Here is a 52,488-nt window from a genome sequence, read left to right as displayed (position 1 = left end):
TACTTTTCTGGGGTGGGTTCTCTTTTTTTTATAACCTCCCCCACTTGGCCCCCCCCCCCCCCCCCCCCGGGGGGGGGGCCCCCCCCCCCCCCCCCCCCCCCCCCCCCCCGCCGTCATGCTCGTCGCGTCAGACGACGATCAGGTAGATGCCGTAGGCCACGGCCGCCAGGCACAGGCCGAAGCAGGCGTAGGCGCCGGTACGGGCCAGGGTGGCGGAGCCGCCCTGGGCGGCGGCCTGTTCCTGCTTGCCGAGGCCGACGATCCCGAGGGTGAAGAGGCCCACGAGGGCGACGGTCGCCACGAGGCTGACCCCGAAGACGGAGCCGAGAGCTGCCCAGTCGATCTTCATGTCGTTCGTTCCTTACACCGCTGCGGCGGGGGCCGGGGGAGCGGCCGGGTCGGTGGGAACCGGCGCGGGGATGGTGGTCTTCAGGTCCTCGTCCGCGACGGCGGCGACGGAACCGGGGGCCGGCGGCGGGGTGACGGCCGCGATGGCGGTGGTCACCACACCCGCGGGCTGCTCGTCCAGGTCGTCGTCGGTGACGTTGGTGTGGTCGACCGGCTTGCGGCGGGACAGCGACCAGATGACGCCCGAGCCGCCGACCAGGAGGACCGCGACGGCGGCGACGCCCCAGGGGCCCTGCTGGGTGAGGAACTCGGCGGCGGCGGCGACCAGGCCCGCGGCGGGCAGGGTCAGACCCCAGGCGACGAACATCCGGGTCGCGGTCGACCAGCGGACGACACCGCCCTTGCGGCCGAGGCCGGCGCCCATCACGGCACCCGAGCAGGACTGGGTGGTGGAGAGGGAGAAGCCGAGGTTCGAGGAGGCCAGGATGACCGTGGCGGCGCTGGTCTGGGCGGCGAAGCCCTGCTGCGGCTGGAGGTCGGTGAGGCCCTTGCCCATGGTGCGGATGATGCGCCAGCCGCCGAGGTAGGTGCCGAGGGCGATCGCGACGCCGGCGGAGACGATGACCCACATCGGCGGGTTGGAGCCGGGGACGAGGACGCCGCCGGTGACCAGGGCCAGCGTGATGATGCCCATCGTCTTCTGGGCGTCGTTGGTGCCGTGGGCGAGGGAGACGAGACCGGCGGAGGCGATCTGGCCGGCCCGGTAGCCCTTGGCCGTGGCCTTCGCCTCGGGGTTGGCCTTGATCTTGTACGTCAGCCTGGTGGCCAGCATCGCGGCGAGGCCGGCGACGAGCGGCGCGGCGACGGCCGGGATCAGGACCTTGGTGATGATGGTGGAGCCGTTCACGGCCGACCAGCCGGCCGACATGACCGCGGCGCCGATGAGGCCGCCGAAGAGGGCGTGGGAGGAGCTGGACGGCAGGCCCAGGAGCCAGGTCAGCAGGTTCCACAGGATGGCGCCCACGAGCGCCGCGAAGATCACTTCTGTGCGGATGCCCTCTTCGTTGATGATCCCGCCGGAGATCGTCTTGGCGACCTCCACGGACAGGAACGCGCCGACGAGGTTGAGCACGGCGGACATGGCCACCGCCGTCTTCGGCTTGAGAGCACCGGTCGAGATGGTCGTGGCCATCGCGTTGGCGGTGTCGTGGAAACCGTTCGTGAAATCGAACACGAGAGCTGTCACGACCACAATGGCGAGCAGCAGCGTGATGTGTTCCATTTACCCAGGCAATCGTTTGACGTCAGTGGCTCGTCGAACGTAGGCAACCTGAGTGAACGGAAGGTGAACTGGGCCGGGCGGTGTGGTGTCCCGATCCGGTGTCAAGGGATTCCGTTTACGGCTCCGACGGGTCGGCTGTCCACGATGCGGTCACCCCGCGACCCCGGATGAACCGGGCCTTCACGGGCTCCGCGCGACCCGCCCCGGTTCTTCCCCCGCCACCCGGTTCCGCTCCCTGGACGGAATCACCCGGCCGGATGACCCCGCCGAGGAGACCCATGTCACTCCCCGGAGTGGTCGCAGGGCGGTCGAAGAGTGGCCGGAAGAAGACCCTGACCGGGCCCGTCCGGTGGCAGCTCCTCCCCGCCCTGCCGAGACTGGGAGTGTGCGCCCGGCTACAGCGACGGCAGCGGCCGTCACCACTCTGCTCGGTGTCGGCGCGGTCGCGATCGCGGCCGGCCGGTACGCCAGCGACGTCGTCCTCAAGGCGCCGTCCGGACATCCCCTGCCCGGAGATCCACGGCTGACCGTGCACGCCACGGGCCCCGAACGGATCACCCTCACCCGCAGCCTCGCCTCGTTGCGCCCCGGTACGTACGGGATCGAGGGCCCCGACCTGCACGCCGTCGTCGGCCCCGTCCTCGACCGGGTCCCGCACACCGCCGACACCGTCGTCCGGCGTCTGGAACGCGTCGAACTCGGGGCGCTCGGCCCCGGCGCCCGTGTCCGGTTCACCCCCCAGCTGCACCGCGGCACGCCGCTCGGCGCCCTCGGGCTCGCCCACGAGGACGTCGAGATCCCCGGCGAGCTCGGTCCCCTGCCGGCCTGGCTGGTGCCGGGACCCCGCCCCACCTGGGTGATCGCCCTGCACGGCCTCGGCACCACCCGCGAGCTCCCGCTGAACGTCGTCCCCTTCTACAACCGCCGCCAGGTTCCCGTCCTCGTCCCCGCCTACCGCGGCGACGAGGGGGCGCCCGCCGCGGCCGACGGCCTGGCCAGGCTCGGCGACTCGGAGTGGCGCGACGTCGACGCCGCCATCCGCTACGCCGTCCGCAGGGGCGCGGCCACGGTCGTCCTGCACGGCTGGGGGACCGGGGCCTCGATGGCCCTGCGCGCCGCCGCCGAGTCGGGGATGCGCGACCGGATCGGCGGCCTCGTCCTCGACTCCCCGGTCCTGGACTGGGAGGCGACCCTCCGCAACCTCGCCGCGGCCCGCCACGTCCCCGCCCCGCTGCGCCCGCTCGCCGTCCGCGCCGCCCAGGGCAGGACGGGGCCCCACGTCGACCTGGTCAGAACCGTCTCCGCGCCCGACGCCCTGCGCGTCCCGGTCCTCCTCCTGCACGGCCCCGACGACACGATCGCCCCCTGGGAGCCGTCCGTCGCCCTCGCCGCCCGCCGCCCCGATCTGGTCACCCTCCAGACCGTGCGACAGGCCCCGCACGCGGCCCTGTGGAACGCCGACCCCGTCCGCTACGAGGAGTTCCTGCGCCGCTTCCTCACCCCACTCCTCTGAGACCTCCGACAGGCCCCCTCCGGCGGCACTCCTGACAGGAACCCCGGCGGGGCCCTGGCGGGACCCCGGCAAGGTTTCCGGCACGACCTCCGTCGGGCTTCCGCCGGGCCTTCCGGCGGGGCCCCCGGCAGGAACCCTCCGCCGGGCTTCCGGCAGGGCCCCGAACAAGACCCGGCAGGGCCCTCGACAGGGCCTCCGCGACGTCCCTCCCTGCCCCGCCAACGGGCCCGTTCCGACGGTGTGTCCGATTCCGATTGGGCTTTCGGGCCGTCAGCGGGAAGACTGCCCCCGTGACGTCTCGAAAGCCCGATGAACCATTGGCGCGCAACTCCAGACTCCGACTCGTCCGTCCGCGGGCGCTCGCCACCGCCCGACGGGCCGTGACGACCAGGCGCACCCGGCCGGCGCCGCGGCCGCCCGAGGGCACTCCGCCCCGCGCGGAGCTGGCCCGCCAGGCCCGGCACGTCCTCGCCGACGCCGTACGGATCGCCCGCTGGGCCGCCGCCCCGCGCGGCGCCGAAGCGGCGCTCCGCACCGGCCCCGGGCCCGTCACCGCCCAGGAACGGGCCGCGGCCGCACTGGACCTGACGCCCGACCAGGTCAGGGCCGGCTGGGACCGCGCCCGGCTCGCCGGACTCGTCGAGCTCCACGGCGACACCGCCCGCCCCGGCTGGCGGCTGCACGCCTGGGACCGCGACGACTCCGCCGTGCTGCGCGGCTGGGTCGCCCTCTTCGACGCCTGGTCGCTCGTCCACCCGGCCCCCGAGGGGGTCGAGCCGAGCGCCGTGGCCGAGGTCGTCGAGGCCGTCCCGCAGGTGCTCTCGCTGCTCCAGCTCTCGCAGGGCCCGGTCCTCGTCCCCGCCCTCCTCGACCTGCTCGGCCAGCGCGTCGAGGAGCTCCGCGAGGAGCGCTGCGAGGTCCCGGCGGCGTCCGGGCCCGCCCCCGAGACCGCCCCCGGCACCGACGGGCTCCCGGCCCTCCTCGACTGGGCGCTCGAAGGCCTGGCGGCCGTCGGCGCGCTCACCCTCGACTCCGGTGCGGAGGGGCGTCACGCCACCCTGACCCCGCTCGGCAACTGGGCGGTCTGGGTCAAGCTGGAGCAGATCTGCGTCGCCGCGCAGAGCCCCGCGGGCAACATCGAGCAGTCCGCCGAGGACATGCTCCGGGGCTGCGCCCGGCTCACCCCCGGCCCGGCCCGCGCCGAGTACCGCGCCTGGCTCGCCGCCCGCACCCTCTCCAGCGCGGTGACCGAGCTCCTCGCCGTCGCCCGGGGCGAGGACGCCCTGCTGCGCGGCCTCGCCTTCGAGGCGCTCCGGGTCGTCGGGGCGCCCGCTGAGGCCGAGGTGCGGGCCACCGTCGCCGAGCCCTCGCTGCGCCCGTACGCGCTGCTCTGGCTCGCGGAGTACGACGGCGCCGACCCCGACGACGCCCAGGAGGTGCTCACCCGCGAGGAGGCCACCTGGCTCTGGGTCGACACGGCGGCGGCCGTCGCCGACCACGGCGAGAGCGAACTGCTGGTCCGGCACCTCGACTCCGCCGTGCAGGGCACCGTCCCCGCGCTGCTCGACGAGGTCAGGGCGGTCGGCCATCCCCGTACCGTCCAGGTCCTGGTCGCCCTGGCAGCCGCCCACCCGGACCCGGCCCTGGCCAAGGCGGTCCGCCGGGCCGCCTTCCAGGTCCACACCGGGGGTGCCTGAGCGGAGGCGTGCGGCCCCGGCGCCCGGTTACTCCGCGGCGCCGGGGGTGTACGTCCCGAAGCTCCAGACGTTGCCCTCGGCGTCCCGGGCCATGTAGTCCCGGGAGCCGTACTCCTGGTCCTTGGGCGGCATCACGATCTCGACGCCGTGGGCGACCGCCCGCGCGTGGTGCTCGTCCACGTCGGCCACGTGCACGAAGACGCCCGCCGGGCCGGCGTCGGCCATCAGCTTGTCGAACTCGCTCCCGGTGCCCTTGCTGCCCAGCATCACCATGCCGTTCCCGTACGACAGCTCGGCGTGCGCGATCCGGCCGTCCTCGCCCTCGTACACGGCGGTCGCGGTGAAGCCGAACCCCTCCGTGAGCAGGGTGATCGCCGCCTTCGCGTCCTCGTACGTCAGCGTCGGACAGATGTGGGGGGTCTCAGCCATCCCGATCACTTCCCTTCGATTCAGCCGCATGTGATCCAGGTCTCAGTCTGGCAGTCCCCACCGGCAACTCAGCGGAAGGTGTTGCACCGGGCCATGTCACCGGTCCGGTAGCCCTCCTGGAACCACTGCCGGCGCTGGTCCGCCGAGCCGTGCGTCCAGTTCTCCGGCGTCACCCGGCCCTGGAACCTCTCCTGGATCCGGTCGTCGCCCACCGCCGCAGCCGCGTCCAGGCCGTCCCGGACGTCCGCGTCCGTGAGAGCGGTCAGCAGCGGCCGGCCCGTCCGGTCGTCGGGCGTGGCCGTGGCGTGCCGGGCCCACACGCCCGCGTAGCAGTCGGCCTGGAGCTCCACCCGCACGGCGTTGGAGTCCGCGCCGGTCCGCCCGTCCTGGGCGCGGCTCAGGGTCCCCATCAGGTTCTGGATGTGGTGGCCGTACTCGTGCGCCACCACGTACGCCTGGGCGAAGGGGCCTCCGCTCGCCCCGAACTTGGTCCGCAGCTCCTCGAAGAAGCCCAGGTCCAGATAGACCTGCCGGTCACCGGGGCAGTAGAAGGGCCCCACGGCCGAGGTCGCGGAGCCGCAGGCGGTCCCGACCCGTTGGCTGAACATCACGGTGGCGGCGCTCCCGTAGGTGCCGCCCCGGCGCGCGTACTCGCCCCGCCAGTAGTCCTGGAGGCTGTTGACGACGGCGACGATCCGGCAGTCCTCGCGCGTGTTGGCGTCCGAGCCCTTCCGGCAGGCCTGGTTCACCTGGGCCGCGGAGGAGGAGCCGGTGACCGGCTCCCCGCCGTCGGAGGAGAGTCCGAGCTGATCCGGTCCCACCCCGAAGAGCACGCCCAGGATCAGTGCGACGAGGCCGATGACGCCGCCGCCGATGGTCGCCCTGCCGCCCGGGACGCGACTGCTCCGGACGTCCCGTACCTCCGAGGTGTCCAGATCGGCGTCGTCGTCGAACTGCACGGTCCACCACCCTCCGCGTCACCGCCGCGGCAGAGGCCGCCGCCCTGCGCCGAGTATCGAACCATCTCCGCCCATTCGCCCCTTTTGTCAAGCAAGGGCGGGAATGTGAGAAAGCTCCGATCGCGTCCGTACGCCCCCGCATGGCCGAAAAGCAGTTGCAGGGTCCCGTTAGACTGGCCGTATGGCCATTCTCCCCGTGCATTAGCGGCGTCGAAGCCCTCCATCAGTCGTCCTTCCGCCGTTTCCCACCGCCCTGGAGTCTGTCCGTGATCACCGCTTCCGGCATCGAGCTGCGCGCCGGCGCCCGCGTCCTCATCGAGTCCGCTTCCTTCCGCATCGCCAAGGGCGACCGCATCGGCCTCGTCGGCCGCAACGGAGCGGGCAAGACCACCCTCACCAAGTGCCTCGCGGGCGAGGGCGTCCCCGCCGGCGGCACCATCGCCCGCTCCGGCGAGGTCGGCTACCTCCCGCAGGACCCGCGCACCGGCGACCTCGACGTCCTGGCCCGCGACCGCGTCCTCTCCGCCCGGGGCCTCGACCTCCTCCTCAAGAAGATGCGGATGAACGAGGAGCGCATCGCCACCGGCTCCGGCGCCACCCGCGACAAGGCGATGCGGCAGTACGAGCGCCAGGAGACCGAGTTCCTGACCAAGGGCGGATACGCGGCCGAGGCCGAGGCCTCCACCATCGCCGCCGCCCTCGGCCTGCCCGACCGGGTCCTCGGCCAGCCGCTGCACACCCTGTCCGGCGGTCAGCGCCGCCGCGTCGAGCTCGCCCGCATCCTGTTCTCGGACGCCGACACGCTCCTCCTCGACGAGCCCACGAACCACCTCGACGCCGACTCCATCGTCTGGCTGCGCGACTACCTGAAGACCTACCGCGGCGGCTTCATCGTGATCTCCCACGACGTCGACCTCGTCGAGACCGTGGTCAACAAGGTCTTCTACCTGGACGCCAACCGTTCCACGATCGACGTCTACAACATGGGCTGGAAGCTCTACCAGCAGCAGCGCGAGGCCGACGAGAAGCGCCGCAAGCGCGAGCGCCAGAACGCCGAGAAGAAGGCCGCCGCCCTCAACTCGCAGGCCGACAAGATGCGTGCCAAGGCCACCAAGACCGTCGCCGCGCAGAACATGGCCAAGCGCGCCGAGCGGCTGCTCTCCGGCCTGGAGGCCGTCCGCGCCTCCGACAAGGTCGCCAAGCTCCGCTTCCCCGACCCGGCGCCCTGCGGCAAGACCCCGCTGACGGCCGAGGGACTCTCCAAGTCCTACGGTTCGCTGGAGATCTTCACCGATGTGGACCTCGCCATCGACAAGGGCTCCCGCGTCGTCATCCTCGGCCTCAACGGCGCGGGCAAGACCACGCTGCTCCGGCTGCTCGCCGGCGCCGAGAAGCCCGACACCGGCGAGGTGACCCCGGGTCACGGCCTCAAGCTCGGCTACTACGCCCAGGAGCACGAGACGCTCGACCCCGAGCGCAGCGTCCTGGAGAACATGCGCTCGGCCGCGCCCGACCTGGACCTCGTCCAGGTCCGCAAGACGCTCGGCTCCTTCCTCTTCTCCGGCGACGACGTCGACAAGCCGGCCGGAGTCCTCTCCGGCGGCGAGAAGACCCGCCTCGCCCTGGCCACCCTGGTCGTCTCCTCGGCGAACGTGCTGCTCCTCGACGAGCCGACCAACAACCTGGACCCGGCGAGCCGCGAGGAGATCCTCGGGGCCCTGCGCACCTACAAGGGCGCCGTCGTCCTCGTCACCCACGACGAGGGCGCCGTCGACGCCCTCGAGCCGGAGCGGATCATCCTGCTCCCGGACGGCGTCGAGGACCTGTGGGGCCCGGACTACGCGGACCTGGTGGCGCTCGCCTGACCCGCGTATCGCCCTCGATGACCCGGAAAACACCCCGGGTGATCATTCCCGGCTGGATCATTCGGCTCATACGTGATCCTTCATCTGAGTGAGGGTGTCTCGTACTCCCGGCGCGGTGCTCTGCTGAATCCTTCCGGCAGACCCGCGCCGTACGTGTGTTCCCATCGCGCCGCTGACCTGGCACTTCCCGCCCCGATCGGTACGGGGCCGGGTTTCCGCACCGGCGGAATCTGGGCTTCCGTTCGTGACGGCGCCGTGCTCGTCCACAAACCCGGCGGCACGGACCTTGTCGAATGGGTGGCCAGGACGGACGGGAGGGGTGATCATGAGAAGTCCAGAGCGCACTTCCCATGAGGAGGCACGGGTGGCCGAGACTCTGAAGAAGGGCAGCCGGGTGACCGGCGCCGCGCGCGACAAGCTCGCGGCAGACCTGAAGAAGAAGTACGACTCCGGTGCGAGCATCCGGGCGCTGGCCGAGGAAACGGGCCGCTCCTACGGATTCGTCCACCGGATGCTGAGCGAGTCCGGAGTCACGCTGCGCGGACGCGGCGGAGCGACACGGGGCAAGAAGACAGCCTCGGCCTGACATCGGGGCGGCTCGACCGGGCCACCGGGTCTCTCGGTGGCCACCCGGTCGGTCCCTGGACCGGCCCGGTGGTTACTGTGCAGTCACTTAGCATCGGATGCAGTGCTGCACCGGAACCGGAGGCGCCCCATGACTACGCTCGACGACTCTGAGCTCGTATTCGACAAGGACGGTGTACGGCTCACCGTCGAGGACGCCGTTGCCACGGTGACCCTGACCAACCCGGCGAAGCGCAACGCTCAGTCTCCCGCTCTGTGGCGGGCGTTGACAGAAGCCGGCCGGTCATTGCCCGGCAGCGTGCGGGTCGTCGTTCTGCGCGGCGAGGGCAAGTCCTTCTCCGCCGGACTCGACCGGCAGGCGTTCACGCCCGAGGGCTTCGACGGAGAGCCGTCCTTCCTCGATCTCGCGCGCGGTTCCGACGAGGACCTCGACAAGGAGATCGCCGAGTACCAGGAGGCGTTCACCTGGTGGCGCCGCAGCGACCTCGTGTCGATCGCGGCCGTCCAGGGGCACGCCATCGGTGCGGGCTTCCAGCTCGCCCTCGCCTGCGACCTGCGCGTCGTCGCCGAGGACGTGCAGTTCGCCATGCGCGAGACCAGCCTGGGGCTCGTCCCGGACCTGACCGGGACGCACCCGCTCGTCTCGCTCGTCGGCTACGCCCGCGCCCTGGAGATCTGCGCCACCGGGCGCTTCGTCCACGCGGAGGAGGCCGAGCGCATCGGTCTCGCCAACCTGTCCGTGCCCGCCGACGAACTCGACGCGGCCGTACGGGACCTCGGCGCCGCCCTGCTCGCGGCGCCGCGCGACGCGGTCACCGAGACCAAGGCGCTCCTCAGGGGCGCCGCCGGCCGCTCGTACGAGGAGCAGCGCGTCGCGGAGCGCGCCGCCCAGGCCCGCCGTCTGCGCGACCTGGCGGGCCTCGGCGACTGACCCCTGCCCGGGCTTCTCTCACCGGCGCAGTTCCGACACCACCACCGTGACCGCGGCCTCCTCGGGGACGGCCGCGGTCACGGCCGTCCGGACGGCCCGGGCCACGTCCAGGGGGCGGGTACCCGCCGTCACGGCCAGTTCGACCCGCACTCCGTCGGGGCCCCGGCGCACCGGCGGGCCCAGCGCGTCCGTCACCGCCGCGACACCCGCCACCCGGAGCGCCGCGAGGGCCACCGGGTCCTCCGTCGCCGGAGAGGTCCGGCCGGGCGGGGCAGCGACCGGTCCCTCGTCCGGCGGTACCGCGTCGAGGAGATCTGTCACCTGCAGGTCCACCGCCGCCGTCACCAGGCCGAGCCCGTCCTCGGCCGTCGTGAACAGGGCCGCCCGGAGGGCGTCCGTGAGCTCGGTGAGCGGCCGCCCGGCCACCGCGCCGAACGAGGCCGAGATGCGCAGGGCCCCCGGCTCCGACCCCGGTTCCCGCTCCGAAGCGGTCTCCGGCACGGCCTCCTGATCGGACTCCTGGTCCGCGGGGCGGATCCGCAGGCCGCCCGGCACCACGCCCGGGACCGCCGCAGCGGCCCTCTCCAGCACCTCGCGCGCCGCCCGCTCGGTGATCCATGCCCCGTCCGCCGCCGTTCCGAGCGGCAGCAGCCTGCCCGGGGCGAGGCGTTCCCGTACCGCCGCGGTCCAACCGTCACCCGTAGTCATTGCCCCAGCTTGCCGTATCCCCGGGGCGAGACCGGGTAACCGCCCTTAGTGTGAGCGAAGAACCCCGAAATATCCCAGAAGGGGCTAAATCTGATGACGGACACCACCCACTCCGGCTCCACCTCCGCCGACGAACCGCGCCGCGCCCAGGTCACCAAGCGGGGCGGCGGCGACCCGGCCTCCCGGGGAAAGACCACGATCGCCGACGGAGTCGTCGAGAAGATCGCCGGTCTCGCCGCCCGCGACGTCGACGGCGTCCACGCCATGGGCAGCGGACTCTCCCGCACCTTCGGCGCCGTACGCGACCGCGTTCCCGGCAGCGGCGGCCAGAAGTCGAACGTCACCCGAGGGGTGAAGGCAGAGGTAGGCGAGGTACAGACCGCGCTCGACCTGGAGATCGTCGTCGTCTACGGCTTCTCCATCACGGATGTCGCCGGAGACGTCCGCGAGAACGTCATCGCGGCCGTCGAGCGCATGACGGGCCTCGAGGTCGTCGAGGTGAACATCGCGGTCAGCGACGTGAAGCTGCCCGACGAGGAGGAAGAGGAGCCGGAACAGCGGCTCCAGTAGTCGCCGACGGCGGGGCACGGGGGGCCAGAGATCCTCAGGAAGGGGTCAGGAATGAGCATGGCGGTGGTCGGCCTGTTGGCCGGCATGGCCCTCGGCTTCGCCGGATACTTCGGCGGCTTCGGGGCGTTTCTACTGGTCGCGGCGTTGGGAGCGGTCGGCTTCGTGGTGGGACGCTTCCTCGAAGGCGACCTCGAACCGGGCGATTTTTTCCGGAGCCGCGAACGCGGCGAGCGGCGGCGGTGACGGATGGTGGCGAAGCCGGCCCCGGACCCCGTACGGGGCCGGGGCGCGACCACGATCGCCGACCGGGTCGTCGCGAAGATCGCCGCCCAGGCGGCGGGTGAAGCCCTGGAGGCCGTTCCCGAGGGCGGCGCCCGCCCGCACGCCTCCGTCGCCGTCCACCGGGACGTCGCCAGGATCGCGATCAGCCTCGAACTCGACTACCCCTCGGACGTCGGCCGCCGGTGCGGCGCCGTCCGGGGCCGGGTCCGCGCGCGCGTGGAGGAGCTCGTCGGCATGGAGGTCCACGAGGTCACCGTCCATGTGGAACGCCTCCACTCCGCGCTGACCCGGCAGGCCACACGGAGGGACCGGCTGTCATGACGACCACGCCCGACCTGGACCCGGGCCCCGCCGCCGACCGCGACGGCGTGCCCGTCCTGGCCGACGCACCCGCCCGGCGCTTCTGGGCCGTACGCCGCATCCCCGCCGCCCTGCTCGCCGCCCTGGTCCTCGCCGGGACCGGGCTGCTCCTCTACGACGTGGCGGCCGTCCGCGCCGACCGCACCGCCATGGCCTGGCGGAAGGAACTCGCCGACGCCCTCGCGACCCGGCCGCTCGACGACACCCTGGTCCTCGTCGGCGCCTCCCTCGCGGTCGCCCTCGGCGTCTGGCTCCTCGTCCTCGCGCTGACCCCCGGGCTGCGCGCCGTCCTCCCGATGCGCCGCGCACACGCCGACGTACGGGCCGGACTCGACCGCGAGGCGGCCGCCCTCGCCCTGCGGGACCGCGCCATGGAGGTCTCCGGCGTGCAGTCCGTCCGGGTGCGCGTCGGCCGCGCCAAGGCGAAGGCCCGGGCCGTCTCGCACTTCCGCGCGCTCGACGAGGTCCGCGCCGACCTGGAAGCGGCTCTGGCCGCCGGCGTCGACGAACTGGCCCTCGCCCACCCGCCCGCGGTGACCGTACGGGTGGCCAGGCCGCCCAGAAAGGGGTGAGCCCGGTGACGGTCGTCCTCCGGCGCGTCAACCGCGTCCTGCTCGGCCTCGCCGGGCTGCTTCTCGTCCTCGTCGGCGGGGGAGTCCTCGCCGCCGCCCTCGACCTGTCCGTACCGTCCTGGTGGCCCTGGTCCGGCCCCTCGGACGTGCTGCTCACCACCGCCGACCGGCAGCGCTGGCGGGACGAGGGCTGGTGGTGGCCCGTGGTCATCGCGGTCCTCGGGCTCGTCGTCCTGCTCGCCCTGTGGTGGCTGTTCGTCCAGTTCCGGCGGGCCCGGCTCGCCGAGGTCGCCGTGGAGAGCGGCGACGGCGAGGAGGCTGTCCTGCGCGGCCGGGCCCTGGAAGGCGTCCTGGAGGCGGACGCCGCGGCCCAGGAGGGGGTGGCCAAGGCCCGGGTCTCCCTCACCGGCCGCCGCACCGCCCCCCGTACCCGGGCGGTGCTCCACCTGGAGCCGTACGCCTCCCCGGGGGACGCACTGTCCACCCTCAGCACCCAGGCCCTCGCCCACGCCCGCACGTCCACGGGCCTGGACTCCCTGCCCACCGAGGCGCGACTGCGGGCGGTGAAGCACCGGGCCCGGCGGGTGACCTGACGGCGGGCCGGGGCGCGGGCGCTCAGAAGCCGCTGCGCGCCCCGCCGTCCACCGGCAGCATCACGCCCGTCAGGTACGAGGCGGCCGGCGACAGCAGGAAGGCCGCCGTCCGCCCGAACTCCTCCGGGGTCCCGTAGCGGCGCAGCGGGATGGCGGCCTCGTTGGCCGCGCGGGCCGCGTCCGCGTCGCCGGAGAGCGCGTCCAGGGACCGCACCCGGTCCGTGTCGATCCGGCTCGGCAGCAGCCCGACGACCCGCACCCCGCGCGGCCCCAGGTCGTTGGCGAGGGACTTCGCGAAGCCGGCGAGGCCGGGGCGGAGCCCGTTGGAGAGGGTCAGTCCGGGGATCGGCTCGTGGACCGAACCCGACAGGACGAAGCCGATGACCCCGCCGTCGGTGAGCGTCTCGGCCGCCGCGCGGGCCAGCCGGACCGCGCCGAGGAAGACGGTGTCGAAGGCCGCCGCCCACTGCTCGTCGGTGTTGTCCGCCGCGAAGCCGGGAGCCGGACCGCCCACGCTGATCAGGATGCCGTCGAAGCCGCCGAACCGGGCCCGCGCCTCGGCGACGAGCCGCGCCGGGGTCTCCGGGTCGCCGTTGTCGGCGGCGACCCCGGCCGCGCCGGGTCCAAGCTCGGCCACCGCCTCCGCGACGCTCTTCTCGTCCCGCCCGGTGACCAGCACCTTCGCGCCCTCGGCGAGCAGCGCCTCGGCGGAGGCCCGCCCGAGCCCCCGCGTCGCCCCGGTCACCACGTACACACGGTCCTTCAGCCCAAGATCCATGGGGCTATCCTGCCGGGTCCTGATCCTCCCCGGCCAGCGCGAGTGCCGTGCCGACGAGACCGATGTGGCTGAAGGCCTGCGGGAAGTTGCCCAGTTGGCGTCCCGCCGCGGGGTCGTACTCCTCCGCCAGGAGCCCGACGTCGTTGCGGAGGACCACGAGGCGTTCGAAGAGCTCGCGGGCCTCGTCCTTCCTGCCGATCAGCAGGAGGGCGTCCGCCAGCCAGAACGAGCAGACCAGGAAGGTGCCCTCCTGGCCCGGCAGACCGTCGATCGCCCCCGAGTCGACGCTGTACCGGCGCAGGTAGCCCTCGTGCAGCAGCTCCGCCTGCACGGCGTCCACCGTCCCCACCACCCGGGGGTCGTCCGGCGGCAGGAAACCGACCTGGGGGATGAGCAGGGTCGCCGCGTCCAGCTCCAGCGAGCCGTACGACTGGGTGAAGGTGTTCCGGACGGGGTCATAGGATTTGGCGCACACCTGCGCGTGGATCTCGTCCCGCATCGCCCGCCACCGTGCCGCGTCCCCCGGCAGCGAGGGATCGGCCTCCAGGGCGCGCACCGCCCGGTCGGCGGCCACCCAGGCCATCACCTTCGAGTGGGTGAAGTGGCGGCGTGGTCCGCGCACCTCCCACAGGCCCTCGTCGGGTTCGCGCCAGGTGGACTCCAGGAAGCCGAGCAGGCTCAGCTGGAGGTTCCAGGCGTGCCGCTCCGGCGGGATCCCGGCCTCACGCGCGCGGTGGAGCGAGTCCATGACCTCGCCGTACACGTCGAGCTGGAACTGGTCCACGGCCGCGTTCCCGGTCCGGACCGGCGCCGAGTCGGCGTAGCCCCGCAGCCAGGGCAGGGTGGTCTCGGGGAGCCGGCGCTCGCCCGCCGGCCCGTACATGATCTGCAGGTCGGCCGGGTCGCCCGCGACCGCGCGCAGGAGCCAGTCGCGCCAGGCGCGGGCCTCCTCGACGTATCCGGCGGCGAGCAGCGCGCCGAGGGTGAGCGAGGAGTCCCGCAGCCAGCAGGCCCGGTAGTCCCAGTTCCGCACGCCGCCGACCTCCTCCGGCAGGGAGGTGGTGGGGGCGGCCACGATCCCGCCGGTCGGGGCGTACGTGAGAGCCTTGAGGGTGATCAGGGAGCGCAGCACCGCCTCCCGGTACGGACCCCGGTAGGTGCAGAGCGCCGCCCACTCCCGCCAGTCCGCGAGGGAGTGCTCCAGGGCCTCGTAAGGATCTATGAGGGCGGGGCGCGGCTCGTGCGAGGGGTGCCAGGTCATGACGAAGGCGACCTTCTCGCCGGCGGTGACGGTGAAGGAGGAGCAGGTGGAGAACTGCTGGCCCCAGGTCTTCACGGGCGGCTCGCTGCGCAGCCAGACGGCGTCGGGACCGGCGACCGCGACCCGGTGGCCGTCGGTGCGGCGCATCCAGGGCACGACCGAGCCGTAGTCGAAGCGGAGCCGCACGACGGAGCTCATCTCGACGGTGCCGCTGACGCCCTCCACGATCCGCATGAGATCGGGGGCCCTGTCCCGCTGCGGCATGAAGTCGACGACCTTGACGGTGCCGGTACGGGTCTCCCAGTAGGTCTCCAGGACGAGGGTGTCCTCGACGTACCGGCGGGTGGCGCAGGTGGTGGCGCCCTTGGGCGCGATCCGCCAGTGGCCGTTGTTCTCGTCGCCGAGGATCGCGGCGAAGCAGGCGGCCGAGTCGAACCGGGGCAGACACAGCCAGTCGACCGATCCGTCGCGGCCGACGAGCGCGGCGGTCTGGAGATCACCGATGAGGGCGTAGTCGTCGATACTTTGCGTCACGCTCTGGGCTGTTCCCGCAAGCGGCGGTGGTCAATCAGAGGGACGGAGTGGCCTGGATCGCGTCCGCGTCCTTCTCCGGAGTCCCGGAGTCCCCGGAGTCCTCGGAACGGGCCGCCGCCGCTGCCTGGTCGCGCTTCTCCCGGCGGACCAGGATCACCCAGCCGACGGGCACCCCGGCCGTGAAGAGCCACCACTGCACGGCGTACGCCATGTGGGCGCCGATCGAGTCGTGGTCGGGCTCGGGGATCAGCTCGGGGGTGTTCCCCGCGGGCTCGGGCTCGATCTGTTCGAGGTAGCCGCCGAGCACCTCGCGGCCGATGAGCTCGGCCTGCTGCCCGCTGTTGATCAGCATCACCTGGCGGTCCGGCAGGCCCTTCAGGTCCTTGATGCCGCTCGCGCCGGTCGTCTCGTCGGCCTTGAGGCGGCCGGTGATCGTGACCTCGCCCTTGGGCGCGGGCGGCACCGGCGGGAAGGAGTGCTGGTCGGCGGCGGCCGGTACCCAGCCGCGGTTGACCAGGACGACCCGGCCGTCCCGGAGGACCAGCGGAGTCAGGACGTGCACGCCGACCCGGTCGTCGGAGTTGGTGCGGCGACGGACGACCACCTCGTGGGCGGTGTCGAAGGTGCCGGTGGCCGTGGCGGGCTTCCAGTAGTCGGCGCGCGGGACGGTGTGGCCGGGGGAGGTGAGCTCCTCGACCGGGACCGGCTCCGCCGCGACGCTGTCCGCGATCAGGGCGTTCTGGGCCACCCGGCGTTCGTGCCGGTGGAACTGCCAGAGGCCCAGCTCGATCATCGTCGGAACGAGGACGAGGGCGACGAGGGTGAGGATCACCCACTGCCGGGACAACAGGAAGCGGTACACGCCGTTGACGGTACAACGTGACGAAAGGCCCCCTTGCGGCGGGTGCCGAAGAGGGCCGGAAGCCATCAGAGGATCGTTTCCGCAACGGCGGCCGGCGCACCGGCCCCGTCACACCCTGTCGACAATGCCCACCTTTCCCTCCGCGCGGGCGCAGTGACCGCCGCAGTACCAGTTGCCGTCGACCTCGACGCCCTGCCCGATGATCTGGACCCGGCAGTGCTCACAGATGGGCGCCATGCGGTGGATGGCGCAGGCGAAGCAATCGAAGACATGGACCGCGCCCTGCGCGTGGACTTCGAAGGACATGCCGTAATCGTTTCCGCAGACCTCACAACGTGCCATGCGCCACAGGGTGGGGCTCCCGGCGGGCGCGCGCAGCTCGGCACGCCCGCAGGGCGCGGGGCGTCACCCGTCTGCCGGGGTCACGTCCCGCAGCAACTGGGTGTACGCGGCCTCGTCGACGACCGGCGTGCCGAAGGACCTCGCCTTGAGGGTCTTGGAGGTGGCGGCGTCCGGATCGTTGGTGACCAGCAGGCTGGTCAGCCGGGAGACGCTGCCGGCGACATGGAGACCGGCCTCGACGGTGCGGTCCTCCAGGAGCTCGCGGTCGACGGAGGTGTCCCCGGAGAAGGCCACCCGCATGCCCTGCTTGAGCGGCTTGTCCGTCTCGTACCGGCCGGGGTTGGGGTACGGGCACGGCGGGCGCTTCCGCGAGGGACGCCAGCTGTTCGCCCGGTACGCGGCCGGACCCGAGGCCTGGTGACCGGCCCGGGGGCGCTCGGGCGACGAGGCCCATTCGGTCAGCGGCCGGCATTCGAGCAGCGGCAGCCGTATGCCGCGCTCGGCGGCCGCGTGCAGGCTCGGCCGGAAAGCCTCGGCGAGCACCCGCGCGTCGTCGAGCGCGTGGTGCGCGCGCTGCTGCACGACGCCGAAGTGCGCGGCGAGCGACTCCAGCTTGTGGTTGGGCAGCGGCAGCGAAAGCTCCTTGGCGAGCGCGATCGTGCACAGCCGCTGCCGCACCGGCGCCGCCGACTCGGCGCGCGCGTACTCCCGGGCGATCATCTGCCAGTCGAACATCGCGTTGTGCGCGACGAGGACCCGCCCGTCGAGCCGGGCCGCGAACTCCGCCGCGATCTCCGGGAAGAGCGGCGCGCCCTCCAGGACGTCACTGGTGAGGCCGTGGATCCACACGGGTCCGGGATCGCGCTCGGGGTTGACGAGGGTGTACCAGTGGTCCTCGACGTTCCCCTGGGCGTCCAGCCGGTAGACGGCAGCCGACACTATCCGGTCGTCGCGGGCGAGGCCGGTGGTCTCCACGTCGACGACCGCGTACCCCTGCGGGTAGGCGGCCGGCCACGTCGCTGCTGTCGTACGGTCGTCAAGCACGGTCATTGAGGATACGGCCCGAGACCGACAAGTCCGTCCCCGGTGCCCCCGGAATCCCCCGGGCGAGGACGGGCCGGCGCGATGCCGCGCCCGGATCCCGTCCCGTCCCGCGTACGGGCGCGCGTGCGGGACGGCAGGGCCTGCCTCCCGGGCGGGTCGGTCCCCGTCCGGCGGCCCGGCGGGTGCGACCCTCCTGACGTGACCGAACCCCCCGCGCCCGTCGAGGCCCACGCCGGAGGTCTCGGATCCCGCCTCAACTGGCTCCGGGCCGCGGTGCTCGGAGCCAACGACGGGGTCGTCTCCACCGCCGGCCTCGTCGTGGGCGTCGCCGGCGCCACCGGGTCGCGGACCGCACTGCTCACGGCCGGCCTCGCGGGGCTGCTCGCCGGTTCGATGTCGATGGCGGCGGGGGAGTACGTCTCGGTCTCCACCCAGCGGGACTCCGAGAAGGCCGCGCTCGCCCAGGAGAAACGCGAACTGCGGGAGCGGCCGGAGGCCGAGCTCGACGAACTGACCGGCCTCCTCTCCGCCCGCGGCCTCTCCGCGGAAGTCGCCCGGGAGGCCGCGGAGCAGCTCACCGAGCGCGACGCGCTGCGCGCCCACGCGCGCGTGGAGCTGGGCATCGACCCCGACGAGCTCACCGACCCCTGGCACGCCGCCGGTGCCAGCTTCCTCGCCTTCACCGTCGGCGCCCTGCTCCCCCTCCTGGCGATGGTGCTCCCCCCGGCCTCCGCCCGCCTCTGGGTCACGGTGCTCTCCGTCCTCGCGGCGCTCGCCCTCACCGGCTGGTGGAGCGCTCGCCTCGGCGACGCGCCCGCCCGCCCCGCGGTCCTCCGCAACATGGCCGGCGGGGCCCTCGCGATGGCCGTCACCTACGGCGCGGGCTCGCTGCTCGGGGCGGCCGGGGTCTGATCGGGGCGACCTGGGCGATCGGGGCGACCGGGCCCGAGGAGCGCACGCCTTGTCGGAAGGTGCCAAAGCTTGCTGACAAGCGGTCTCGCATACTTGTTGGTAACAACGTCTAGCCCCGCCCCGCCCACCACCCCTACCGTCGACGGCATGCCGAACCTGCCCGATGTCGTGCTCTGGTCCATACCGGCGTTCGTCCTGCTCACCGTCGTGGAGATGGTCAGCCACCGGATCCATCCCGACGAGGACGCCGCCGGATACGAGACCAAGGACGCCGCCACCAGCATCGGCATGGGCCTCGGAAGCCTGGCCTTCGACGCGCTGTGGAAGATCCCCGTGGTCGCCGTCTACACCGCCGTCTACGAGCTGACCCCGCTGCGCGTCCCCGTCCTCTGGTGGACGATCCCGCTCATGCTGCTCGCGCAGGACTTCCTCTACTACTGGCAGCACCGCGGACACCACGTCGTCCGCATCCTCTGGGCCTGCCACGTCGTCCACCACAGCAGCCGCAAATTCAACCTCACCACCGCCCTGCGCCAGCCGTGGACCAGCGTGACCTCCTGGCCCTTCTACCTGCCGATGATCGCCCTCGGCGTGCACCCGGCGGCCGTCGCCTTCTGCTACTCCGTCAACCTCGTCTACCAGTTCTGGATCCACACCGAGCGCGTCGGCAAGCTGCCCCGGCCCTTCGAGTACGTCCTCAACACGCCCTCCCACCACCGCGTCCACCACGCCTCCCAGGGCGGCTACCTGGACCGGAACTTCGGCGGGATCCTCATCGTCTGGGACCGGATGTTCGGCTCCTGGGTCGGCGAGACCGAGCGGCCCGTCTACGGCCTCACCAAGAACATCGAGACGTACAACCCGCTGCGGGTCGCCACCCACGAGTACGCCGCCATCGCCCGCGACCTCCGGGCCGCGGACGACTGGCGCGAGCGGGCCGGACGGGTCTTCCGCGGCCCCGGCTGGCAACCGGGACCGCCGTCCGGGACGCCGAAGGGCACCGGCCCCGACGCCGGAGCCGTTCCCGACGTCCGCACCGGCTCGGACGTCCGCACCGGCCCCGCCGTGGAGCCCGCCGCGTGAGCGCCGGAGCCGCGCCCGCCCGCGCCCTCCCGGCCTCCTCCCGTCCGCTCGTCTCCCGCGCGCTGCTCGTCGCCTTCGGGCTCGCGGCCGCCGTCGACCTGATCTCCCTGCTCGCCGGCGCCGAGCTCGGCCACCGGCTCGCCAAGCCGCTCCTGATGCCGCTGCTCGCCGCGTACGCCGTCACCCGGGGCGCCCCGAAGCCGCTGACCGCAGCGCTCCTGCTCGGCTGGGGCGGCGACGTCCTCCTGCTCTCCGACGCCGACTGGGCCTTCCTCGTCGGCATGGGCTCCTTCGCCGTCGGACACGTCTGCTACCTGCTCCTCTTCGGGCGGCGCCGTACGTCCGTACCCCTGGGGGCCGCGTACACCGCCGCCCTCGCCGGCACCGTCGTGCTCCTCTGGCCCGACCTCCCCGCCGAACTGCGGATCCCGGTCGCCGGCTACTCGCTGCTCCTCACCGCCATGGCCTACCGCGCGAGCTCGCTCGGCCTCCTCGCCGGACTCGGCGGCGCCCTGTTCCTGCTGTCCGACACCCTCATCGCCTCCGGGGTCGCCGAGTGGCCCCAGCTGCCGGTACCCGACTTCTGGGTCATGCTGACGTACATCGCGGCGCAGTGCCTGCTGACGGCGGGAGCGCTCCGCGCGATGTACGGTGAACGTCGTACAATCGACTGACAGCAAGGACCCCCCGTCATGCGCGCCACCACCATCCACGCCCCGTTCGACATGCGCGTGGAGGACGTGCCCGACCCGGTCGTGCGGGACGCCACCGACGCCGTCGTCCGCGTCCTGCGCGCCTGTGTCTGCGGCAGCGACCTGTGGGCCTACCGCGGCGAGTCCGCACGGCAGCCCGGCCAGCGCATCGGCCACGAGTTCCTCGGCGTCGTCGAGGCGGCGGGCTCCGAGGTCACCGGTTTCACCGCGGGCGACCTCGTCGTCGCCCCCTTCGTCTGGTCCGACGGCACCTGCGACCACTGCGCCGAAGGGCTCCAGACCTCCTGCCCGCGCGGCGGCTTCTGGGGCTCGGTCGGCTCCGACGGCGGCCAGGGCGAGGCCGTCCGCGTCCCCTTCGCCGACGGCACCCTCGTCAAGCTCCCCGCCGACGCCGCATCCGACGACCGGCTCCTGACCGCGCTGCTCGCCCTCTCCGACGTCATGGGCACCGGCCACCACGCCGCCCTCGGCGCGGGCGTGCGGCCCGGCTCCACCGTCGCGGTCGTCGGCGACGGCGCCGTCGGCCTCTGCGGTGTCCTCGCCGCCAAGCGCCTCGGCGCCGAGCGGATCATCGCCCTCGGCCGGCACACCGCCCGCACCGACATCGCCCGCCTCTTCGGCGCCACCGACGTCGTCGCCGAGCGCGGCGAGGCCGCCGAGGCCGCCGTCCGCGAACTCACCGGGGGCCAGGGCGCCCACGGCGTGATCGAGGCCGTCGGCACCGAGCAGTCCATGCGGACCGCCGTCGCCATCGCCCGCGACGGCGGCTCCATCGGCTACGTCGGCGTCCCGCACGGCAGCGGCACCGGACTCGACCTGTCCGTCATGTTCGACCGGAACATCGCGCTGCGCGGCGGCGTCGCCCCCGTGCGCGCGTACATCCCGGAACTGCTCCCGGACGTCCTCGACGGCCGCATCGACCCGTCCCCGGTCTTCGACCTGACCGTCGACCTCGACGGGGTGCCGGGCGGCTACAAGGCGATGGACGAGCGCACCGCCCTGAAGGTCCTCGTCAAGCCGTAGGGGGTGTCCGCACCCCGGGCCCGGCCCCGAGCCACTCCGGGGCGTCCGCGCCCGCGACGCCCGGCGGGCGCGACCAGCCCGCCGGGCCGCCCTCGTACGCGACCGGCGACAGGGCGTGCCGCAGCCGGCCCAGCGGGCCGTCCGTCTCCGTGACGTACCGGCCGGGCTCGTACCTGGGCAGCCCGTGCGTCAGCCAGTGCCCGGTCTGCGCGAGTGCCAGCCGTACGAGCCGGGTGCCGCCCTCCCGGTCCTGCTCGGTCAGCGACCGCAGCACCGCCGCCGCGAGCAGATAGCCCGTGCCGTGGTCCAGGGCCTGCGCGGGCAGCGCGCCCGGCTCCCGCGCCGAGCCCTCGGTCACGGCGATCCCGGTCGCCACCTGCACCAGGGAGTCGAACCCGCGCCGTCCGCCCCACGGCCCGTAGTCGCCCCAGGCGGAGAGCCGCGCGGTCACCAGGCCGGGCCGGTCGAGGCCGAAGCGGTCGAGCGCGCCCGGCCGGTAGCCGGTCACCAACACGTCCGCGGAGTCCAGGAGTTCGCCGAAGGCGCGCCGGTCCGACGGGCTGTCCAGGTCAAGGGCGGCGGTCCGCTTCCCGACGTCCGTGTCCGCGTGCTGGTCCGGCAGTTCGGGATTGCCCGGCGGGTCGATCCGCAGCACGTCCGCGCCGAGCAGCGCGAGCGTCCTGGTCGCGACGGGACCGGCGATCACCCGGGTCAGGTCCAGGACCCGCAGGGGGCCCGTACGGCGCCGGGGCGGGGCCTCGTCGAGCCGCTCCCGGGTCAGCAGCGGCCGCGCCGCCACCTCCCGTCCCTGGGCGTGCTCCGCCCACTCCCCGGGCGTCCGCAGGGCGACGGCCAGGCCCCCGGCCGCGTACACCGCGCTCTCGACCTCGACGGCCTTCCGCTCGCCGATCGCCGCCGCGACGGCCTCGACGGAGTCGGTGGCACCGAGCGCGGTGAGCAACGCCAGCCGGTGGTGAGGGTAGTTGGCATGCGTACGGACCCAGCCGTCCGCCGCCCGCCAGAACCGCGACAGCGGCGCGAAGTTCACCGGCGCCCGCCCGTCGACCCGCAGGTGACGCTCGCTCACGAAGGCGGTGGCGACGGCCCCGTCGTCCACCCGCACCGGCCCCGGCACTCCCGCCCGTTCGACGGCCGCGAGCCCGGCGACCGCGACCGCGGCCCGGGCCAGGTCCATCACGGGCAGCCGCGCGGGCAGCAGCCCGGAGGTCCCGCCGTACTCCACGCGGTCCACCAGGGCGGGATCGCCGCCGAGGGCCGACCACAACGACTCCGTACCGGTGCGCACCGTGGTGTCCATGCCGTTGTCCATGACCGCAGTGTGGCACCGAGTGCCATGCGAAGGGCCCCGGTGTGGCAGACCACACCGGGGCCCCTCGTTCAGGCGATCCGTGCTCAGCGGCGGACGGCGTCCAGCGCGTCGATCAGACCGGCTCCGTAGAAGCCGTTCTTGTTCGTGCCACCCTCGCAGACGGCGTCGATCTTGCCGTCGCCCTCGATGTCGTACGGGTTGGTGCAGGCGCGGTCGTCGGCCTGCGCGTACAGCAGCGCCTTCAGCGCCGCCGGGCTCGCGTGCGGGTGCGTCGACTTGATCAGCGCGAGGACGCCCGCCGCGTGCGGCGCGGCCATCGACGTGCCGGCCTTGTAGTTGTAGCCGCCGTTGACCGTGGTCGACAGGATGCGGCCGTTGACCGCCGGGGCGTCCGGGGTCTGGTACTCGGTGCGGTCACCGCCGGGGGCGGAGACGTCGATGACGCCGAGACCGTAGTTCGAGTACGACGCCTTCAGGTCCTTGGCACCGGTCGCGGAGACGGTGACGACGCCCGGCAGCATGCCCGGGTAGTCGAGGCACACCTTCGGGTCGATGACCCTCTCGACCGGAGTGGTGTCGTTCGGGCTGCTCTTGTCGACGATCGAGTCGGCCGCGAGGTCGAACTTCGAGTTGCCGGCCGCGGCCACGTTGACCGTGCCCTTGCCCTCCGCGTAGCGGGTGGCGCGGGTGACCGCCTCGATGAGCGCCTTCTGGTCGTCGTCGTTCTTGCAGGCGAACAGCCACGGGTCGGTGTAGTAGCTGTTGTTCGTGACGTCGACACCGTGCTCGGCCGCCCACACGAAGCCGCAGACCACGGCCTCGGTGTAGAAGAAGCCGTCCGGGTTGGACACCTTGATGCCGGAGACCTTGACGCCCGGGGCGACACCGGTGACGCCGATGCCGTTCTTGGCGGCGGCGATCGTGCCGGCGACGTGGGTGCCGTGGTCGCTCTCGCCCGGGTTGGGGCGCCACGAGCCGGCGGTGGTGTCCGGCTTGCCCGACACGCAGTTGGCGGAGGCGGCGACGTCGAAGTTCGGCGCCAGGTCCGGGTGGGTGTCGTCGACACCCGTGTCGATGACGGCGACGGTGACGCGCTTGCTGCCGAGCGTCTTCTGGTGGGCCTTGTCCGCCTTGATGGCCGGCAGGTCCCACTGCAGGGGCTCCAGCGGGTCCTGCTCGTCCGACGCGGTGGCCGCGGCGGCCTGGGCCTCGGCCGCGGAGAGCATCTGGGCGCCCTCGTCGACGGAGGTGTCCGTCTGCGCGGACAGCGGGGCGGTACGGGTCGCACCGGCCGACACCACACCACGCGCCGTGCGGATCGTCTTCGCGAACTCGGGGTTCTGCGAGTGGACGACTATCACGCCTATCTGGTCGTACGAGATGACCACTTCGCCGCCCGCGGCGGCTATCGCCTTCTTCACGGAGGCGGCGGTCCAGCGGCCCCCCGCGACGTTGACGACGTACGAGAGCTTCGGCCCGTTCGTCGCCGTGACGGCTGCCGCCGGTGCGTCGCTCAGCTCCGCGGCGGAGGCGGCGCCGGAGGGAAGGAAGCCGAGCGAGGCCGTGAGCGCGAGACCAACCGGCAGAGCAAGAGCTCGGCCGCGCCTCGATCCCAGATGAGCCATGGGTTCTCCACATCATCCGTATGTACTGCCCGCGAGCGGGTTTGCGCGCGGACAGGTGCATGACGAGTGAAGCTATCGCTGATCTTCCCGGCGCTTCAATGAGTTGAGAAGACTTCATGAAGATCTGTGCGAATAAATCCCTCGCGTGAACCGCTTCGCTTCCCGCTCCGTGCCGTTGTGCAGGGGAGGGGTTCCGTTCGGAACCCCGGCTCCCGCACCCCTGGTGAGGCCCCCTTGACCATGCCGTCCGCCCCCGCGTCACGAGGAGAATCAGTGGCTACCGAAGCACCGCCGCCGCCCAGAAACGGGACGGAGGCCGCAAACGCTCCCGTATCGCCCACGACGGAACAGTTCGTCGAGGTGCAGGAGGGTGCCGAGTTCGGCGAACTGCGCCGTACGTACCGTTCCTTCGCCTTTCCCCTGACCCTCGCCTTCATCGCCTGGTACCTGCTGTACGTGCTGCTCTCCAACTACGCGGGCGGCTTCATGGGGACCAAGGTCTTCGGCAACATCAACGTGGCGCTCGTCCTGGGCCTCGGCCAGTTCCTCACCACCTTCCTCATCGCCTGGCTCTACTCGCGGCACGCGGCGAACCGGCTCGACCCCAAGGCCGACGCCATCAGAAACCGTATGGAGGGCGACGCATGACCACCCCCGTCCTGCTCGCGGCCGACAGCGCCACCAGCGAGCACCGGCCCCTGATCATCGCCCTCTTCGGCGCCTTCGTCATCGCGACCCTGGTCATCACCGTCTGGGCCGGCCGCCAGACCCGCAGCGCCGCCGACTTCTACGCCGGCGGCGGCCAGTTCACCGGCTTCCAGAACGGCCTCGCGATCTCCGGCGACTACATGTCCGCCGCGTCCTTCCTCGGCATCAGCGGCGCCATCGCCCTCTACGGCTACGACGGCTTCCTCTACTCCATCGGCTTCCTGGTCGCCTGGCTCGTCGCCCTGCTCCTGGTCGCCGAACCGCTGCGCAACTCCGGCCGGTTCACCATGGGCGACGTCCTCGCCTACCGGATGCGCCAGCGGCCCGTCAGGACCGCCGCCGGCACCTCCACCATCGTCGTCTCGATCTTCTACCTGCTCGCGCAGATGGCCGGCGCCGGCGTCCTCGTCTCGCTGCTCCTCGGCATCACCAGCGACGGCGGCAAGGTCGCGATCGTCGCCCTCGTCGGCGTCCTGATGATCGTCTACGTGACCATCGGCGGCATGAAGGGCACCACCTGGGTGCAGATGGTGAAGGCCGTCCTGCTCATCGCGGGCACGCTCCTCATCACCTTCCTCATCCTGCTGAAGTTCGACTTCAACCTCTCGCAGCTGCTCGGCGCCGCCGCCACCAACAGCGGCAAGGGCGACGCGTTCCTGGAGCCCGGCCTCAAGTACGGCCTGAGCTCCGTCTCGAAGCTCGACTTCATCTCCCTCGGCATCGCCCTCGTCCTCGGCACCGCCGGCCTGCCCCACATCCTGATCCGCTTCTACACGGTGCCGACCGCCAAGGCCGCCCGTAAGTCGGTCAACTGGGCCATCGGCATCATCGGCGCCTTCTACCTGATGACGATCGTCCTCGGCTTCGGCGCCGCCGCCCTGCTCAGCGGCGACACCATCAAGGCGTCCAACAAGGCGGGCAACACGGCGGCCCCGCTCACCGCCCTGGAGGTCGGCGGCGGCGCCGACTCCACCGGCGGCGCGATCCTCCTCGCCGTCATCTCCGCCGTCGCCTTCGCCACCATCCTCGCCGTGGTCGCCGGTCTGACCCTGGCCTCCTCCTCGTCCTTCGCGCACGACATCTACGCGAACGTGATCAGGCGCGGGAAGGCCACCGAGAAGGAGGAGATGCGGGCCGCCCGCTGGTCCACCGTCCTCATCGGCATCGTGTCGATCGCGCTCGGCGCCCTCGCCCGCGACCTCAACGTCGCCGGCCTGGTCGCCCTCGCCTTCGCGGTCGCCGCCTCGGCCAACCTGCCGACGATCCTCTACTCGCTCTTCTGGAAGCGGTTCACCACCCAGGGCGCGCTCTGGTCGATCTACGGCGGACTGGTCTCCTCCGTCGTCCTCGTCCTCTTCTCGCCGGTCGTCTCCGGCGGGCCGGCCTCGATGTTCAAGGGCGTGGACTTCCACTGGTTCCCGCTGGAGAACCCCGGCCTCGTCTCGATCCCGCTCGGCTTCCTCCTCGGCTGGCTCGGCTCGCTCCTCTCCAAGGAGGAGCCCGACGCGGGCAAGTACGCGGAGCTGGAGGTCAAGTCCCTCACCGGGGTCGGCGTCGCCGCCGCCGTCAAGCACTGAGGCGTCGCCGCCGCGGCCGGGCACCCACCGGAGCGCAGCGGGTCGTATACGTTCAGCGATCACCGGACGGCCGCGTCGTAGAGTTCTACGACGCGGCCTCGCCGGTCCTCGTGACAATCTGCCCTGCTCGTTGTCCGTCCGCTCACGTAGGCTCGAACCACACGCAACCGCAAGACGGGGAGGGGGTCCACAGTGCTCATCGACACCTATGGCCGGGTCGCCACCGACCTGCGCGTCTCGCTGACGGACCGGTGCAATCTGCGCTGCACCTACTGCATGCCCGAGGAGGGACTGCAGTGGCTGGCCAAGCCGGACCTGCTCACCGACGACGAGATCGTCCGGCTGATCCGCATCGCGGTCACCGACCTCGGCGTCACCGAGGTCCGCTTCACCGGCGGTGAGCCGCTGCTCCGCCCCGGCCTCGTCGGCATCGTCGAGCGCTGCGCGGCCCTCGAGCCCCGCCCCCGGATGTCCCTCACCACCAACGGCATCGGGCTGAAGCGCACGGCCGCGGCGCTCAAGGCCGCGGGCCTCGACCGGGTCAACGTCTCCCTGGACACCCTGCGCCCCGAGGTCTTCAAGACCCTCACCCGCCGGGACCGCCACCGGGACGTCCTCGACGGCATGGCCGCCGCCCGGGACGCCGGCCTCACCCCGGTCAAGGTCAACGCGGTCCTGATGCCCGGGCTCAACGCGGACGAGGCCCCCGACCTCCTCGCCTGGGCGGTGGCGGAGGGTTACGAGCTCCGCTTCATCGAGCAGATGCCCCTGGACGCCCAGCACGGCTGGAAGCGCGACGGCATGATCACCGCCGGTGACATCCTGGAGTCCCTGCGCACCCGCTTCACGCTGACGCCCGAAGGCTCCGACGAGCGCGGTTCGGCGCCGGCCGAGCGCTGGGTCGTCGACGGCGGACCGCACACCGTCGGTGTCATCGCCTCCGTCACCCGCCCGTTCTGCCGGGCCTGCGACCGCACCCGGCTCACCGCCGACGGTCAGGTGCGGACCTGTCTGTTCGCCACCGAGGAGACGGACCTGCGGGCCACGCTCCGTTCGGACGCGTCGGACGACGAGGTCGCCCGGATCTGGAAGCAGGCCATGTGGGGCAAGAAGGCCGGCTCGGGCCTCGACGACCCGAGCTTCCTCCAGCCCGACCGCCCGATGTCCGCGATCGGCGGCTGACCCGGCGGTTCCCGTCAGGGCCGGGCCCGAGGGCCGGGCCCGGAAGGCCTCAACCCTCCTCGGACTCCCACTCCGCCAGCGGTACGACATCCTTCAGGAAGCCCCGTACCCCCAGGAACTGGGAGAGGTGTTCGCGGTGCTCCCCGCACGCGAGCCAGGTCTTGCGGCGCTCGGGCGTGTGCAGCGTGGGGTTGTTCCACGCGAGCACCCAGACGGCTTCGGCGCGGCACCCCTTGGCGGAGCAGATCGGCTTCTCTTCGCTCACTGGACCATTGATCACCTGATCATTGTCCAGCAAGGGCGATGCCGGGCAGCCACGGGGGGAGCTGCCCGGCATCGGTCCGTCGCTCCGACGGGGGATGCGGAGCGCGTAGGCAGTATGTCACGGCACATGGGGTGCGGTGCACTGGAACTTCATGATTGATCTGAGCTTTTCTTGAGCTTTCCGGCCACTGTCCGTGATCAATTCCGGCCGTGCGACGGCTCCGTCTTCCCGTCCTCCGAAGCCTCGCCCGCACCGAGCGCGGGCCGCGCCGGAGTCGGTACGAACGTGGAGGGAAGGGACGGAGTCGACTCGCGGCCCGCGTTCGCGATGACCACGGCGACATAGGGGAGCAGGATGCCCAGGGCGAGGGCCACGACGGCCACGTGCCGCTCGACGTTCCACAGCACCGCCGCCGCGATCACGGAGAGCGTCCGCACCGTCATCGAGATGACGTAGCGCCGCTGCCGCCCGCGCACGTCGTCGGCGAGCCCCTGCCGGGCCCCCGTGATCCGGAAGACCTCGGTTCCGCCACGCTTCGGCATCGCCGTCACCACCCACCGGTCGCGCCGGACGCTCCCCGGTCCGGACCTCGGTTCCACGGTACGCCCGCCCTCCGGGGACGACGAGACCGGGGCACGTATGGCGCTGTCCGACATGCGACGTATGACCGATGGGCCGAGACTGGGCGCACATGCGTACAAGGAGGCGACGATGGGTTGGTTGTGGGCGATCATCGTGGGACTGGTCCTCGGTCTGATCGCGAAGGCGATCCTGCCGGGGAAGCAGCAGATCCCACTGTGGCTGACGGTGGTGTTCGGCATTCTCGGCAGCGTGCTCGGAAACGCGGTCGCGACCTGGATCGGAGTCAACGACACCGAGGGCATCGACTGGACCCGCCACCTGCTCCAGCTGATCGGCGCCGTCGCCGTGGTCGGGGTGGGCGACATGCTGTGGGCCTCGATGAAGGGCAACCGCAGACGGGCCTAGCGCCACAGGAGAAACCGGGAGGCCCGGTACGGCACGTGACGTGCCGTACCGGGCCTCCCGGCGTGCGGGGACGGGCCTCAGCCCTCCGCGCCGGCGAACTCGATCGCCGCCAGGTTCTTCTTGCCGCGCCGCAGCACCAGCCAGCGGCCGTGCAGCAGCTCGTCCGCCGACACCTCGGCGTCCTCGGCGGTGACCTTCACGTTGTTCACGTAGGCCCCGCCCTCCTTCACCGTGCGGCGCGCGCCCGACCTGCTCGGCGCGAGCCCGACCTCGGTGAACAGGTCCACGACCTGGCCCAGCTCGGTCACCCGCGCGTGCGGCAGCTCGGACAGGGCGGCGGCGAGCGTCGCCTCGTCCAGCTCGGCCAGGTCGCCCTGCCCGAACAGCGCCTTGGAGGCGTTGATGACGGCCGCGCACTGCTCGGCGCCGTGCACCAGGGTGGTGAGCTCCTCGGCGAGCGCCCGCTGCGCGGCACGCGCCTGCGGCCGCTCGGCGGTCTGCGCCTCCAGCTCCTCCAGCTCCTCGCGGGACCTGAAGGACAGGATCCGCATGTACGTCGAGATGTCCCGGTCGTCCACGTTCAGCCAGAACTGGTAGAACGCGTACGGCGTGGTCATCTCCGGGTCCAGCCAGACGGCCCCGCTCTCGGTCTTGCCGAACTTGGTGCCGTCCGCCTTGACCATCAGCGGGGTCGCGAGCGCGTGCACCTCGGCGCCGGGCTCCACGCGGTGGATCAGGTCGAGCCCCGCCACCAGGTTGCCCCACTGGTCGGAGCCGCCCTGCTGGAGCGTGCAGCCGTAGCGGCGGTACAGCTCCAGGAAGTCCATGCCCTGGAGCAGCTGGTAGCTGAACTCCGTGTAGCTGATGCCCTGCTCGGACTCCAGGCGCCGGGCGACGGAGTCCTTGGTCAGCATCTTGTTGACCCGGAAGTGCTTGCCGATGTCCCGCAGGAACTCGATCGCCGTCATGCCGGCGGTCCAGTCCAGGTTGTTCACCATGACCGCCGCGTTCTCCCCCTCGAAGGAGAGGAACGGCTCGATCTGCGTCCGCAGCCGGTTCACCCAGTTCGCGACCGTCTCGGGGTCGTTCAGGGTGCGCTCGGCCGTCGGCCGCGGGTCACCGATCTGGCCGGTGGCCCCGCCGACAAGCGCCAGCGGCCGGTGCCCGGCCTGCTGGAGCCGGCGGACGGTGAGGACCTGCACCAGGTGGCCGACGTGGAGACTGGCCGCGGTCGGGTCGAAACCGCAATAGAAGGTGACGGGACCGTCCGCGAGAGCCTTGCGCAGTGCGTCCTCATCGGTGGACTGGGCGAAGAGCCCACGCCACTTCAGCTCGTCGACGATGTCCGTCACGACCGTCAGTCTCCTCAGGTTGTTGGTGGTACGACGACTCAGTCTAGGTGGGTCAGACCCCCTTGCTGACCGAGCTCATGTTGAAGTCGGGCACCCGCAGGGCGGGCATCGCGGCCCGGGTGAACCAGTCGCTCCACTCGCGCGGCAGCGTCTTCTCCGTCCGGCCCGCCTCCGAGGCCCGCGACAGCAGGTCCACCGGCGACTCGTTGAACCGGAAGTTGTTCACCTCACCGACCACCTCGCCGTTCTCGACGAGGTAGACGCCGTCCCGGGTCAGCCCGGTGAGCAGCAGCGTCGCCGGGTCGACCTCGCGGATGTACCAGAGGCAGGTCAGCAGCAGGCCACGCTCCGTGGCGGCCACCATCTCCTCCAGGGAACGCTCACCGCCGCCGTCCAGGACCAGGTTCCCCGCCCCGGGCGCCACGGGCAACCGAGTAAGTTCCGCCGTGTGCCGGGTGGTGATCAGGCGCTCGAGGCGCCCGTCCCGCATCCAGTCCGTCGGCGCGATCGGCAGACCGTTGTCGAAGACGGAGGAGTCGTCGCCCGAGGAGTGCGCGATCACGAACGGCGAGGACTCCAGACCCGGCTCGTTCGGGTCGCTGCGCAGCGTCAGCGGCAGCGGGGAGAGGGTCTCGCCGAGCCGTGTGCCGCCACCGGGCTTGGAGAAGACCGTACGGCCCTCCACCGCGTCCCGGGCCGCCGACGACCACAGCTGGTAGATCAGCAGGTCCGCCACGGCGGTCGGCGGCAGCAGCGTCTCGTACCGCCCGGCGGGCAGCTCGATCCGCCGCTCCGCCCAGCCGAGCCGGACCGCCAGCTCGGCGTCGAGCGCGGCCGGGTCGACGTCCTTGAAGTCCCGGGTCGAGCGCCCGGCCCAGGCGGAGCGGGAGCGGTCGGGGGACTTGGCGTTCAGCTCCAGGGTCCCGTTGGGCTGGTCGTGCCGGAGCCGCAGGCCCGTGGACGTACCCAGGTAGGTGGAGGTCAGCTCGTGGTTGGCGAACCCGTAGAGCTCGCGGCCGCCGGCCCGGGCGCGGGCGAAGGCCTCGCCGAGCGCGGGGGCGAAGTCGGCGAAGACGGCGGAGGACGTCTCCACCGGCGCGTCCGTGAAGTCGGGGGACGAGGGCACGTCCGCCACCAGCGGCTGGGCGTCCTCGGCGGGCCCGGCGGTGCGCGCGGCGTCCTCGGCGGCCCGGACCAGGGGCTCCAGGTCGTCGGCGGTCACGGCGGACCGGGAGACGACACCGGAGGCGGTGCCCTGGGCGCCGTCGACGGTCGCGATCACCGTGAGGGTCCGGCCCCGGGTGACGCCGTTCGTCGTGAGCGCGTTCCCGGCCCAGCGCAGATTGGCGGAGGACTCCTCGTCGGCGATGACGACACACCCGTCGGCACGGGACAGCTCAAGGGCCCGCTCGACGATCTCGTACGGCTTGCTGACGCGGCTCATCGTCCGGCCTCCTGCGTCGTGTTCAGGCTGTGCTTGCCCGGGTGTCGACCCCCGGACCCCCGGCAGATCTGGTGGCGAGCGCTCATCGTCCGGCCTCCTGCGTCGTGTTCAGAATGTTGACGCCCCGGAAAAGGGCGGAGGGGCAGCCGTGGGAGACCGCGGCGACCTGACCCGGCTGGGCCTTGCCGCAGTTGAACGCGCCACCGAGGACGTACGTCTGCGGGCCGCCGACCTGCTCCATCGAGCCCCAGAACTCGGTGGTCGTCGCCTGGTACGCCACGTCCCGCAGCTGGCCGGCGAGCCGCCCGTTCTCGATGCGGAAGAACCGCTGCCCGGTGAACTGGAAGTTGTAGCGCTGCATGTCGATCGACCACGACCGGTCACCGACCACGTAGACGCCCCGCTCCACACCCCCGATCAGGTCTTCGGTCGACAGACCGCCCGGATCCGGCTGGAGCGAGACGTTCGCCATCCGCTGCACCGGCACGTGCGCGGCGGAGTCCGCGAAGGCGCAGCCGTTCGACCGGCCGAGGCCGGTGAGCTTCGCGATCCGCCGGTCCAGCTGATAGCCGACGAGTGTGCCGTCCTTCACCAGGTCCCAGGACTGCGCCTCGACGCCCTCGTCGTCGTACCCGATGGTCGCGAGACCGTGCTCGGCGGTCCTGTCACCCGTCACGTTCATGATCGAGGAGCCGTACGCGAGCTTCCCCAGCTGGTCGAAGGTGGCGAAGGAGGTGCCCGCGTACGCCGCCTCGTAGCCCAGGGCCCTGTCCAGCTCGGTGGCGTGACCGATCGACTCGTGGATCGTCAGCCACAGGTTCGACGGGTCCACGACCAGGTCGTACCGCCCGGCCTCGACGCTCGGCGCCCGCATCTTCTCGGCGAGCAGCCCCGGGATCTCGTCGAGCTCCTTGTCCCAGTCCCAGCCGGTGCCCGTCAGGTACTCCCAGCCCCGCCCGACCGGCGGCGCGATCGTCCGCATCGAGTCGAACTCGCCGGTCGTCCCGTCGACGGCGACCGCCGTGAGCTGCGGATGCAGCCTGACCCGCTGCTGCGTGGTGACCGTCCCCGCCGTGTCCGCGTAGAACTTGTTCTCGTGGACGGTGAGCAGCGAGGCGTCGACGTGCGCCACGCCCTCCGCCCGCAGCAGCCGCGCGCTCCAGTCGGCGAGCAGCGCGCTCTTCTCCTCACCGGGGACGGAGAAGGGGTCGATCTCGTACGAGGAGACCCAGGTGCGCTCCTCGTGCACCGGCTCCTCGGCCAGCTCGACCCTCTCGTCGGACCCGGCCGCCGCGATCACCTTCGCCGACAGCTTGGCCATCGCCACCGCCTGCGAGGCGACCCGCGCCGCCCCGTCCATGGTCAGGTCGACCCCGGACGCGAATCCCCAGGCCCCGCCGTGCACCACCCGCACCGCGTAGCCGAGGTCCGTGGTGTCCGAGGAACCGGACGGTTTGGCGTCGCGCAGCCGCCACGAGGCGCTGCGCACCCGCTCCAGGCGGAAGTCCGCGTGCTCGGCACCGAGCGCGCGCGCTCGGGCGAGCGCCGCGTCGGCGAGCGCCCGCAGGGGCAGCGCGACGAACGAAGGATCGATCTGATGGACCACGAGCGGCCTCGCTCTCGGCGATCGGAAGGGCTGGTCGAACTGTCCCGGAAGTCAATCACGGGACGCGCCGCCGAGTCGGCGCATTGATGTGCGCCCACGGCGGAACCCGCCCCGAACCGCCTTTTCCGCAAACGGGATCGGGCGGATCGGACGAGGCTCCTCGGGATGGCGAGAAACGTATTTCCGTATCGCTCCGTGCCGTACGACCGGGCGCTCGACGACGCTGTACGACCGGGTCTCGACGACCTGTGCGCCGAGCTCTCCCGGGCCGGCCCGGGGGCCCGGGAGGCAGGGCCTCCGGGCGGCCGAGGGCCCTCCCGTACCGCCCCCGAGCTGTAGGGACCCGACAGTGACACCCGTACGCCACTGTCGGAGGTCGATTCCTCATGACGGGGGCGATACCGATAGGTTTTCGGCTACCAGACCGCTATCGAAAGGGTGATCCGTTGAGCCGCTCGGTTCTCGTCACCGGAGGAAACCGGGGCATCGGCCTCGCCATCGCCCGCGCGTTCGCCGAGGCCGGCGACAAGGTCGCGATCACGTACCGCTCCGGCGAGCCGCCGGCCGCCCTGACCGAACTGGGCTGCCTCGCCGTCCGGTGCGACATCACCGACGGCGAACAGGTGGAGCAGGCGTACAAGGAGATCGAGGAGAAGCACGGTCCGGTGGAGGTCCTCGTGGCCAACGCCGGCGTGACGAAGGACCAGCTCCTCATGCGCATGTCCGAGGAGGACTTCACCTCCGTCGTCGACACCAACCTCACCGGCACCTTCCGGGTCGTCAAGCGTGCCAATCGAGGGATGCTGCGCGCCAAGAAGGGCCGCGTCGTCCTGATCTCCTCGGTCGTCGGCCTGCTGGGCTCCGCGGGCCAGGCCAACTACGCCGCCTCCAAGGCCGGCCTGGTCGGCTTCGCCCGCTCCCTCGCGCGTGAGCTGGGCTCCCGCAACATCACCTTCAACGTCGTCGCCCCCGGTTTCGTCGACACCGACATGACCGCGGTGCTCACCGACGAGCAGCGCGCCGGCATCGTGTCCCAGGTGCCGCTGGGCCGTTACGCGCAGCCGGAGGAGATCGCCGCCACGGTGAAGTTCCTCGCCTCCGACGACGCCTCGTACATCACTGGAGCCGTCATCCCGGTTGACGGCGGATTGGGCATGGGTCACTGATCACCATGAGCGGAATCCTCGAAGGCAAGCGCATCCTCATCACCGGTGTGCTGATGGAGTCCTCCATCGCCTTCCACACCGCGAAGCTGGCCCAGGAGCAGGGTGCGGAGATCATCCTCACCGCCTGGCCCCGGCCGACGCTGACCGAGCGCATCGCCAAGAAGCTGCCCAGGCCCGAGAACGTGAAGGTCCTGGAGCTCGACGTCTCCAACGACGAGCACCTCGCGCGCCTCGAGGGCCTGGTCCGTGAGCAGTTCGGCGACCGTCTCGACGGCATCGTGCACTCGATCGGCTTCGCCCCCCAGGACGCCCTCGGCGGCAACTTCCTGAACACGCCGTTCGAGTCCGTCGCCACGGCCATGCAGATCTCCGCCTTCTCCCTGAAGTCGCTGACGATGGCGCTGCTGCCGCTGATGAGCGAGGGCGGCTCGGTCGTCGGCCTCACCTTCGACGCGAAGTTCGCCTGGCCGCAGTACGACTGGATGGGCCCGACCAAGGCGGCCCTGGAGGCCACCAGCCGCTACATGGCCCGTGACCTGGGCAAGCAGAACATCCGCTGCAACCTGGTCTCGGCGGGCCCGCTCGGCTCGATGGCCGCGAAGTCCATCCCGGGCTTCGACGAGCTGGCCGCCGTGTGGGACAGCCGTGCCCCGCTGGAGTGGAACCTCGCCGACCCCGAGCCGGCCGGCCGTGGCGTCGTGGCGCTGCTCTCCGACTGGTTCCCGAAGACGACGGGCGAGATCGTCCACGTCGACGGCGGTCTGCACGCGATCGGCGCGTAACGGCGTCCCGTAGTCGAATGAGGGCCGTGGGCCCGCCCCTCGGGGCGGCCCACGGCCCTCTTCGTTCCGCAACTCCTGCCCGACTCGAAAAGTAGCGCGAACCACCTCAGACTGGGGCAGAGCGTGAGGTTCCTGTTACTGCGGTTCCTGCTATGACGGGGAGGAGGTACGGGCATGCGCGCGATACGCAACGGCTTCGGCGCCTTCGCCTCCGTCGCCGTTCTGCTCACCGGGATAGCCGTCGCCGCCGAGGTACGGACCGCCCCCGCCCCGGCCGAGGAGTTCCCGGTCACCGCCCCCGAGGCCGGGGAGCCGGAGAACTTCGGCGCCTCCTGCCGCACCGTCGTCCAGGGCTCCCGCGTCACGGCCCACTGCCGCAACCCGTACCCGAGCACCGACCGGGTCCGCCTCCACGTCGAGTGCGAGCGCTGGTGGGACGTCGACAGCGACAGCGCCCCCGTGGACGTCGAACCCGCCGCCCACGCCCAGGTCACCGGCCGCTGCTGGAAGGAGGTCCGGTCCGCCTGGGTCACGCACCAGCCGGTGGACCGGGCTCCGTGACCGGCTCCGGCTCCTCCGACGCGGAGCTCCGCAGGCACATGAAGGGGTAGCCGGCCGCCTCCGCGCCGGCCCGCTCGGCGTCGCCCTCCCGGATCGCGTCCACCAGGCGCGCGTGGTCCATGTGGTTCTCCGGCCGCAGCACCTGCCCGACGTCGTCGCGCAGCCACTCCCGCAGCAGGTCGCCGAGGTCCGCGTAGAGCTCCGTGAGCACCTCGTTGCCCGAGGCGGCGACGACCGCGTGGTGGAAGGCCGCGTCGGTGGTCACGAACCGCTCCGCGTCCCCGGACTCCCACGCCTCTTCCCGTCGTACGAGCAGGGCGTCGAGCTGCTTCAGGTCCCGCTCGGTGCGCCGCCCGGCCGCGAACCGCGCCGCCGCGGACTCCAGCGTCGAGCGCAGCTCGGCGACGTGCCGGGGGTCGGATCCGGCGAAGCGCCGGTGCATGACGCCCGCCAGCTCGCTGGTGGCGATGACGTACGTCCCGGAGCCCTGGCGGATGTCGAGCAGCCCGTTGTGGGCGAGTGCCCGTACGGCCTCGCGCACGGTGTTGCGGGCCACCCCCAGCTGCTCGACCAGCTCGGGTTCCGTCGGGATGCGTGAACCGACCGGCCACTCGCCGGAGGTGATCTGGTTCCGCAGCTCGGCGATCACCTGATCGGAGAGACCTGTACGCCGCGGGTGGCCGAGGGCCATGAAGCACCTTCCCATCGCGTTCGGGGCTGGTCGTCCGGAAAGTTCGAAATTGGACAACCAATCATCCCATGATTCTATGATGGCCCCATGCCTGACGAGCCGAAGACCCTCGACCCCACCGTAGGACCGGCCGGGACCACCGCTCCGGCGGCCACCACGGCGCCGCCGGGACCGGCCGCCACCGCCGCGGATTCTCCCGCACCCGGGCAAGCCCGCCGACCCGACGGAAGCGCCCCGTCCGGCCCGGCGGCGCAGGCCGCCCCCGCGCACCGCTGGGCCCTCGGCCTCGTCACCGTCGGACTCGTCCTGGCCGCGCTGAACCTGCGCCCCGCCATCACCAGCCTCGGCGCCCTCCTCGAAGAGGTCAGCGAGGGGCTCCACATGAGCGGCAGCGTCGCCGGCGTCCTCACCTCCGTACCCCCGCTCTGCTTCGCGGTCTTCGGCATCACAGCCCCGCGCCTCGCCCGCCGCTTCGGCCCCGCCGCCGTCGTCTGCGCGGGCATGGCCGCCATCTTCGCCGGCCTCGCCCTCCGGCCCTTCGCGGGCGGCACCGCCGGCTTCCTCGCCGCCAGCGCCCTCGCCCTGATGGGCATCGCCGTCAGCAACGTCCTGATGCCCGTCATCGTCAAGCGGTACTTCCCCGACCGCGTCGGCAGCATGACCGGCCTCTACTCCATGGCACTCGCCCTCGGCACCTCCGTCGCGGCGGCCGCGACCGTCCCGATGACGGACGCCCTCGGCGGCGACTGGCGCGTCGGGCTCGGCGTCTGGGCGGCCGTCGCCGCGCTCGCCGTCCTGCCCTGGATCCCGCTCCTGCGCGACCGCGACGGCTCGGGCCGTACGGGGGAGCGCGCCGCCTCCGAGGCGAGGACCACATCCACGAGCGCGCGTACGACCACGCCACCGCCGAAGGCCCCGGCCCGGACCCCCACCAAGGCCACGGCACCGCCGAAGGTCCCGACCCCCTCCCAGGCCCCGGCCGCCGCGGAGTCCGCCGCCCCGCCCCGCATCACCCGGAGCCGTACCGCCTGGGCCCTCGGCTGCTTCTTCGGCCTCCAGGCCACCGGCGCCTACATCACCATGGGCTGGATGCCGCAGATCTTCCGCGACGCCGGCGTCCCCGCCACCACCGCGGGCGTGCTCCTCGCCGTCACCATGGTCATGGGCGTCCCGCTCGCCTTCGTCATCCCGCGCCTCGCGACCCGCATGAAGAACCAGGGCCCGATCGTCGTCGCACTCGGCCTGTGCGGCCTCACCGGCTACACCGGACTCCTCCTCGCCCCCGCCGCCGGAGCCTGGGTCTGGGCCGTGCTGCTCGGCGTCTCCAACTGCTCCTTCCCGCTCGCCCTCACCATGATCGGCATGCGCTCGCGTACCGGCGCCGGTGTCGTCCGGCTCTCCGCCTTCGCGCAGAGCGTCGGCTACCTCATCTCGATCCCGGGGCCCCTCCTCGTCGGCGTGCTCTACCAGCACAGCGGCGGCTGGGGACTGCCGATCGCGCTCATGGGCGGCCTGATGGTGCCCCAGATGATCGTCGGAACCCTGGCGGGCAGGGACCGGACGGTCGAGGACGAATGCTGAGATGCGAGACTGGTGCCATGCCAGTCCTCGAACCCCACCCCCCGAACGGCCAGAAGAAGCTGCTCCTCGTGCTCGGCGCGATGCTCGGCATCACGGTGGTCATCGCCGTCATCGCCTCCCTCGCCTCACCGTGACCCCCGGGGGTGGGGACAACCCCCGCGTCCCCTAGGGGGTGAGTATCAGGGTGAACTGGGTGGATCACCTGATGGGGCGGAGAGAGCCCGGTCCGTAGGTTGGAGACAACGCGGAAAACGGTTCCCCACCCCTCGGAGGCGGCCATGTCGGCCCGATCGCACACCAGCACCCGGCCCCTGTCGTCCGGCGTCGACACCCGGCTGCCCTGGTGGGCGCTCGTCCTCCCCGTCGCCGCGTTCACCGCTCTGCTGATGCTGATAGCAGGGCCTGGTGAGGCCCACGCGACCGCCGGCGACCCGGGGGTCGGCGGGGCCCTGGAGCAGATCCGGCAAACGTTCTCTCTCTGAGTCGGCGCGAGCCGTTTCGTGCGAAGCTGAGGACCATGAGCGTCGATACATCCCGCAGGATCGTGCTGCTCCGACACGCGAAGGCGGACTGGAACGAGGAGTCCGACCACGAGCGCCCCCTCGCCGAGCGAGGCCGCGCGGACGCCCCCGTCGCGGGCCGAAGGCTCGCCGAGACCGGCATCGGCTTCGACCTGGCCCTCTGCTCGACCGCCGTCAGAACACGCGAGACCTGGAAGCTGGCCGTACACGAACTTCCGGAGCGCCCCAAAACCGTGTACGAGGAGCGGCTGTACGAGGCCTCGCTCGGCGAGCTCATCGCCCTGCTGAACGAGACCTCGGAGGACGTCTCCGACCTCCTGGTCATCGGCCACAACCCCGGTATGCACGCCCTCGCCGACGCCCTGGCCGGCGACTCCGAGGGCGACACCCAGTCCCGGATGAACCGCAGCGGCTTCCCGACCGCCGCCTTCGCCGTCCTCACCTTCAGCGGCGAGTGGAAGTCCCTGGAGCACGGCGCCGCACGGCTCGTCGACTTCTGGACCCCCCACTCCTGACCGGCCGGCCCGACCGGCACTCCTGTCACCGTACGGAAAAGGGCCCGGCCGTCGTCCGGCGACCGGGCCCCATCGGCGTACAGGCGCCGCCACCGCTCAGTGCAGCAGGTCCTCGGGGCCGTCCGCCGCCTCGACCTCTTCGCGCGTGATGCCCAGCAGGTACAGCACGGTGTCCAGGAAGGGCACGTTCACGGCCGTGTGAGCGGCCCGGCGCACCACCGGCTTCGCGTTGAACGCCACCCCGAGCCCGGCCGCGTTCAGCATGTCCAGGTCGTTCGCCCCGTCGCCGATCGCCACCGTCTGCGCCAGCGGCACGCCGGCCTCCGTCGCGAACCGGCGCAGCAGCCGCGCCTTGCCCGCCCGGTCCACGATCTCGCCGGTCACCCGTCCGGTGAGCTTGCCGTCGACGATCTCCAGGGTGTTGGCGGAGGCGAAGTCGAGCCCGAGCCGCTCCTTCAGATCATCGGTGACCTGCGTGAACCCACCGGAGACGACGCCCACCTGGTAGCCGAGCCGCTTGAGCGTACGGATCAGGGTCCGGGCCCCGGGCGTCAGCCGCACCTCGGCGCGGACCTTGTCGACCACCGAGGCGTCGAGCCCGGCGAGCAGCTCCACCCGCGCGTGCAGCGACTGCTCGAAGTCCAGCTCGCCGCGCATCGCGGCCTCCGTCACCTCGGCGACCTTGTCCTCGCAGCCCGCGTGCGCCGCGAAGAGCTCGATCACCTCGTCCTGGATCAGGGTCGAGTCGACGTCCATGACGACGAGCCGCTGGGCGCGCCGGTGCAGCCCGGCCGAGACCACGGCCACGTCGACCCCGATGGTGCGCGCCTCGACGGCCAGCGCGGTCCGCAACGGCTCGGTCTCGCAGCCGGAGACGGCGAACTCGACGGCCGTGACCGGATACTTCGCCAGCCGGAAGATGCGGTCGATGTTGCCGCCGGTCTCCGCGATCCTGGCCGCTATGGCCGCCGTCTGCTCCGCGGTCAGCGGGTGCCCGAGCACGGTCACGTGGGAGCGCCCACTGCCGCGCGGCCGGTTGTCACCCGTACCGGAGATGATCTCGGCCTGGAGCTTCTGGGACTCGGCCCAGCTGTGCACGGTGGCCCGGAGCTCGCCCTGCGAGGCGACGGTCGGCTCGGTGACGAGCGCGCACAGGACGAGTCGGCCGCGGGAGACGACCTGCTCGATGTCCACGACGTCGACGGAGTAGGCGGCGAGGGTGTCGAAGAGTCCCGCGGTGATCCCGGGACGGTCCTTCCCGAAGATCTTGACGAGAAGGGTGGGAACGTCTGAGGTCTGCGATGCGCTCATGGTGCTTCCACCGTATCGGGCACCTCGTGCCACCCGGCCCCCCGTCCCGCCCAGCGGACACCCGAGTGGTCGTCGGCGCGCTCCGGCGGGACCCGTGGGGGACCCTCTTCCGGGTCTTCACGCGGCCCGACTTTCGGAGAGGGGACCGGGCCTGAAATAGTTCCCCACGATGTTCGCCATCCCTAGACTCCCAGCGACGGGGGTACATCGGGGGACAAGTAGTGGGGCATGGAGTGCCAGAACTCGTACTGGAATTGAACGGAAGGACCTGGACGCTCGATCCGTCCAGGTCGTACACCCTGGGCCGCGATCCGCAGGGTGACCTCGTGATCGACGACGCCAGGGTCTCGTGGCGCCACGCCACCATCAGCTGGGGCGGCCGCGGTTGGGTCATCGAGGACCACGGCTCCACCAACGGCACGTTCCTGCAGGGGCAGCGGATCCACCAGGTGGAGATCGGTCCCGGCTCGGCCGTCCACCTCGGCAACGCGACCGACGGCCCGCGGCTGAATCTCGCCGCCGGAGCCCAGGGCGCGCCGCAGGCCCAGCAGCCGCAGGCCCAGCACGTCCCGGCGCACCAGGCCGCGGAGCAGGCGGCCCAGGCCGAATGGCTCACGCACCAGGCCCCGCCGGCGCACCAGGCCCCGCAGCAGCCGCAGGCTCCACAGCAGCAGGGCTGGCAGCAGCCCCCGCAGCCCGTGCAGCCCCACGTGCCGCAGCAGCAGACTCCGCACCAGCAGGGGCACGGTCAGCACGGCGCCGCCGCGGGGGCGTCGTCGGCCTACGCCGACCGCAGCCCCACCACGTTCCACCAGCTGGCCCTGGGCCACGTCATGCGCATCGGCCGTGCCCTGGAGAACGAGCTGGTCGTCTCCGACCTCCAGGTCTCGCGGCACCACGCCGAGTTCCACGCGACGCCCGACGGCCGCTTCGAGATCCGCGACCTCGGCTCGCACAACGGCACGTACGTCAACGGTCAGCCGATCACCAAGGGCGGCACGGCCCTCCTCGGCCCGCAGGACATCGTCGGTGTCGGTCACTCGACCTTCCGGCTCGTCGGCGGCCAGCTGGAAGAGTTCGTCGACACCGGTTCGGTCTCCTTCTCGGCCCGCCACCTCACGGTCACGGTCGACGGCGGCAAGCAGATCCTCAAGGACGTCTCCTTCGGCGTCCCGGAGAAGTCGCTGATCGGTGTCATCGGTCCGTCCGGTTCCGGAAAGTCCACCCTGCTCAAGGCGCTGACCGGCTACCGCCCGGCCAACGAGGGCGATGTCCTCTACGACAACCGGAGCCTCTACAAGCAGTTCGCCGAGCTGCGCCAGCGCATCGGTCTGGTCCCGCAGGACGACATCCTGCACAAGGAGCTGACCGTCCAGAAGGCGCTGCGCTACGCGGCCAAGCTCCGCTTCCCCGGTGACACCGCCACCGTTGAGCGCGAGGCCCGGATCGACGAGGTGCTGCGCGAGCTCAAGCTCGACATCCACAAGGAGAAGAAGGTCACCTCCCTCTCCGGTGGTCAGCGCAAGCGCGTCTCGGTCGCCCTGGAGCTCCTCACCAAGCCTTCGCTGATCTTCCTGGACGAGCCGACCTCCGGCCTCGACCCGGGCATGGACCGTGACGTCATGCAGCTGCTCCGCGGCCTCGCGGACGACGGCCGCACGGTCCTCGTCGTCACCCACTCGGTGGCCGAGCTGGGCCTCTGCGACAAGCTCCTCGTCATGGCCCCCGGTGGCTCGGTGGCGTACTTCGGCCCGCCGGACGAGGCGCTGAACTTCTTCGGCTACTCCACCTGGGCCGACGTCTTCTCCGCCTTCGAGAACTACCGCGACTACGACTGGGCGGGCCGCTGGAAGGGCTCGCAGCACTACCAGCTCTACGCCGCGGACATCGACGCCGTCGCCGCCCAGCCCGTCCAGATGCCCCAGCAGGCCGCGGCCAGGCCGCCCAAGCCGCAGGGCTGGGGCTCCCAGCTGTGGACCCTGATGCGCCGCTACGTCTCGGTCATCGCCTCCGACAAGGGCTTCCTCGGCCTGATGGTGATCCTGCCGGCCGTCCTCGGCGCGGTCTCGGTCGTCATCCCGGCGGACTTCGGCCTCGGCTCGCCGACCCCCCCGTCCCGCTTCAACGGCGACGCGGGAACGATCATGCTGATCCTCATGGTCGGCATGTGCTTCAGCGGCGCCGCCAACTCGGTCCGCGAACTGATCAAGGAGCGGGTCATCTACGAGAGGGAGCGCGCCACCGGCCTCTCCCGCTCCGCGTACCTGATGTCCAAGGTCATCGTCCTCGGCGTGATCACGGCCTTCCAGGGCGTCATCATCTGCGGCATCGGCTTCTCCACCCGGGCGCTGCCCGCCGAGGGGCTCCTGATGCCGCCGGCCGTCGAGCTGTGCATCCAGGTGATCGCCCTCGGCCTCACCTCGATGATGTTCGGCCTGGTCATCTCCGCTCTCGTGAAGACCGCCGAGAAGACCATGCCGCTCCTGGTCATGTTCGCGATCATCCAGGTCGTGTTCACCGGCATCCTCTTCCAGGTGTACGGCTCGCCCGGCCTGGAGCAGTTCGCCTGGCTCATGCCCTCCCGCTGGGGCATCGCCGGTGCCGGCACCACGCTCGACCTGGCCCGTCTCATGCCGCCGTGGGATCCGAAGGACCCCACGAACACCGACGCGCTGTGGGAGCACACGGCCGGCCAGTGGAGCTTCGACCTCGGCGTCCAGCTGCTGATGGCAGTCGTCTGCTGCGTCGTCGTGGCGCGGCTGCTGCGCCGCCACGAGCCCGAGGTCATGCGCAAGTAGCCACAGACGGCGACACGCCGAAGGGCGGCACCCCGCACGGGGTGCCGCCCTTCGGCGTACGACAGCGGACCGGACGCGATCAGTACGCGCTGTTGACGTTGTCGATGGAGCCGTAGCGGTCGGCCGCGTAGTTGGCGGCGGCGACGAGGTTGGCGACCGGGTCGTACTGGTCGAACTTGGTGCCGGGGATGTGGTAGGCCTTGAAGGTCGGGTAGATGACCTGCAGCAGGCCCTTCGACGGGACGCCGTTGATGGCGTTGATGTCCCAGTTGTTGATGGCCCGCGGGTTGCCGCTGGACTCGCGCATGATGTTCTTGTGCAGGCCGTTGTAGGTGCCCGGGATGTTGTGCTTGTCCATGATGAACAGCGCCTCGCGGATCCAGCCGTCGAGGTTGTTCGCGAAGACCGGGGTACGGGCCACGGAACGGCTCGCGGCCGTCTTCTCCGCGGCGCGCTTCTTCGCGGCGGCCTTCGCCTGCGCCTGGGCCTTCGCCTTGGCGTCGGCCTTGGCCTTGGCGGCCGCCTTCGCCTTGGCCGCGGCGTCGGCCTTGGCCTTCGCGTCGGCCTTCGCCTTGGCCGCGGCGGCCTCCTGCTTGGCCTTCAGACCGATGGTGGTCTGCTGCTCGGTGACGCTGGCGGCCAGCGCCTTCGCCTGGGGGCTGCTCGCGTCGTACGACCAGGCCACCTGCTGGGTACCGGAGAGAGCCACGGGCTCCGTCTCGGTGCTGCCGTTGCCGGGTACGAGGGAGAGGGTGAGCGCTGCGGCGCCCAGAGCGGCGACGCCGGCGATCGTGGCCTTGTGGGTCTTCTTGAGACCACGACTGTGGCCAGGGGTGTTCGCAGACATTCCGGACTACCTCTTCGAATCGCTGGGAGTCGCTCCGCCGGGGGCGGCGCTGCGCCTGCTTGGCGGCGACGGTGGCAATTCTTAGCGGCAGCAAAACCCCGTGGCAAAGGTGTGACGTACGATCCCGGGTAGTGGATCACGGACTCGTGCAGGAGCCAATGAGGCGCCCTTATGTCGGACTCACCCCACCCTGTCCGGCCCTATGAGCGTCCACTAGGGGGCTTCGTAGGTGATGTGGGTCCTATGCCCGGGCTCACACCGGCCCCCTAACGACCTCACCAGCAGTTGCGCCAGCAATGCGCACAGTGAGCCCTCTCCTCCTACGGGATGACAGGGCCTCGGGACGCTACGACCTAGGTCCTCGGTCCCCCTCCCACGCGGGTCTCCGGACGGATACGTACCGTCACGGCCCGCCGGTACGGTGAACACATGAGCCATCGACCGAGCTCCGGCCTGGCCGCCGTGAGCACCGCCCTCCTGGCGATGAGCCGCCACCTGGAGGTCCGCGACGTCCTCAAGACGATCGTCGCCTCCGCCCGCGAGCTGCTCGACGCCGAGTACGCGGCCCTGGGCGTCCCCGACGACCACGGCGGCTTCGCCCAGTTCGTCGTCGACGGCGTCAGCGACGAACAGTGGAAGGCGATCGGCCCGCTGCCCCGGCAGCACGGCATCCTCGCGTCGATGCTCCACAAGGCCGAGCCCGAGCGGCTCGCCGACGTCCGCGAGGACCCCCGCTTCGAGGGCTGGCCCGATGCCCACCCCGAGATGTCCGACTTCCTCGGCCTCCCGGTCAGGGACGGCGACGAGATCCTCGGCGCCCTCTTCCTCACGAACAAGCGCTGCCCGAAGGAGAACGGCGGCTGCGGCTTCACCGCCGAGGACGAGGAACTGCTCTCGATCCTCGCCCAGCACGCGGCCATCGCCCTCACCAACGCCCGCCTGTACGAGCGCAGCCGCGAGCTCACCATCGCCGAGGAGCGCTCCCGCCTCGCCCACGAGCTGCACGACGCCGTCAGCCAGAAGCTCTTCTCGCTGCGGCTGACCGCCCAGGCCGCCGCCGCCCTCGTCGACCGCGACCCCGCCCGCGCCAAGGGCGAACTCCAGCAGGTCGCCGCGCTCGCCGCCGAGGCCGCCGACGAGCTGCGCGCCGCCGTCGTCGAGCTCCGCCCCGCCGCCCTGGACGAGGACGGCCTCGTCCACACCCTCCGCACCCACGTCCAGGTCCTCGACCGCGCCCACACGGCCCGGGTCACCTTCGACAGCCCCGGGACCCGCGCACTGCCCGCCGCACAGGAGGAGGCCGTGCTCCGTGTCGCCCAGGAGGCCCTGCACAACGCCCTGCGGCACGCGGACGCCGAACACGTCACCGTCTCCCTCACCCGCAGCGGCCAGGGCGCGCGGCTCACCGTGACCGACGACGGCAAGGGCTTCGACCCGCGTACGGTCCGCAGCGCCGGGCGCCACCTCGGCCTGGTCTCCATGCGGGACCGGGCGAGCGGCGTCGGCGGATCGCTCACCGTCACCTCGGCCCGGGGCGAGGGCACCACGATCGAGATGGAGGTCCCCGGTGGCTGACAACCGGATCCGCGTCCTGCTCGTCGACGACCACCAGGTCGTCCGACGGGGCCTGCGCACCTTCCTGGAGGTACAGGACGACATAGAGGTCGTGGGGGAGGCGTCCGACGGCACCGAGGGCGTCGCCAGGGCCGAGGAGCTCCGCCCCGACGTGGTCCTCATGGACGTGAAGATGCCCGGCACGGACGGCATCGAGGCGCTGAAGCGGCTCCGCGAGCTCGCCAACCCGGCCAGGGTCCTCATCGTCACCAGCTTCACCGAGCAGCGCACGGTGGTCCCCGCGCTCCGCGCGGGCGCCTGCGGATACGTCTACAAGGACATCGACCCCGACGCCCTGGCCGGCGCCATCCGCTCCGTCCACGCGGGGCACGTCCTGCTCCAGCCCGAGGTCGCGGGCGCGCTCCTCGCCCAGGAGGACTCTCCCGGGGGCACGGGACGCGGCTCGACCCTCACGGAGCGGGAGCGCGAGGTCCTCGGCCTGATCGCGGACGGCCGGTCCAACCGCGAGATCGCCCGCGCGCTCGTCCTCTCCGAGAAGACGGTCAAGACGCACGTCTCGAACATCCTCATGAAGCTCGACCTCGCGGACCGCACCCAGGCGGCCCTCTGGGCGGTCCGGCACGGCCTCACCGACTGACGCGCCCCCGGGGCGCCCCCTCGCGCGCCGGGCGCACGACCGTTCAGTCCTTCATACCGTCGTGTATATGTCCCCCGTTCGGCGCAACCTGTCGGCGGGTACGGCGTTCTCCATGGCGTGCTGCGGCTGACCGGCCGCAGCGATGACCAGGAGGATGTACCAAGTGAAGAACCTCAAGAAGGCCGCTGCCCTCACCATGGTCGCCGGTGGCATCGTCGCCGCCGGTGCGGGTGTCGCCTCCGCCCACGGCGCCGAGGCCACGGGCAAGGCCCTCAACTCGCCGGGCGTCGCCTCCGGCAACCTGGTGCAGGTCCCGGTCCACGTCCCCGTGAACGTCTCCGGCAACACGGTCAACGTGATCGGCCTGCTCAACCCGGCCTTCGGCAACCACGCCCTCAACGGCTGAGCGACCCCGGAACCACCGGCCCCCGGACGATCCCCCCGGGGGCCGGCCCCTTTCCCCACACCCCCCTCGGCCCTGACGGCCCTCCCGGGCCTCGGTCCGCCGGTTCGGGTGGAGGTCCGGTCGGGGTCAGAACCCCCGTTCCCGCTCCCTCTCCTCCACGTACGCGTTGTAGGCGGCGACCTGCGCCCGCCGCGCCACCCGCTCCACCGGCCGCAGCGCCTCCCCCCGCGCCGCCATCTCCGAGGCGCTCACCGCACCCCCGTGACCGTGGTCGTACGCCAGGTCCACCAGCAGGCCCACCCGCTGCGCCAGCTCCAGGACCCGGACCGCCCGCGGCGGGTACCCGGGGGCCAGGACCTCCCGGCCCACCTCCGCCCGCGCCCGGTACGCCTCCCGCGCCGCGTCCGCCGCCGGACCCGAGGCCGCCACGTCCAGCCGGGTCAGCACCGCCGTCGCGTCCCGCAGGGCCTCCGCGAGCTCCCGTTCGGCCTCGCCGAGCGACGGTACGTCCGCCGGCGGAGCCTCCCGCACCGTGAGGCAGCGCCAGACCACCTCCACGTGCACGTCACCCGCCGGACCCGCCTCGGAGACCTCCGGCACGAGACCGTACGGCGCGCCGAAACCCACCACCGCCTCCTCCGCCTCCAACGCGCGCGCGTTGAAGTCCGGCGGTCCGCTGAGCCCCAGCGGATGCCCCGGCGCGGGCAGCGCCACCCGCCACCCGGTCACCCCGAGCCGCCTCAGCCGCCCGAGCGCCAGCGTCAGCCCCACCGGCCGCGCCTCACCCGGCAGCCCCTCCACGCGGTGCACCGCGTCCTCCCCGACAATGGCAAGGGCCGCCTCGTCCGGCGACACCGCCCCGGCCAGCAGGGCGTTGCCCCATGCCGCCAGGCGTCCTGAGCGTGGTTCCGAAAGCATCCCCCCAGCCTAGGGACTCCGGGGCAGCTCCTGGGCCTGTCCGGAAAGTGCCGCCCGGCTCTCCGTGCGGACGGCGGGCGGACAGCGCTGGTTTCCGGACAGGCCCAGGGACGGCCCCGCTCCGTCGATAACGTAGGTTTTCCCCTGGACGCCGCGCCCACCGGCGCAAGGCGACGACACGACTCGACCGCAAGGGGAGACAACGCGCTCATGAGCGATGTACTGGAGCTGGTGGACGTATCCGTGGTCCGCGACGGACGGGCTCTGGTGGACGAGGTCTCCTGGTCGGTCAAGGAGGGCGAGCGCTGGGTGATCCTCGGACCCAACGGCGCCGGCAAGACCACCCTTCTGAACATCGCCTCCAGCTACCTCTTCCCCACCAAGGGCACCGCCCACGTCCTGGGCGAGCGGCTCGGCGGCGTCGGCACCGACGTGTTCGAACTCCGCCCCCGCATCGGCGTGGCCGGCATCGCCATGGCGGAGAAGCTCCCCAAGCACCAGACCGTCCTGCAGACCGTCCTCACCGCCGCGTACGGCATGACCGCCACCTGGCACGAGGACTACGACCCGGTCGACGAGCAGCGTGCCAAGGCCTTCCTCGACCGGCTCGGGATGAACGACTACCTGGACCGGAAGTTCGGCACCCTCTCCGAGGGCGAGCGCAAGCGCACCCTGATCGCCCGCGCGATGATGACCGACCCCGAGCTCCTCCTCCTCGACGAGCCCGCCGCCGGTCTCGACCTCGGCGGCCGCGAGGACCTGGTCCGCCGCCTCGGCCGCCTCGCCCGCGACCCGTACGCCCCCTCCATGATCATGGTCACCCACCATGTCGAGGAGATCGCGCCCGGCTTCACCCACGTCCTGATGATCCGTCAGGGCAAGGTCCTCGCCGCGGGTCCCGTGGAGATGGAGCTGACCTCCCGCAACCTCTCGCTCTGCTTCGGCCTGCCGCTCGTCGTCGAGCGCGTCGCCGACCGCTGGACCGCCCACGGCCTGCCCCTGAAGTAGCGGACGGAGCGCCGGCGTCCCGCACAGCCGCCCGCGCCCTGTCCCGGAGGGCCCCACCCGCCCTACCATGGCCAAGTGGACATCGACGCATGGGTCTGGTGGCTGATCGGCGCGGTGGGGCTCGGCATTCCGCTGGTCCTGACCGCCATGCCGGAGTTCGGCATGTTCTCCGTCGGAGCGGTCGCCGGGGCGGTGACCGCCGCCCTCGGCTTCGGCGTCGTCGCCCAGGTACTCGTCTTCGTCGTCGTCTCGGTGGCGCTCGTCGCGGTGGTACGCCCGATCGCCGCCCGCCACCGCGACGGCGGACCCGGACCGGCCAGCGGCGTCGACGCCCTGAAGGGGCGTCAGGCCATCGTCCTGGAACGGGTCGACGCCACCGGCGGGGGCAGGATCAAGCTCGCCGGCGAAATCTGGTCCGCCCGCGCGCTCGACACCGGACAGACCTTCGAACCGGGCGACCAGGTCGACGTCGTCGAGATCGACGGAGCGACCGCCGTCGTCATGTGACCGAACCTCGCCCATGACGTTCCGTCGTCTGCGAAACTCGATCATGCAAGGCCACCCGGCAGTCAACAGGCAGCGAAGGACACGGGGAACACGATGTCAGCAGTCATCATCGTCCTGATCATTCTGGTGGTGCTCGTCTTCATCGCCCTGATCAAGACGATCCAGGTCATCCCGCAGGCGAGCGCGGCGATCGTGGAGCGCTTCGGCCGCTACACCCGCACGCTCAACGCCGGACTGAACATCGTCGTCCCGTTCATCGACTCGATCCGCAACCGCATCGACCTCCGCGAGCAGGTCGTCCCGTTCCCGCCGCAGCCGGTGATCACCCAGGACAACCTCGTCGTCAACATCGACACCGTCATCTACTACCAGGTGACCGACGCGAGGGCCGCGACCTACGAGGTCGCCAGCTACATCCAGGCGATCGAGCAGCTCACCGTCACCACCCTGCGCAACATCATCGGCGGCATGGACCTGGAGCGGACCCTCACCTCCCGCGAGGAGATCAACGCGGCCCTCCGCGGCGTCCTCGACGAGGCCACCGGCAAGTGGGGCATCCGCGTCAACCGCGTCGAGCTCAAGGCGATCGAGCCGCCGACCTCCATCCAGGACTCGATGGAGAAGCAGATGCGCGCCGAGCGCGACAAGCGTGCCGCGATCCTCACCGCCGAGGGCACCCGCCAGTCCGCGATCCTCACCGCCGAAGGCGAGAAGCAGTCGGCGATCCTCCGCGCCGAGGGTGAGTCCAAGGCCGCCGCGCTGCGGGCCGAGGGCGAGGCCCAGGCCGTCCGCACGGTCTTCGAGGCCATCCACGCCGGCGACCCGGACCAGAAGCTGCTCTCGTACCAGTACCTCCAGATGCTTCCGAAGATCGCCGAGGGCGACGCCAACAAGCTCTGGATCGTGCCGAGCGAGATCGGTGACGCCCTCAAGGGCCTCTCCGGCGCCTTCGGCAACAAGGACGGCAACGTCCCCGGCTTCAGCACCAAGGACGTGCCGGCCGCGCGGCGAGAAGAACCCCCGGTTGACTGACCCGTACACGTAATCTTCGTGCATGATCGGTGCGAGCCCCTCGACCCCGACGACGTCAGGGCGGGGAGGCGACTCACTGACCATGTAAGGAGATGGCGTTGTCCATCTGGGAAGCCCTGGCAGTCTTCGCCGCCGGCATCGGCGCCGGCACCATCAACACCATCGTCGGATCGGGAACGCTCATCACGTTCCCCGTCCTCCTCGCGACCGGACTCCCCCCGATCACCGCGAACGTCTCCAACGCCCTCGGACTCGTCCCCGGTTCCATCAGCGGAGCCATCGGCTACCGACGAGAACTCAAGGGCCAGAAAACCCGAGTCCTCCGCCTCGGCGCCGCCGCCCTCGTCGGCGGCCTCGTCGGCGCGATCCTGCTCCTGGCACTGCCCTCCGAGGCCTTCGACGCGATCGTCCCCGTCCTCATCGGCCTCGCGCTCGTCCTGGTCCTCCTCCAGCCCCGCATCGCCGCCGCGGTCAAGCGCCGCCGCGAACAGACCGGTACGGAGGCCCATCCCGACGGCGGCCCCGCCCTCCTCGTCGGCCTCTGCCTCGCGAGCATGTACGGCGGCTACTTCGGCGCCGCCCAAGGGGTGCTCTACCTCTCCCTGATGGGCCTGCTGCTCCACGACACCCTGCAGCGGATCAACGCCGTCAAGAACATCCTCGGCGCCCTGGTCAACGGCGTCGCCGCCGTCTTCTTTCTCTTCGTCGCCGAGTTCGACTGGACGGCCGTCCTGCTCATCGCGGTCGGCTCCACCATCGGCGGGCAGATCGGCGCCAAGGTCGGCCGCAGACTCCCGCCCACCGTCCTGCGAGGAGTGATCATCGCGGTCGGCGTCGTCGCGATCCTCCAACTGACGCTCCGCTGACGCGAACGACGGAAGGGCCCGCCACCCCACACCGGGGGAGGCGGGCCCACACCGTACGAGACCGGGTCACGCGGCCGATTTCGCCAGCCACTCCGGCAGCTCGGACCGCTCGCTCGCCCTCATCGCGAGCAGCATCGCGTCGGCCGGCGTCGGCTCGAACGGCTGGTGCAGCAACGGCATCCCCGCCTGCTCAGGCGTCCGGTCGGCCTTGCGATGGTTGTCCTCGACGCACGAGGCGACCGTGTTCAGCCAGCTGTCCCCACCGCCCTGGGCACGCGGCACCACGTGGTCGACGGTCGTCGCCCGCCGCCCGCAGTACGCGCACCGGTGCTGGTCCCGCACCAGCACCCCCCGTCTCGACCACGGTGCCTGTCTTCGGAAGGGCACCCGTACGTAGCGGCAGAGCCTGATCACCCGCGGCACCGGGAGATCGACAGCGGCGCCCCGCACCCGCAGATCGGGATGAGCGTGTTCGACCACGGCCTTGGCCTGCAGGACGAGCACCACCGCACGGTTGAGCGTGACCGTCGAAAGCGGCTCGAAGCTCGCGTTGAGTACCAGAGTGTCCCGCATTGTGCCCACCTCCCGTGTGCAGACCCGGCCCCGGACGGGGCTGTCGGGCCTGGATCAACGATGGCCGGGCCGGCCTGGGTCGGACAACGCAATTTCCCGCGCAACAAAAGATGCCCGCTTCTGATCTCTCCAAGACCAGAAGCGGGCAAACAACAAACGAACGATCAGCCCGTGGCGGGAGCCGCGTACTCGCCGATCAACTGGGCCCGACCGAGCGTGTGGAACCGCAGGTTGAACCCGACGGCCGCCGGCGAGGCATCGGCGTCCGGGCCGAGCTTCTCGCTGTCGACCGCGTACACCGTGAAGACATAACGGTGCGCCGGATCCCCCGCCGGGGGAGCCGCACCGCCGAACTCCTTGGAGCCGTAGTCGTTCCGGGCGTGCACGGCACCCGCCGGAAGCCCTTCGAAGGACCCCGATCCGGCACCGGCGGGCAGCTCCGTCACCGACGCCGGGATGTCGAACAGCACCCAGTGCCAGAACCCGCTGCCCGTCGGCGCGTCCGGGTCGAAACAGGTGACGGCGAAGCTCTTCGTCTCCGCCGGGAACCCCTCCCAGCGCAACTGCGGCGAGGTGTTCCCCTCCGCGTACACCTGAGCGTCCTTCAGGACCCCGCCCGGTGCGATGTCGTCGCTCACCACCGTGAACGCCGCCACCGGCGGATGGAAGTCATGGGGGAGCGGCGCCCTCTTGCCCTCGGACACGTCGAGTACCTCCGAATCGTCCGTCAACGCTGACGGGGCCGAGCCTAGAGCCAGTTGCGACGGCCGCCGACCTCGGCGAGCCACTGGTTCAGATAAGCCGCCCAGTCGGTGGTGTGGAAGTCGTCCAGACCCACCTTGAAGGCGCGGAAGGAGTCACTGCCCTCACC

The 52,488-nt window shown here is 71.9% G+C and carries 56 protein-coding genes and 1 pseudogene; 33 read left to right on the top strand and 24 right to left on the bottom strand.

The window, feature by feature from the left end; all coding sequences use genetic code 11:
- Positions 1 to 127 precede the first annotated feature (127 nt).
- Positions 128 to 349 carry a hypothetical protein gene (locus tag ACFWUY_RS30745; protein WP_384117208.1) on the bottom strand — a complete coding sequence of 74 codons (222 nt, stop codon included), beginning with the start codon at positions 347 to 349 and terminating at the stop codon, positions 128 to 130.
- Positions 350 to 361: 12 nt separating this feature from the next.
- A complete protein-coding gene (locus ACFWUY_RS30740; protein WP_384117203.1) occupies positions 362 to 1,630 on the bottom strand; it encodes an anion permease in 1,269 nt (422 codons plus the stop codon).
- Positions 1,631 to 2,015: 385 nt separating this feature from the next.
- Here ACFWUY_RS30740 and ACFWUY_RS30735 point away from each other — a divergent pair, with 385 nt between their 5' ends.
- Together ACFWUY_RS30735 and ACFWUY_RS30730 are read left to right on the top strand one after the other, a co-directional pair.
- Complete coding sequence (locus ACFWUY_RS30735; protein ID WP_384117200.1) at positions 2,016 to 3,143, top strand: alpha/beta hydrolase; 1,128 nt, start codon at positions 2,016 to 2,018, stop codon at positions 3,141 to 3,143.
- Between the two features lie 290 nt (positions 3,144 to 3,433).
- Complete coding sequence (locus tag ACFWUY_RS30730; RefSeq protein ID WP_384117197.1) at positions 3,434 to 4,840, top strand: hypothetical protein; 1,407 nt, start codon at positions 3,434 to 3,436, stop codon at positions 4,838 to 4,840.
- Positions 4,841 to 4,867: 27 nt separating this feature from the next.
- Here ACFWUY_RS30730 and ACFWUY_RS30725 read toward each other — a convergent pair whose 3' ends face one another.
- Positions 4,868 to 5,269: a VOC family protein gene (locus ACFWUY_RS30725; protein WP_384117194.1), complete on the bottom strand. Its 402-nt coding sequence runs from the start codon at positions 5,267 to 5,269 to the stop codon at positions 4,868 to 4,870.
- Positions 5,270 to 5,337: 68 nt separating this feature from the next.
- Positions 5,338 to 6,228: a neutral zinc metallopeptidase gene (locus tag ACFWUY_RS30720; RefSeq protein WP_384117191.1), complete on the bottom strand. Its 891-nt coding sequence runs from the start codon at positions 6,226 to 6,228 to the stop codon at positions 5,338 to 5,340.
- Between the two features lie 266 nt (positions 6,229 to 6,494).
- Between ACFWUY_RS30720 and ACFWUY_RS30715 the strand changes: the two genes are divergently transcribed.
- The 3 genes from ACFWUY_RS30715 (at position 6,495) to ACFWUY_RS30705 (ending at position 9,609) form a co-directional block, all read left to right on the top strand.
- On the top strand, positions 6,495 to 8,093 hold the full coding sequence (locus ACFWUY_RS30715; protein WP_384117188.1) for an ABC-F family ATP-binding cassette domain-containing protein: 1,599 nt from the start codon (positions 6,495 to 6,497) through the stop codon (positions 8,091 to 8,093).
- 364 nt (positions 8,094 to 8,457) lie between these two features.
- On the top strand, positions 8,458 to 8,679 hold the full coding sequence (locus ACFWUY_RS30710) for a helix-turn-helix domain-containing protein (protein ID WP_005477683.1): 222 nt from the start codon (positions 8,458 to 8,460) through the stop codon (positions 8,677 to 8,679).
- 129 nt (positions 8,680 to 8,808) lie between these two features.
- Entirely contained in the window at positions 8,809 to 9,609 is an 801-nt protein-coding gene (locus tag ACFWUY_RS30705) for an enoyl-CoA hydratase/isomerase family protein (protein ID WP_384117185.1), read from the top strand.
- A gap of 18 nt (positions 9,610 to 9,627) precedes the next feature.
- Here ACFWUY_RS30705 and ACFWUY_RS30700 read toward each other — a convergent pair whose 3' ends face one another.
- Entirely contained in the window at positions 9,628 to 10,317 is a 690-nt protein-coding gene (locus tag ACFWUY_RS30700; RefSeq protein ID WP_384117182.1) for a hypothetical protein, read from the bottom strand.
- Between the two features lie 93 nt (positions 10,318 to 10,410).
- Here ACFWUY_RS30700 and ACFWUY_RS30695 point away from each other — a divergent pair, with 93 nt between their 5' ends.
- The 5 genes from ACFWUY_RS30695 to amaP are packed head-to-tail and all read left to right on the top strand — an operon-like array spanning position 10,411 to position 12,694.
- Complete coding sequence (locus ACFWUY_RS30695) at positions 10,411 to 10,887, top strand: Asp23/Gls24 family envelope stress response protein (protein ID WP_384117180.1); 477 nt, start codon at positions 10,411 to 10,413, stop codon at positions 10,885 to 10,887.
- Between the two features lie 51 nt (positions 10,888 to 10,938).
- A complete protein-coding gene (locus ACFWUY_RS30690) occupies positions 10,939 to 11,130 on the top strand; it encodes a hypothetical protein (protein WP_384117177.1) in 192 nt (63 codons plus the stop codon).
- 3 nt (positions 11,131 to 11,133) lie between these two features.
- The gene (locus tag ACFWUY_RS30685; protein ID WP_384117174.1) at positions 11,134 to 11,490 is read left to right on the top strand and encodes a hypothetical protein; all 357 of its coding nucleotides are present in this window, start codon (positions 11,134 to 11,136) and stop codon (positions 11,488 to 11,490) included.
- On the top strand, positions 11,487 to 12,101 hold the full coding sequence (locus ACFWUY_RS30680; protein WP_384117171.1) for a DUF6286 domain-containing protein: 615 nt from the start codon (positions 11,487 to 11,489) through the stop codon (positions 12,099 to 12,101). Before ACFWUY_RS30685 ends, ACFWUY_RS30680 begins: the two co-directional genes overlap by 4 nt.
- A 5-nt stretch (positions 12,102 to 12,106) precedes the next feature.
- Positions 12,107 to 12,694: an alkaline shock response membrane anchor protein AmaP gene (amaP, locus tag ACFWUY_RS30675; RefSeq protein WP_384117168.1), complete on the top strand. Its 588-nt coding sequence runs from the start codon at positions 12,107 to 12,109 to the stop codon at positions 12,692 to 12,694.
- Between the two features lie 22 nt (positions 12,695 to 12,716).
- Here the strand turns inward: amaP and ACFWUY_RS30670 are convergent, their stop codons facing one another.
- The 5 genes from ACFWUY_RS30670 to ACFWUY_RS30650 all read right to left on the bottom strand — a co-directional run bounded on the left by ACFWUY_RS30670 (position 12,717) and on the right by ACFWUY_RS30650 (position 17,521).
- Positions 12,717 to 13,472: an SDR family oxidoreductase gene (locus ACFWUY_RS30670; protein WP_384117165.1), complete on the bottom strand. Its 756-nt coding sequence runs from the start codon at positions 13,470 to 13,472 to the stop codon at positions 12,717 to 12,719.
- 4 nt (positions 13,473 to 13,476) lie between these two features.
- The gene (locus tag ACFWUY_RS30665; RefSeq protein ID WP_384117163.1) at positions 13,477 to 15,267 is read right to left on the bottom strand and encodes a glycoside hydrolase family 15 protein; all 1,791 of its coding nucleotides are present in this window, start codon (positions 15,265 to 15,267) and stop codon (positions 13,477 to 13,479) included.
- A 34-nt stretch (positions 15,268 to 15,301) separates the two neighbouring features.
- Positions 15,302 to 16,129, bottom strand: coding sequence for an SURF1 family protein (locus ACFWUY_RS30660; RefSeq protein ID WP_384117161.1), 828 nt, complete (start codon positions 16,127 to 16,129; stop codon positions 15,302 to 15,304).
- A 108-nt stretch (positions 16,130 to 16,237) separates the two neighbouring features.
- Positions 16,238 to 16,471 (bottom strand): hypothetical protein, encoded by a 234-nt coding sequence (locus ACFWUY_RS30655; protein WP_037631103.1) that lies wholly within the window; start codon positions 16,469 to 16,471, stop codon positions 16,238 to 16,240.
- Positions 16,472 to 16,534: 63 nt separating this feature from the next.
- Positions 16,535 to 17,521, bottom strand: a complete 987-nt coding sequence (locus ACFWUY_RS30650) for a DEDDh family exonuclease (protein ID WP_384117158.1) — start codon at positions 17,519 to 17,521, stop codon at positions 16,535 to 16,537.
- 192 nt (positions 17,522 to 17,713) lie between these two features.
- On the opposite strand from ACFWUY_RS30650, the gene ACFWUY_RS30645 reads away from it, so the two are divergent.
- The 4 genes from ACFWUY_RS30645 to ACFWUY_RS30630 all read left to right on the top strand — a co-directional run bounded on the left by ACFWUY_RS30645 (position 17,714) and on the right by ACFWUY_RS30630 (position 21,246).
- On the top strand, positions 17,714 to 18,427 hold the full coding sequence (locus ACFWUY_RS30645; RefSeq protein WP_384117155.1) for a VIT family protein: 714 nt from the start codon (positions 17,714 to 17,716) through the stop codon (positions 18,425 to 18,427).
- Positions 18,428 to 18,574: 147 nt separating this feature from the next.
- Positions 18,575 to 19,510, top strand: a complete 936-nt coding sequence (locus ACFWUY_RS30640) for a sterol desaturase family protein (protein WP_384117152.1) — start codon at positions 18,575 to 18,577, stop codon at positions 19,508 to 19,510.
- Entirely contained in the window at positions 19,507 to 20,184 is a 678-nt protein-coding gene (locus ACFWUY_RS30635) for a lysoplasmalogenase (RefSeq protein WP_384117149.1), read from the top strand. The genes ACFWUY_RS30640 and ACFWUY_RS30635 overlap by 4 nt, the downstream gene beginning before the upstream one ends.
- An 18-nt stretch (positions 20,185 to 20,202) precedes the next feature.
- Entirely contained in the window at positions 20,203 to 21,246 is a 1,044-nt protein-coding gene (locus tag ACFWUY_RS30630; RefSeq protein ID WP_384117146.1) for a zinc-dependent alcohol dehydrogenase family protein, read from the top strand.
- Here the strand turns inward: ACFWUY_RS30630 and ACFWUY_RS30625 are convergent.
- Positions 21,236 to 22,576, bottom strand: a complete 1,341-nt coding sequence (locus ACFWUY_RS30625) for a CoA transferase (RefSeq protein WP_384117143.1) — start codon at positions 22,574 to 22,576, stop codon at positions 21,236 to 21,238. The two genes, ACFWUY_RS30630 and ACFWUY_RS30625, sit on opposite strands and share 11 nt — an antisense overlap.
- Before the next feature lie 83 nt (positions 22,577 to 22,659).
- Positions 22,660 to 24,201: a S8 family serine peptidase gene (locus tag ACFWUY_RS30620; protein WP_384117140.1), complete on the bottom strand. Its 1,542-nt coding sequence runs from the start codon at positions 24,199 to 24,201 to the stop codon at positions 22,660 to 22,662.
- A gap of 273 nt (positions 24,202 to 24,474) precedes the next feature.
- Here ACFWUY_RS30620 and ACFWUY_RS30615 point away from each other — a divergent pair, with 273 nt between their 5' ends.
- From ACFWUY_RS30615 to moaA, 3 genes are all read left to right on the top strand, one after another.
- On the top strand, positions 24,475 to 24,849 hold the full coding sequence (locus ACFWUY_RS30615; RefSeq protein ID WP_384117137.1) for a DUF485 domain-containing protein: 375 nt from the start codon (positions 24,475 to 24,477) through the stop codon (positions 24,847 to 24,849).
- A complete protein-coding gene (locus ACFWUY_RS30610) occupies positions 24,846 to 26,486 on the top strand; it encodes a cation acetate symporter (protein WP_384117134.1) in 1,641 nt (546 codons plus the stop codon). Before ACFWUY_RS30615 ends, ACFWUY_RS30610 begins: the two co-directional genes overlap by 4 nt.
- Positions 26,487 to 26,678: 192 nt before the next feature.
- Positions 26,679 to 27,668, top strand: coding sequence for a GTP 3',8-cyclase MoaA (gene moaA, locus ACFWUY_RS30605; protein ID WP_384117132.1), 990 nt, complete (start codon positions 26,679 to 26,681; stop codon positions 27,666 to 27,668).
- Between the two features lie 49 nt (positions 27,669 to 27,717).
- Here the strand turns inward: moaA and ACFWUY_RS30600 are convergent, their stop codons facing one another.
- On the bottom strand, positions 27,718 to 27,933 hold the full coding sequence (locus ACFWUY_RS30600) for a hypothetical protein (RefSeq protein WP_384117126.1): 216 nt from the start codon (positions 27,931 to 27,933) through the stop codon (positions 27,718 to 27,720).
- A gap of 197 nt (positions 27,934 to 28,130) precedes the next feature.
- Complete coding sequence (locus tag ACFWUY_RS30595; protein ID WP_384117123.1) at positions 28,131 to 28,475, bottom strand: DUF3099 domain-containing protein; 345 nt, start codon at positions 28,473 to 28,475, stop codon at positions 28,131 to 28,133.
- A 169-nt stretch (positions 28,476 to 28,644) separates the two neighbouring features.
- Here ACFWUY_RS30595 and ACFWUY_RS30590 point away from each other — a divergent pair, with 169 nt between their 5' ends.
- Positions 28,645 to 28,920: a GlsB/YeaQ/YmgE family stress response membrane protein gene (locus ACFWUY_RS30590; RefSeq protein ID WP_384117120.1), complete on the top strand. Its 276-nt coding sequence runs from the start codon at positions 28,645 to 28,647 to the stop codon at positions 28,918 to 28,920.
- Positions 28,921 to 28,997: 77 nt separating this feature from the next.
- Here ACFWUY_RS30590 and tyrS read toward each other — a convergent pair whose 3' ends face one another.
- The 3 genes from tyrS to ACFWUY_RS30575 form a co-directional block, all read right to left on the bottom strand.
- Complete coding sequence (tyrS, locus tag ACFWUY_RS30585; RefSeq protein WP_384117117.1) at positions 28,998 to 30,272, bottom strand: tyrosine--tRNA ligase; 1,275 nt, start codon at positions 30,270 to 30,272, stop codon at positions 28,998 to 29,000.
- Positions 30,273 to 30,324: 52 nt separating this feature from the next.
- Positions 30,325 to 31,716, bottom strand: coding sequence for a metallopeptidase TldD-related protein (locus ACFWUY_RS30580; protein WP_384117114.1), 1,392 nt, complete (start codon positions 31,714 to 31,716; stop codon positions 30,325 to 30,327).
- A gap of 82 nt (positions 31,717 to 31,798) precedes the next feature.
- Complete coding sequence (locus ACFWUY_RS30575) at positions 31,799 to 33,322, bottom strand: TldD/PmbA family protein (RefSeq protein WP_384117111.1); 1,524 nt, start codon at positions 33,320 to 33,322, stop codon at positions 31,799 to 31,801.
- A gap of 446 nt (positions 33,323 to 33,768) precedes the next feature.
- Here ACFWUY_RS30575 and fabG point away from each other — a divergent pair, with 446 nt between their 5' ends.
- The 3 genes from fabG (at position 33,769) to ACFWUY_RS30560 (ending at position 35,831) form a co-directional block, all read left to right on the top strand.
- On the top strand, positions 33,769 to 34,488 hold the full coding sequence (fabG, locus tag ACFWUY_RS30570; RefSeq protein ID WP_384117107.1) for a 3-oxoacyl-[acyl-carrier-protein] reductase: 720 nt from the start codon (positions 33,769 to 33,771) through the stop codon (positions 34,486 to 34,488).
- A 5-nt stretch (positions 34,489 to 34,493) separates the two neighbouring features.
- Entirely contained in the window at positions 34,494 to 35,270 is a 777-nt protein-coding gene (gene fabI, locus ACFWUY_RS30565) for an enoyl-ACP reductase FabI (protein ID WP_384117104.1), read from the top strand.
- 174 nt (positions 35,271 to 35,444) lie between these two features.
- Entirely contained in the window at positions 35,445 to 35,831 is a 387-nt protein-coding gene (locus ACFWUY_RS30560; RefSeq protein WP_384117101.1) for a hypothetical protein, read from the top strand.
- Here ACFWUY_RS30560 and ACFWUY_RS30555 read toward each other — a convergent pair.
- Entirely contained in the window at positions 35,800 to 36,522 is a 723-nt protein-coding gene (locus ACFWUY_RS30555; RefSeq protein WP_384117098.1) for a FadR/GntR family transcriptional regulator, read from the bottom strand. The two genes, ACFWUY_RS30560 and ACFWUY_RS30555, sit on opposite strands and share 32 nt — an antisense overlap.
- Positions 36,523 to 36,609: 87 nt before the next feature.
- On the opposite strand from ACFWUY_RS30555, the gene ACFWUY_RS30550 reads away from it, so the two are divergent.
- The 4 genes from ACFWUY_RS30550 (at position 36,610) to ACFWUY_RS30535 (ending at position 39,139) form a co-directional block, all read left to right on the top strand.
- The gene (locus ACFWUY_RS30550) at positions 36,610 to 38,103 is read left to right on the top strand and encodes a CynX/NimT family MFS transporter (protein WP_384117095.1); all 1,494 of its coding nucleotides are present in this window, start codon (positions 36,610 to 36,612) and stop codon (positions 38,101 to 38,103) included.
- 17 nt (positions 38,104 to 38,120) lie between these two features.
- Positions 38,121 to 38,237, top strand: coding sequence for an SGM_5486 family transporter-associated protein (locus tag ACFWUY_RS30545; protein WP_384117093.1), 117 nt, complete (start codon positions 38,121 to 38,123; stop codon positions 38,235 to 38,237).
- A gap of 144 nt (positions 38,238 to 38,381) precedes the next feature.
- Positions 38,382 to 38,585 (top strand): hypothetical protein, encoded by a 204-nt coding sequence (locus ACFWUY_RS30540; protein WP_384117090.1) that lies wholly within the window; start codon positions 38,382 to 38,384, stop codon positions 38,583 to 38,585.
- Between the two features lie 35 nt (positions 38,586 to 38,620).
- Positions 38,621 to 39,139, top strand: coding sequence for a SixA phosphatase family protein (locus tag ACFWUY_RS30535; protein WP_384117087.1), 519 nt, complete (start codon positions 38,621 to 38,623; stop codon positions 39,137 to 39,139).
- Between the two features lie 96 nt (positions 39,140 to 39,235).
- Here ACFWUY_RS30535 and serB read toward each other — a convergent pair whose 3' ends face one another.
- Positions 39,236 to 40,450: a phosphoserine phosphatase SerB gene (gene serB, locus ACFWUY_RS30530; RefSeq protein ID WP_384117084.1), complete on the bottom strand. Its 1,215-nt coding sequence runs from the start codon at positions 40,448 to 40,450 to the stop codon at positions 39,236 to 39,238.
- A gap of 221 nt (positions 40,451 to 40,671) precedes the next feature.
- Between serB and ACFWUY_RS30525 the strand changes: the two genes are divergently transcribed.
- Positions 40,672 to 43,248 (top strand): FHA domain-containing protein, encoded by a 2,577-nt coding sequence (locus ACFWUY_RS30525; RefSeq protein WP_384117081.1) that lies wholly within the window; start codon positions 40,672 to 40,674, stop codon positions 43,246 to 43,248.
- Between the two features lie 79 nt (positions 43,249 to 43,327).
- On the opposite strand, the gene ACFWUY_RS30520 is transcribed toward ACFWUY_RS30525, so the two are convergent.
- Positions 43,328 to 44,095, bottom strand: coding sequence for a transglycosylase SLT domain-containing protein (locus ACFWUY_RS30520; protein WP_384117077.1), 768 nt, complete (start codon positions 44,093 to 44,095; stop codon positions 43,328 to 43,330).
- Between the two features lie 429 nt (positions 44,096 to 44,524).
- On the opposite strand from ACFWUY_RS30520, the gene ACFWUY_RS30515 reads away from it, so the two are divergent.
- The 3 genes from ACFWUY_RS30515 (at position 44,525) to ACFWUY_RS30505 (ending at position 46,713) form a co-directional block, all read left to right on the top strand.
- Positions 44,525 to 45,670: a GAF domain-containing sensor histidine kinase gene (locus ACFWUY_RS30515; RefSeq protein WP_384117072.1), complete on the top strand. Its 1,146-nt coding sequence runs from the start codon at positions 44,525 to 44,527 to the stop codon at positions 45,668 to 45,670.
- Positions 45,663 to 46,307: a response regulator gene (locus tag ACFWUY_RS30510; RefSeq protein WP_384117068.1), complete on the top strand. Its 645-nt coding sequence runs from the start codon at positions 45,663 to 45,665 to the stop codon at positions 46,305 to 46,307. Before ACFWUY_RS30515 ends, ACFWUY_RS30510 begins: the two co-directional genes overlap by 8 nt.
- A gap of 163 nt (positions 46,308 to 46,470) precedes the next feature.
- Positions 46,471 to 46,713, top strand: a complete 243-nt coding sequence (locus ACFWUY_RS30505; protein ID WP_328945375.1) for a chaplin — start codon at positions 46,471 to 46,473, stop codon at positions 46,711 to 46,713.
- Between the two features lie 126 nt (positions 46,714 to 46,839).
- Here the strand turns inward: ACFWUY_RS30505 and ACFWUY_RS30500 are convergent, their stop codons facing one another.
- The gene (locus tag ACFWUY_RS30500) at positions 46,840 to 47,631 is read right to left on the bottom strand and encodes a hypothetical protein (RefSeq protein ID WP_384117064.1); all 792 of its coding nucleotides are present in this window, start codon (positions 47,629 to 47,631) and stop codon (positions 46,840 to 46,842) included.
- Between the two features lie 210 nt (positions 47,632 to 47,841).
- Here ACFWUY_RS30500 and ACFWUY_RS30495 point away from each other — a divergent pair, with 210 nt between their 5' ends.
- The 4 genes from ACFWUY_RS30495 to ACFWUY_RS30480 all read left to right on the top strand — a co-directional run bounded on the left by ACFWUY_RS30495 (position 47,842) and on the right by ACFWUY_RS30480 (position 51,044).
- On the top strand, positions 47,842 to 48,639 hold the full coding sequence (locus tag ACFWUY_RS30495; protein ID WP_384117061.1) for an ABC transporter ATP-binding protein: 798 nt from the start codon (positions 47,842 to 47,844) through the stop codon (positions 48,637 to 48,639).
- 75 nt (positions 48,640 to 48,714) lie between these two features.
- Complete coding sequence (locus tag ACFWUY_RS30490) at positions 48,715 to 49,146, top strand: NfeD family protein (RefSeq protein WP_384117059.1); 432 nt, start codon at positions 48,715 to 48,717, stop codon at positions 49,144 to 49,146.
- Positions 49,147 to 49,239: 93 nt separating this feature from the next.
- On the top strand, positions 49,240 to 50,178 hold the full coding sequence (locus tag ACFWUY_RS30485) for an SPFH domain-containing protein (protein ID WP_384117056.1): 939 nt from the start codon (positions 49,240 to 49,242) through the stop codon (positions 50,176 to 50,178).
- Positions 50,179 to 50,270: 92 nt separating this feature from the next.
- Positions 50,271 to 51,044, top strand: a complete 774-nt coding sequence (locus tag ACFWUY_RS30480) for a sulfite exporter TauE/SafE family protein (RefSeq protein ID WP_384117053.1) — start codon at positions 50,271 to 50,273, stop codon at positions 51,042 to 51,044.
- Positions 51,045 to 51,110: 66 nt separating this feature from the next.
- On the opposite strand, the gene ACFWUY_RS30475 is transcribed toward ACFWUY_RS30480, so the two are convergent.
- The 3 genes and pseudogenes from ACFWUY_RS30475 to ACFWUY_RS30465 form a co-directional block, all read right to left on the bottom strand.
- Entirely contained in the window at positions 51,111 to 51,617 is a 507-nt protein-coding gene (locus ACFWUY_RS30475; RefSeq protein ID WP_384117050.1) for an HNH endonuclease, read from the bottom strand.
- A 164-nt stretch (positions 51,618 to 51,781) separates the two neighbouring features.
- The gene (locus ACFWUY_RS30470) at positions 51,782 to 52,321 is read right to left on the bottom strand and encodes a YbhB/YbcL family Raf kinase inhibitor-like protein (RefSeq protein ID WP_384117047.1); all 540 of its coding nucleotides are present in this window, start codon (positions 52,319 to 52,321) and stop codon (positions 51,782 to 51,784) included.
- A gap of 44 nt (positions 52,322 to 52,365) precedes the next feature.
- Positions 52,366 to 52,488 (bottom strand): annotated as a pseudogene (locus tag ACFWUY_RS30465) (sporulation protein); the annotation flags it as partial.

The organism is Streptomyces sp. NPDC058664, assembly GCF_042716635.1.
Classification (GTDB): domain Bacteria; phylum Actinomycetota; class Actinomycetes; order Streptomycetales; family Streptomycetaceae; genus Streptomyces.
This window is presented reverse-complemented; position numbering and strand designations above follow the sequence as displayed.

Excerpts from the sequence above, each read along its gene's own strand:
- ACFWUY_RS30580 (WP_384117114.1), bottom strand. The coding sequence starts at position 31,716 with ATGAGCCGCGTCAGCAAGCCGTACGAGATCGTCGAGCGGGCCCTTGAG.
- ACFWUY_RS30625 (WP_384117143.1), bottom strand. The coding sequence starts at position 22,576 with ATGGACAACGGCATGGACACCACGGTGCGCACCGGTACGGAGTCGTTG.
- ACFWUY_RS30500 (WP_384117064.1), bottom strand. The coding sequence starts at position 47,631 with ATGCTTTCGGAACCACGCTCAGGACGCCTGGCGGCATGGGGCAACGCC.
- ACFWUY_RS30480 (WP_384117053.1), top strand. The coding sequence starts at position 50,271 with ATGGCGTTGTCCATCTGGGAAGCCCTGGCAGTCTTCGCCGCCGGCATC.
- ACFWUY_RS30590 (WP_384117120.1), top strand. The coding sequence starts at position 28,645 with ATGGGTTGGTTGTGGGCGATCATCGTGGGACTGGTCCTCGGTCTGATC.
- ACFWUY_RS30745 (WP_384117208.1), bottom strand. The coding sequence starts at position 349 with ATGAAGATCGACTGGGCAGCTCTCGGCTCCGTCTTCGGGGTCAGCCTC.
- ACFWUY_RS30630 (WP_384117146.1), top strand. The coding sequence starts at position 20,203 with ATGCGCGCCACCACCATCCACGCCCCGTTCGACATGCGCGTGGAGGAC.
- ACFWUY_RS30655 (WP_037631103.1), bottom strand. The coding sequence starts at position 16,471 with ATGGCACGTTGTGAGGTCTGCGGAAACGATTACGGCATGTCCTTCGAA.
- serB (WP_384117084.1), bottom strand. The coding sequence starts at position 40,450 with ATGAGCGCATCGCAGACCTCAGACGTTCCCACCCTTCTCGTCAAGATC.
- ACFWUY_RS30475 (WP_384117050.1), bottom strand. The coding sequence starts at position 51,617 with ATGCGGGACACTCTGGTACTCAACGCGAGCTTCGAGCCGCTTTCGACG.
- ACFWUY_RS30540 (WP_384117090.1), top strand. The coding sequence starts at position 38,382 with ATGTCGGCCCGATCGCACACCAGCACCCGGCCCCTGTCGTCCGGCGTC.
- ACFWUY_RS30650 (WP_384117158.1), bottom strand. The coding sequence starts at position 17,521 with ATGACCGTGCTTGACGACCGTACGACAGCAGCGACGTGGCCGGCCGCC.
- ACFWUY_RS30485 (WP_384117056.1), top strand. The coding sequence starts at position 49,240 with ATGTCAGCAGTCATCATCGTCCTGATCATTCTGGTGGTGCTCGTCTTC.
- ACFWUY_RS30495 (WP_384117061.1), top strand. The coding sequence starts at position 47,842 with ATGAGCGATGTACTGGAGCTGGTGGACGTATCCGTGGTCCGCGACGGA.
- ACFWUY_RS30705 (WP_384117185.1), top strand. The coding sequence starts at position 8,809 with ATGACTACGCTCGACGACTCTGAGCTCGTATTCGACAAGGACGGTGTA.
- fabI (WP_384117104.1), top strand. The coding sequence starts at position 34,494 with ATGAGCGGAATCCTCGAAGGCAAGCGCATCCTCATCACCGGTGTGCTG.
- ACFWUY_RS30690 (WP_384117177.1), top strand. The coding sequence starts at position 10,939 with ATGAGCATGGCGGTGGTCGGCCTGTTGGCCGGCATGGCCCTCGGCTTC.
- ACFWUY_RS30545 (WP_384117093.1), top strand. The coding sequence starts at position 38,121 with ATGCCAGTCCTCGAACCCCACCCCCCGAACGGCCAGAAGAAGCTGCTC.
- ACFWUY_RS30680 (WP_384117171.1), top strand. The coding sequence starts at position 11,487 with ATGACGACCACGCCCGACCTGGACCCGGGCCCCGCCGCCGACCGCGAC.
- ACFWUY_RS30515 (WP_384117072.1), top strand. The coding sequence starts at position 44,525 with ATGAGCCATCGACCGAGCTCCGGCCTGGCCGCCGTGAGCACCGCCCTC.
- ACFWUY_RS30620 (WP_384117140.1), bottom strand. The coding sequence starts at position 24,201 with ATGGCTCATCTGGGATCGAGGCGCGGCCGAGCTCTTGCTCTGCCGGTT.
- ACFWUY_RS30520 (WP_384117077.1), bottom strand. The coding sequence starts at position 44,095 with ATGTCTGCGAACACCCCTGGCCACAGTCGTGGTCTCAAGAAGACCCAC.
- ACFWUY_RS30535 (WP_384117087.1), top strand. The coding sequence starts at position 38,621 with ATGAGCGTCGATACATCCCGCAGGATCGTGCTGCTCCGACACGCGAAG.
- ACFWUY_RS30640 (WP_384117152.1), top strand. The coding sequence starts at position 18,575 with ATGCCGAACCTGCCCGATGTCGTGCTCTGGTCCATACCGGCGTTCGTC.
- ACFWUY_RS30550 (WP_384117095.1), top strand. The coding sequence starts at position 36,610 with ATGCCTGACGAGCCGAAGACCCTCGACCCCACCGTAGGACCGGCCGGG.
- ACFWUY_RS30685 (WP_384117174.1), top strand. The coding sequence starts at position 11,134 with ATGGTGGCGAAGCCGGCCCCGGACCCCGTACGGGGCCGGGGCGCGACC.
- ACFWUY_RS30740 (WP_384117203.1), bottom strand. The coding sequence starts at position 1,630 with ATGGAACACATCACGCTGCTGCTCGCCATTGTGGTCGTGACAGCTCTC.
- ACFWUY_RS30695 (WP_384117180.1), top strand. The coding sequence starts at position 10,411 with ATGACGGACACCACCCACTCCGGCTCCACCTCCGCCGACGAACCGCGC.
- ACFWUY_RS30700 (WP_384117182.1), bottom strand. The coding sequence starts at position 10,317 with ATGACTACGGGTGACGGTTGGACCGCGGCGGTACGGGAACGCCTCGCC.
- ACFWUY_RS30560 (WP_384117101.1), top strand. The coding sequence starts at position 35,445 with ATGCGCGCGATACGCAACGGCTTCGGCGCCTTCGCCTCCGTCGCCGTT.
- ACFWUY_RS30555 (WP_384117098.1), bottom strand. The coding sequence starts at position 36,522 with ATGGCCCTCGGCCACCCGCGGCGTACAGGTCTCTCCGATCAGGTGATC.
- ACFWUY_RS30610 (WP_384117134.1), top strand. The coding sequence starts at position 24,846 with ATGACCACCCCCGTCCTGCTCGCGGCCGACAGCGCCACCAGCGAGCAC.
- ACFWUY_RS30670 (WP_384117165.1), bottom strand. The coding sequence starts at position 13,472 with ATGGATCTTGGGCTGAAGGACCGTGTGTACGTGGTGACCGGGGCGACG.
- ACFWUY_RS30725 (WP_384117194.1), bottom strand. The coding sequence starts at position 5,269 with ATGGCTGAGACCCCCCACATCTGTCCGACGCTGACGTACGAGGACGCG.
- ACFWUY_RS30595 (WP_384117123.1), bottom strand. The coding sequence starts at position 28,475 with ATGCCGAAGCGTGGCGGAACCGAGGTCTTCCGGATCACGGGGGCCCGG.